The organism is Streptosporangium sp. NPDC006930, assembly GCF_040635605.1.
In the GTDB taxonomy this organism is placed as follows: Bacteria; Actinomycetota; Actinomycetes; order Streptosporangiales; family Streptosporangiaceae; genus Streptosporangium.
The window spans coordinates 83,464-139,457 of record NZ_JBEYID010000017.1; the positions used below are offsets into that span (position 1 = coordinate 83,464).

The 55,994-nt window shown below is 70.7% G+C and carries 56 protein-coding genes (2 of these 56 only partly in view); 24 read left to right on the forward strand and 32 right to left on the reverse strand.

Going from position 1 to position 55,994, the window contains the following annotated elements; translation table 11 throughout:
* Positions 1 to 166: the end of a histidine kinase gene (locus ABZ664_RS27155; RefSeq protein ID WP_362515687.1), read on the forward strand. It extends 887 nt beyond the left edge of the window; the window shows 166 of its 1,053 coding nt (coding positions 888-1,053); its start codon lies off the left edge, out of view; its stop codon occupies positions 164 to 166.
* Positions 163 to 768: a response regulator transcription factor gene (locus ABZ664_RS27160; protein ID WP_362515689.1), complete on the forward strand. Its 606-nt coding sequence runs from the start codon at positions 163 to 165 to the stop codon at positions 766 to 768. Before ABZ664_RS27155 ends, ABZ664_RS27160 begins: the two co-directional genes overlap by 4 nt.
* A 92-nt stretch (positions 769 to 860) precedes the next feature.
* Here ABZ664_RS27160 and ABZ664_RS27165 read toward each other — a convergent pair whose 3' ends face one another.
* Positions 861 to 1,742 carry a GDSL-type esterase/lipase family protein gene (locus ABZ664_RS27165; RefSeq protein WP_362515691.1) on the reverse strand — a complete coding sequence of 294 codons (882 nt, stop codon included), beginning with the start codon at positions 1,740 to 1,742 and terminating at the stop codon, positions 861 to 863.
* Between the two features lie 179 nt (positions 1,743 to 1,921).
* On the opposite strand from ABZ664_RS27165, the gene ABZ664_RS27170 reads away from it, so the two are divergent.
* The 3 genes from ABZ664_RS27170 to ABZ664_RS27180 all read left to right on the forward strand — a co-directional run bounded on the left by ABZ664_RS27170 (position 1,922) and on the right by ABZ664_RS27180 (position 4,735).
* Positions 1,922 to 3,151, forward strand: coding sequence for an isochorismate synthase (locus tag ABZ664_RS27170; RefSeq protein WP_362515693.1), 1,230 nt, complete (start codon positions 1,922 to 1,924; stop codon positions 3,149 to 3,151).
* 323 nt (positions 3,152 to 3,474) lie between these two features.
* Complete coding sequence (locus ABZ664_RS27175) at positions 3,475 to 4,029, forward strand: GNAT family N-acetyltransferase (RefSeq protein ID WP_362515695.1); 555 nt, start codon at positions 3,475 to 3,477, stop codon at positions 4,027 to 4,029.
* Positions 4,030 to 4,105: 76 nt separating this feature from the next.
* On the forward strand, positions 4,106 to 4,735 hold the full coding sequence (locus ABZ664_RS27180) for a hypothetical protein (RefSeq protein ID WP_362515697.1): 630 nt from the start codon (positions 4,106 to 4,108) through the stop codon (positions 4,733 to 4,735).
* 11 nt (positions 4,736 to 4,746) lie between these two features.
* On the opposite strand, the gene ABZ664_RS27185 is transcribed toward ABZ664_RS27180, so the two are convergent.
* On the reverse strand, positions 4,747 to 5,121 hold the full coding sequence (locus tag ABZ664_RS27185) for a hypothetical protein (RefSeq protein ID WP_362515699.1): 375 nt from the start codon (positions 5,119 to 5,121) through the stop codon (positions 4,747 to 4,749).
* Positions 5,054 to 5,875 carry a radical SAM protein gene (locus ABZ664_RS27190; RefSeq protein WP_362515701.1) on the reverse strand — a complete coding sequence of 274 codons (822 nt, stop codon included), beginning with the start codon at positions 5,873 to 5,875 and terminating at the stop codon, positions 5,054 to 5,056. The genes ABZ664_RS27185 and ABZ664_RS27190 overlap by 68 nt, the downstream gene beginning before the upstream one ends.
* 179 nt (positions 5,876 to 6,054) lie before the next feature.
* Between ABZ664_RS27190 and ABZ664_RS27195 the strand changes: the two genes are divergently transcribed.
* Entirely contained in the window at positions 6,055 to 6,213 is a 159-nt protein-coding gene (locus ABZ664_RS27195; RefSeq protein ID WP_362515703.1) for a hypothetical protein, read from the forward strand.
* A gap of 78 nt (positions 6,214 to 6,291) precedes the next feature.
* Here the strand turns inward: ABZ664_RS27195 and ABZ664_RS27200 are convergent, their stop codons facing one another.
* Genes ABZ664_RS27200 through ABZ664_RS27215 form a run of 4 tightly spaced genes read right to left on the reverse strand, consistent with a single transcriptional unit; the run spans position 6,292 to position 9,777 of the window.
* Entirely contained in the window at positions 6,292 to 7,116 is an 825-nt protein-coding gene (locus ABZ664_RS27200; protein ID WP_362515706.1) for an endonuclease/exonuclease/phosphatase family protein, read from the reverse strand.
* Entirely contained in the window at positions 7,113 to 8,222 is a 1,110-nt protein-coding gene (locus ABZ664_RS27205) for an aldo/keto reductase (protein ID WP_362515709.1), read from the reverse strand. The genes ABZ664_RS27200 and ABZ664_RS27205 overlap by 4 nt, the downstream gene beginning before the upstream one ends.
* On the reverse strand, positions 8,219 to 9,175 hold the full coding sequence (locus ABZ664_RS27210) for a GNAT family N-acetyltransferase (RefSeq protein WP_362515712.1): 957 nt from the start codon (positions 9,173 to 9,175) through the stop codon (positions 8,219 to 8,221). Before ABZ664_RS27210 ends, ABZ664_RS27205 begins: the two co-directional genes overlap by 4 nt.
* A complete protein-coding gene (locus ABZ664_RS27215; RefSeq protein ID WP_362515715.1) occupies positions 9,172 to 9,777 on the reverse strand; it encodes a class I SAM-dependent methyltransferase in 606 nt (201 codons plus the stop codon). The genes ABZ664_RS27210 and ABZ664_RS27215 overlap by 4 nt, the downstream gene beginning before the upstream one ends.
* A gap of 149 nt (positions 9,778 to 9,926) precedes the next feature.
* On the opposite strand from ABZ664_RS27215, the gene ABZ664_RS27220 reads away from it, so the two are divergent.
* The 4 genes from ABZ664_RS27220 to ABZ664_RS27235 are packed head-to-tail and all read left to right on the forward strand — an operon-like array spanning position 9,927 to position 15,767.
* Positions 9,927 to 11,495 carry a phage integrase N-terminal SAM-like domain-containing protein gene (locus tag ABZ664_RS27220; RefSeq protein ID WP_362515717.1) on the forward strand — a complete coding sequence of 523 codons (1,569 nt, stop codon included), beginning with the start codon at positions 9,927 to 9,929 and terminating at the stop codon, positions 11,493 to 11,495.
* Positions 11,492 to 13,237 (forward strand): hypothetical protein, encoded by a 1,746-nt coding sequence (locus tag ABZ664_RS27225; protein ID WP_362515719.1) that lies wholly within the window; start codon positions 11,492 to 11,494, stop codon positions 13,235 to 13,237. Before ABZ664_RS27220 ends, ABZ664_RS27225 begins: the two co-directional genes overlap by 4 nt.
* Entirely contained in the window at positions 13,234 to 15,366 is a 2,133-nt protein-coding gene (locus tag ABZ664_RS27230) for a hypothetical protein (protein ID WP_362515721.1), read from the forward strand. Before ABZ664_RS27225 ends, ABZ664_RS27230 begins: the two co-directional genes overlap by 4 nt.
* Positions 15,363 to 15,767, forward strand: a complete 405-nt coding sequence (locus ABZ664_RS27235; protein WP_362515723.1) for a hypothetical protein — start codon at positions 15,363 to 15,365, stop codon at positions 15,765 to 15,767. The genes ABZ664_RS27230 and ABZ664_RS27235 overlap by 4 nt, the downstream gene beginning before the upstream one ends.
* Positions 15,768 to 15,782: 15 nt before the next feature.
* Here ABZ664_RS27235 and ABZ664_RS27240 read toward each other — a convergent pair whose 3' ends face one another.
* The 5 genes from ABZ664_RS27240 to ABZ664_RS27260 all read right to left on the reverse strand — a co-directional run bounded on the left by ABZ664_RS27240 (position 15,783) and on the right by ABZ664_RS27260 (position 18,404).
* Positions 15,783 to 16,103, reverse strand: coding sequence for a hypothetical protein (locus ABZ664_RS27240; protein WP_362515725.1), 321 nt, complete (start codon positions 16,101 to 16,103; stop codon positions 15,783 to 15,785).
* A 399-nt stretch (positions 16,104 to 16,502) separates the two neighbouring features.
* On the reverse strand, positions 16,503 to 16,640 hold the full coding sequence (locus ABZ664_RS27245; protein WP_362515728.1) for a hypothetical protein: 138 nt from the start codon (positions 16,638 to 16,640) through the stop codon (positions 16,503 to 16,505).
* On the reverse strand, positions 16,637 to 17,428 hold the full coding sequence (locus ABZ664_RS27250; protein WP_362515730.1) for a methyltransferase: 792 nt from the start codon (positions 17,426 to 17,428) through the stop codon (positions 16,637 to 16,639). The genes ABZ664_RS27245 and ABZ664_RS27250 overlap by 4 nt, the downstream gene beginning before the upstream one ends.
* Positions 17,425 to 18,063 (reverse strand): hypothetical protein, encoded by a 639-nt coding sequence (locus tag ABZ664_RS27255; RefSeq protein WP_362515732.1) that lies wholly within the window; start codon positions 18,061 to 18,063, stop codon positions 17,425 to 17,427. Before ABZ664_RS27255 ends, ABZ664_RS27250 begins: the two co-directional genes overlap by 4 nt.
* Complete coding sequence (locus tag ABZ664_RS27260) at positions 18,060 to 18,404, reverse strand: hypothetical protein (RefSeq protein WP_362515735.1); 345 nt, start codon at positions 18,402 to 18,404, stop codon at positions 18,060 to 18,062. Before ABZ664_RS27260 ends, ABZ664_RS27255 begins: the two co-directional genes overlap by 4 nt.
* A 59-nt stretch (positions 18,405 to 18,463) precedes the next feature.
* Between ABZ664_RS27260 and ABZ664_RS27265 the strand changes: the two genes are divergently transcribed.
* Complete coding sequence (locus tag ABZ664_RS27265) at positions 18,464 to 19,480, forward strand: hypothetical protein (protein WP_362515737.1); 1,017 nt, start codon at positions 18,464 to 18,466, stop codon at positions 19,478 to 19,480.
* Between the two features lie 117 nt (positions 19,481 to 19,597).
* Here the strand turns inward: ABZ664_RS27265 and ABZ664_RS27270 are convergent, their stop codons facing one another.
* A complete protein-coding gene (locus ABZ664_RS27270; RefSeq protein WP_362515739.1) occupies positions 19,598 to 20,026 on the reverse strand; it encodes a hypothetical protein in 429 nt (142 codons plus the stop codon).
* A 170-nt stretch (positions 20,027 to 20,196) separates the two neighbouring features.
* On the opposite strand from ABZ664_RS27270, the gene ABZ664_RS27275 reads away from it, so the two are divergent.
* Both ABZ664_RS27275 and ABZ664_RS27280 read left to right on the forward strand, forming a co-directional pair.
* Positions 20,197 to 20,934: a helix-turn-helix transcriptional regulator gene (locus ABZ664_RS27275; RefSeq protein ID WP_362515741.1), complete on the forward strand. Its 738-nt coding sequence runs from the start codon at positions 20,197 to 20,199 to the stop codon at positions 20,932 to 20,934.
* On the forward strand, positions 20,931 to 21,425 hold the full coding sequence (locus tag ABZ664_RS27280; RefSeq protein WP_362515744.1) for an NUDIX domain-containing protein: 495 nt from the start codon (positions 20,931 to 20,933) through the stop codon (positions 21,423 to 21,425). The genes ABZ664_RS27275 and ABZ664_RS27280 overlap by 4 nt, the downstream gene beginning before the upstream one ends.
* An 85-nt stretch (positions 21,426 to 21,510) precedes the next feature.
* Here ABZ664_RS27280 and ABZ664_RS27285 read toward each other — a convergent pair whose 3' ends face one another.
* From ABZ664_RS27285 to ABZ664_RS27295, 3 genes are all read right to left on the reverse strand, one after another.
* Entirely contained in the window at positions 21,511 to 22,155 is a 645-nt protein-coding gene (locus ABZ664_RS27285) for a response regulator transcription factor (protein WP_362515747.1), read from the reverse strand.
* Complete coding sequence (locus ABZ664_RS27290) at positions 22,146 to 23,249, reverse strand: histidine kinase (RefSeq protein ID WP_362515749.1); 1,104 nt, start codon at positions 23,247 to 23,249, stop codon at positions 22,146 to 22,148. The genes ABZ664_RS27285 and ABZ664_RS27290 overlap by 10 nt, the downstream gene beginning before the upstream one ends.
* A 240-nt stretch (positions 23,250 to 23,489) precedes the next feature.
* Complete coding sequence (locus ABZ664_RS27295) at positions 23,490 to 24,215, reverse strand: MerR family transcriptional regulator (RefSeq protein WP_362515751.1); 726 nt, start codon at positions 24,213 to 24,215, stop codon at positions 23,490 to 23,492.
* Positions 24,216 to 24,302: 87 nt separating this feature from the next.
* Here ABZ664_RS27295 and ABZ664_RS27300 point away from each other — a divergent pair, with 87 nt between their 5' ends.
* Positions 24,303 to 24,779, forward strand: a complete 477-nt coding sequence (locus ABZ664_RS27300) for a DUF6194 family protein (RefSeq protein ID WP_362515754.1) — start codon at positions 24,303 to 24,305, stop codon at positions 24,777 to 24,779.
* Between the two features lie 195 nt (positions 24,780 to 24,974).
* Here the strand turns inward: ABZ664_RS27300 and ABZ664_RS27305 are convergent, their stop codons facing one another.
* From ABZ664_RS27305 to ABZ664_RS27315, 3 genes are all read right to left on the reverse strand, one after another.
* Positions 24,975 to 25,610, reverse strand: coding sequence for a DedA family protein (locus ABZ664_RS27305; RefSeq protein WP_362515758.1), 636 nt, complete (start codon positions 25,608 to 25,610; stop codon positions 24,975 to 24,977).
* Between the two features lie 378 nt (positions 25,611 to 25,988).
* On the reverse strand, positions 25,989 to 26,618 hold the full coding sequence (locus ABZ664_RS27310) for a YigZ family protein (RefSeq protein ID WP_362515762.1): 630 nt from the start codon (positions 26,616 to 26,618) through the stop codon (positions 25,989 to 25,991).
* Between the two features lie 43 nt (positions 26,619 to 26,661).
* A complete protein-coding gene (locus ABZ664_RS27315) occupies positions 26,662 to 28,584 on the reverse strand; it encodes a sigma-70 family RNA polymerase sigma factor (RefSeq protein WP_362515766.1) in 1,923 nt (640 codons plus the stop codon).
* 383 nt (positions 28,585 to 28,967) lie between these two features.
* Here ABZ664_RS27315 and ABZ664_RS27320 point away from each other — a divergent pair, with 383 nt between their 5' ends.
* The 4 genes from ABZ664_RS27320 (at position 28,968) to ABZ664_RS27335 (ending at position 33,883) form a co-directional block, all read left to right on the forward strand.
* Entirely contained in the window at positions 28,968 to 30,380 is a 1,413-nt protein-coding gene (locus tag ABZ664_RS27320; RefSeq protein WP_362515769.1) for a DUF1996 domain-containing protein, read from the forward strand.
* A gap of 107 nt (positions 30,381 to 30,487) precedes the next feature.
* Positions 30,488 to 31,087 carry a DUF305 domain-containing protein gene (locus ABZ664_RS27325; protein WP_362515773.1) on the forward strand — a complete coding sequence of 200 codons (600 nt, stop codon included), beginning with the start codon at positions 30,488 to 30,490 and terminating at the stop codon, positions 31,085 to 31,087.
* On the forward strand, positions 31,084 to 32,460 hold the full coding sequence (locus tag ABZ664_RS27330; protein ID WP_362515775.1) for a ferredoxin reductase family protein: 1,377 nt from the start codon (positions 31,084 to 31,086) through the stop codon (positions 32,458 to 32,460). The genes ABZ664_RS27325 and ABZ664_RS27330 overlap by 4 nt, the downstream gene beginning before the upstream one ends.
* Positions 32,461 to 32,896: 436 nt before the next feature.
* Positions 32,897 to 33,883: a sulfotransferase gene (locus tag ABZ664_RS27335; RefSeq protein ID WP_362515777.1), complete on the forward strand. Its 987-nt coding sequence runs from the start codon at positions 32,897 to 32,899 to the stop codon at positions 33,881 to 33,883.
* Between the two features lie 81 nt (positions 33,884 to 33,964).
* Here the strand turns inward: ABZ664_RS27335 and ABZ664_RS27340 are convergent, their stop codons facing one another.
* From ABZ664_RS27340 to ABZ664_RS27350, 3 genes are all read right to left on the reverse strand, one after another.
* Entirely contained in the window at positions 33,965 to 34,855 is an 891-nt protein-coding gene (locus ABZ664_RS27340; protein WP_362515779.1) for a hypothetical protein, read from the reverse strand.
* 415 nt (positions 34,856 to 35,270) lie between these two features.
* Complete coding sequence (locus ABZ664_RS27345; RefSeq protein WP_362515782.1) at positions 35,271 to 36,593, reverse strand: lanthionine synthetase LanC family protein; 1,323 nt, start codon at positions 36,591 to 36,593, stop codon at positions 35,271 to 35,273.
* Between the two features lie 126 nt (positions 36,594 to 36,719).
* The gene (locus ABZ664_RS27350; protein ID WP_362515784.1) at positions 36,720 to 37,556 is read right to left on the reverse strand and encodes an inositol monophosphatase; all 837 of its coding nucleotides are present in this window, start codon (positions 37,554 to 37,556) and stop codon (positions 36,720 to 36,722) included.
* A 130-nt stretch (positions 37,557 to 37,686) separates the two neighbouring features.
* Between ABZ664_RS27350 and ABZ664_RS27355 the strand changes: the two genes are divergently transcribed.
* Entirely contained in the window at positions 37,687 to 38,424 is a 738-nt protein-coding gene (locus tag ABZ664_RS27355; protein WP_362515786.1) for a GntR family transcriptional regulator, read from the forward strand.
* 150 nt (positions 38,425 to 38,574) lie between these two features.
* Entirely contained in the window at positions 38,575 to 40,851 is a 2,277-nt protein-coding gene (locus ABZ664_RS27360; RefSeq protein ID WP_362515788.1) for an AAA family ATPase, read from the forward strand.
* A gap of 88 nt (positions 40,852 to 40,939) precedes the next feature.
* On the opposite strand, the gene clpB is transcribed toward ABZ664_RS27360, so the two are convergent.
* The 8 genes from clpB to ABZ664_RS27400 all read right to left on the reverse strand — a co-directional run bounded on the left by clpB (position 40,940) and on the right by ABZ664_RS27400 (position 50,172).
* Positions 40,940 to 43,546 carry an ATP-dependent chaperone ClpB gene (gene clpB, locus ABZ664_RS27365; RefSeq protein ID WP_362515790.1) on the reverse strand — a complete coding sequence of 869 codons (2,607 nt, stop codon included), beginning with the start codon at positions 43,544 to 43,546 and terminating at the stop codon, positions 40,940 to 40,942.
* The gene (locus ABZ664_RS27370) at positions 43,537 to 44,013 is read right to left on the reverse strand and encodes a chaperone modulator CbpM (protein ID WP_362515792.1); all 477 of its coding nucleotides are present in this window, start codon (positions 44,011 to 44,013) and stop codon (positions 43,537 to 43,539) included. Before ABZ664_RS27370 ends, clpB begins: the two co-directional genes overlap by 10 nt.
* Positions 44,013 to 44,966 carry a DnaJ C-terminal domain-containing protein gene (locus tag ABZ664_RS27375; protein ID WP_362515794.1) on the reverse strand — a complete coding sequence of 318 codons (954 nt, stop codon included), beginning with the start codon at positions 44,964 to 44,966 and terminating at the stop codon, positions 44,013 to 44,015. Before ABZ664_RS27375 ends, ABZ664_RS27370 begins: the two co-directional genes overlap by 1 nt.
* The gene (locus ABZ664_RS27380; RefSeq protein ID WP_362515797.1) at positions 44,963 to 45,529 is read right to left on the reverse strand and encodes a nucleotide exchange factor GrpE; all 567 of its coding nucleotides are present in this window, start codon (positions 45,527 to 45,529) and stop codon (positions 44,963 to 44,965) included. Before ABZ664_RS27380 ends, ABZ664_RS27375 begins: the two co-directional genes overlap by 4 nt.
* Positions 45,522 to 47,444, reverse strand: coding sequence for a molecular chaperone DnaK (gene dnaK, locus ABZ664_RS27385; RefSeq protein ID WP_362515801.1), 1,923 nt, complete (start codon positions 47,442 to 47,444; stop codon positions 45,522 to 45,524). The genes ABZ664_RS27380 and dnaK overlap by 8 nt, the downstream gene beginning before the upstream one ends.
* A 216-nt stretch (positions 47,445 to 47,660) precedes the next feature.
* The gene (locus tag ABZ664_RS27390) at positions 47,661 to 48,143 is read right to left on the reverse strand and encodes a general stress protein (RefSeq protein ID WP_350947163.1); all 483 of its coding nucleotides are present in this window, start codon (positions 48,141 to 48,143) and stop codon (positions 47,661 to 47,663) included.
* Between the two features lie 194 nt (positions 48,144 to 48,337).
* Entirely contained in the window at positions 48,338 to 48,979 is a 642-nt protein-coding gene (locus ABZ664_RS27395) for a response regulator transcription factor (RefSeq protein WP_362515804.1), read from the reverse strand.
* Between the two features lie 59 nt (positions 48,980 to 49,038).
* Positions 49,039 to 50,172 carry a histidine kinase gene (locus ABZ664_RS27400; RefSeq protein ID WP_362515807.1) on the reverse strand — a complete coding sequence of 378 codons (1,134 nt, stop codon included), beginning with the start codon at positions 50,170 to 50,172 and terminating at the stop codon, positions 49,039 to 49,041.
* A gap of 157 nt (positions 50,173 to 50,329) precedes the next feature.
* Between ABZ664_RS27400 and ABZ664_RS27405 the strand changes: the two genes are divergently transcribed.
* Together ABZ664_RS27405 and ABZ664_RS27410 are read left to right on the forward strand one after the other, a co-directional pair.
* Entirely contained in the window at positions 50,330 to 51,016 is a 687-nt protein-coding gene (locus ABZ664_RS27405) for an ATP-binding cassette domain-containing protein (RefSeq protein ID WP_362515809.1), read from the forward strand.
* Positions 51,013 to 51,750, forward strand: a complete 738-nt coding sequence (locus ABZ664_RS27410) for an ABC transporter permease (RefSeq protein ID WP_362515813.1) — start codon at positions 51,013 to 51,015, stop codon at positions 51,748 to 51,750. The genes ABZ664_RS27405 and ABZ664_RS27410 overlap by 4 nt, the downstream gene beginning before the upstream one ends.
* A 27-nt stretch (positions 51,751 to 51,777) precedes the next feature.
* Here ABZ664_RS27410 and menD read toward each other — a convergent pair whose 3' ends face one another.
* Together menD and menB are read right to left on the reverse strand one after the other, a co-directional pair.
* Positions 51,778 to 53,436, reverse strand: coding sequence for a 2-succinyl-5-enolpyruvyl-6-hydroxy-3-cyclohexene-1-carboxylic-acid synthase (gene menD, locus ABZ664_RS27415; RefSeq protein ID WP_362515816.1), 1,659 nt, complete (start codon positions 53,434 to 53,436; stop codon positions 51,778 to 51,780).
* Positions 53,437 to 53,611: 175 nt separating this feature from the next.
* The gene (gene menB / locus ABZ664_RS27420) at positions 53,612 to 54,460 is read right to left on the reverse strand and encodes a 1,4-dihydroxy-2-naphthoyl-CoA synthase (RefSeq protein ID WP_350947313.1); all 849 of its coding nucleotides are present in this window, start codon (positions 54,458 to 54,460) and stop codon (positions 53,612 to 53,614) included.
* A gap of 116 nt (positions 54,461 to 54,576) precedes the next feature.
* Between menB and ABZ664_RS27425 the strand changes: the two genes are divergently transcribed.
* Positions 54,577 to 55,770: an AMP-binding protein gene (locus ABZ664_RS27425; protein WP_362515895.1), complete on the forward strand. Its 1,194-nt coding sequence runs from the start codon at positions 54,577 to 54,579 to the stop codon at positions 55,768 to 55,770.
* Positions 55,771 to 55,821: 51 nt separating this feature from the next.
* Positions 55,822 to 55,994 carry the 5' portion of a hypothetical protein gene (locus ABZ664_RS27430; RefSeq protein ID WP_362515819.1) on the forward strand. It continues 202 nt past the right edge of the window, so the window shows 173 of its 375 coding nt (coding positions 1-173); it begins with the start codon at positions 55,822 to 55,824; the stop codon falls past the right edge of the window.

Below are 55,994 nucleotides of genomic sequence, written 5' to 3' on the forward strand. Positions count from 1 at the left end.
CCTCCTGGAGGGGACGACGCTGGAGATCCGTGACGACGGCCGGGGACGCGGCGGGAGCCCGGCGGGCAACGGCCTGCGCGGCCTGACCGAGCGGGTCGTCGCACTCGGCGGGACGCTGGAGACCCATGACCGCGACGGCTTCCTGCTGAGGGTGACGCTTCCATGATCAAAGTGCTGCTCGCGGAGGACCAGGGCATGATGCGCAGCGCGCTCGCCCTGCTTCTCGACCTGGAGGACGACATCGAGGTGGTCGCCACGGTCACCAGGGGCGACGAGGTCGTGCCGGTCGCGCTCACCGCGCGACCCGACGTCGCCCTGCTGGACATCGAGATGCCGGGAGCGAGCGGCCTGGAGGCCGCGGCCGGGCTGCGGGACGGGTTGCCGGGCTGCAGGGTGCTGATCCTGACCACGTTCGGCAGGCCCGGCTACCTGCGGCGGGCGATGGAGGCGGGCGCCGCCGGGTTCATGGTCAAGGACGGTCCCGTCGAGGATCTCGCCGCGGCGATCCGCCGGGTCCTGGCCGGTGAGAAGGTGATCGACCCCGTACTGGCCGCCGCCGCGCTGAGCACCGGTGCCAGCCCGCTCACCGATCGCGAACGGGACGTGCTCGCCGCGGCGGCCGACGGCGCGGCGATCTCCGACATCTCACGGCGGCTGCACCTGTCGGAGAGCACCGTGCGCAACTACCTGTCCGCCGCGATCGGCAAGACCGGCACCCGTAACCGCATCGAGGCCGCCCGCACCGCCCGGCACAACGGCTGGCTCTAGGCCGCCCGCCTCTCCCCCGAAACGGACCGACCACGAGGGAGAACCGGCGCCGTGCGCAACGGAGGCGCGCACGGCGCCGGACAGGGCCGAGATCAAAGGACGGGGGCCGGGGCAGGGGCGGGGAGGGGCTCGGTGTCGTCCGCGGTGTCGTCCGCGGTGAGCCAGTCGCGCATCATCGCGTAGGTCTTCTCCGCGATCAGCTTCTGGCCCGCGGCGTTGGGGTGGAAGAAGTCCCACTTGCTCAGGTGGCCGACCGTGAAGCGCTGCCTGAAGACCTCGTTGCCGTCGAACCTGCAGGCGGGGCCGTACGCCGCGCAGACCCTGGCGAGCGCGGCGTTGTAGTCGGCCACCCTGGCGCGCACGCGGTCGCGGCGCGCCTGGTCGGCCGCCGAGGTCGAGGTGGGCCGCGCCAGCATGGTGGGGCAGATCCGGCCCACCGCCCAGAACCCGCGCGCCACCGGGTTCTTCCTGCCGATCTGCCACAGCCGCTTGAGGTCGGGGACGCTCGCCACGAACACCCGGCCGCCGGGCCGCCCGGCACGAAACAGCGCCAGGGCCTCGGCCACCCGCCTCTCGTAGACGGCCACGGGGGTCATCAGCCGTTCGGCGGACACGCAGGCGTCCTGGGCGCCGATCAGCACCGTCACGTAGTCGGCACGCCGGCTGACCGCCCGGGCCACCTGGCCGGCGAGGTCTGCGCTGGTGGAACCGGGGACGGCGAGGTTCACGTTGTTCCCGGCGACCATGTCCGCGGCCCGCAGCCTGGCGTACTGGCTCCGTACGCTCGGGTGGTCACCGGTGGACCAGGAGCGCGAGGCGCAGGTGAGATACCAGCCGCAGGCGTTGAACCCCGCGCTGATGGAGTCGCCGAGCGCGGCCATGACCACCGGCCGCCAGGGCTCCGCCGTCCGGGTGGCTCCGGCCGGGGGCACCCAGGCGGTCATGAGGGCGGCCAGCCCTGTGAGTGCTGTCACAGTCGTGCGAAGCATGACACCTCCGCTGAGAGATCGCGTCTGCTTCGGATGTATCACCGCAGGCCAGGACGGTAGAGTCTGTTGACCGAGTGCCTTGGTTTTCTTGACAGCGCGTGGCGGATGTGCTGGCGGGCATACTGCCGTCGAACACGTTCAGTTCCCCGCATAGAGTGGCGGAGGTGAGTGTAGCGCTCGGATCAACCCGTCCTCTCGTGGTGACGACCACCCCCATCGACGACCCCGGTGACCTGTTCACACGACTGCCCGAGGCCGCCCCCTACGCCTGGGTGAGACACGGAGAAGGTCTCGTCGCCTGGGGCGAGGCCGTCCGCCTGGCCGTGCCGCCCGGCCCGGGGCGTTTCGACTGGGCCCGCGACCGGCTGTCGGGCCTCTTCGGCGAGGCGCACGTCGACGACGACGTGACCTCGCCCGGCTCGGGTCCCGTCGCCTTCGGCTCCTTCACCTTCGATCCGGAGGCGCACGGCTCGGTTCTCGTCGTCCCCCAGACCATCCTCGCCCGCCGCGACGGCCGCGCCTGGCTGACCACCGTCGGCGAGCGGCGACTCGACGCGGTCACCCCGCTCCGCGCCCCTGGCAGGATCCGGTACGGCGACGGCAGCCTGACCGCGCCCGAGTGGGAGCACGCCGTGGCCAGGGCCGTCCGGCGTATCAGGTCGGGCCGGCTGGAGAAGACCGTGCTCGCCCGCGACCTGGCCGCCGTCGCGGAGCGTCCGATCGACGTCCGGCTGCTGCTCGCCCGCCTGTCCGGGCGCTACCCGGAGTGCTACACCTTCTCCTGCGCGGGGCTGGTCGGCGCCACGCCCGAACTGCTGGTCCGGCGCGCCGGGGAGACCGTCGAGTCCCTGGTGCTCGCCGGCACGATCCCGCGGGGCGCCGACGAGGCCGACGACGAGGCGCGCGGCACGGCCCTGTTCGCCTCGGAGAAGAACCGCTACGAGCACGCCTGCGCGGTCGCCTCGGTGCGCGAGGCACTCGACCCGCTCTGCGCCGAACTGAAGATCCCCGAGGAGCCCGAGCTCCTGGTGCTCTCCAACGTCCAGCACCTGGCCAGCCCGGTGAGGGGACGGCTGTCGGACGGGGCCTCGGTCCTTGACGTGGTGGCGGCCATGCACCCGACCGCCGCCGTCGGCGGCACCCCCACGGGGGCGGCCCTCGGCGTCATCCGCGAGCTCGAGGGCATGAACCGCGCCGGGTACGCGGGCCCGGTGGGCTGGATCGACGCGCGGGGCGACGGTGAGTGGGGCATCGCGCTGCGCTGCGCCCAGATCGAGGGCCCCACCGCCCGGCTGTTCGCCGGCTGCGGCATCATGGGCGACTCCGATCCCGCCTCCGAGCTCGCCGAGGCCGAGGCCAAGTTTCGGGTGATGCGATACGCCCTGGAGGGTTGACGCCGATCCGGTGTCCTCCTCCCGTCCTGGAGAGGCAGGCCGTTCCTCCTTGGTGTCTCCCGGCTTCGAGGGGGCCGCCCCCCCTTTCCCGCGTCCTCCCTCGGGAGAGCACGGGCGGTCACGGCGGGCGATGACCGCCCTTTTTCCGGGAGACATCAAGGGGACGTCCCGGCTATCCCCGCCCTGCCTCGCCGCTACCCGGCGAATAGGCGTACTCTCACAAGTGCAATACGTCGGACATTTCCAGCAAGAAACTGATATTTCTCCAGGTCGGCGTCCTCTCGTCGCCGTACGGCCGGTCAACTCGCCAGGGAGAGGAAAACATGGCCCTACTGACCACCGCCCGCCTCACGGTGCGTGACTGGAGTCCCGACGACGCCGCCGAGGCCCTCGCCATCTACGGCGTCCCGGAGGTCACCCGGTGGCTCTCCCCCGCGATGACGCAGCTCGAGGGCGAGCAGGCGATGCGGGCCACGCTGGAGTCGTGGGACCGTAACCGCAGCACCCTCACGCCCCCGCTGGGCCGGTGGGCGATCGTCCGCAACTCCGACCAGCGGGTCGTCGGCGGCCTCTCCCTGCGCTACCTGCCGCCCGACGAGGAGGACATCGAGATCGGCTGGCAGCTCTCCCCCGACGCCTGGGGAAAGGGCTACGCCACCGAGGCCGGCCGCGCCCTGGCCGCGTGGGCGTTCTCCATCGGCGCCCACGAGCTGGTCGCGGTCGTCCGGGTGAACAACGACCGCGGCGCGGCGACGGCCAAGCGCATCGGCATGCAGTGGGTCGGGGAGACGGACAAGTACTACGAGACGCGTCTCAACGTCTACCGGCTCTGGCCCAGCGACCTCTCCCCCGCCGACAAGGACCCGCTCCGCCCCTGAGGCTCCGATGCCAGGAGCCCTATGGGAAACGCGGGACTTCCGAGGCGCGCGATACCGCTGTTACTACGCTGGGTCGATGACCGAACAAACGATCTCTGCGGATGGAACGGCGACGAGCCTCGATCTTGAGGCCGTCCTGGCCTCGGGGTGGGCTGTTCCCGAGTCCTTCGACGCCGAGGAGTTCCGCCGAGCCGAGGCGTTCTGGCAGGCACGGCGCGCGGAGGATGAGCGACTCCTGCGGGTCCGCGCCACGGCGGCCCGCCTTGTCGAGTCCTGGACCGGGCACACGCCGCGTGACGTCGGCTCCTTCGGGATCCAGCTCAACCTGGAGACCAGTGATCTGGATCTGGGAATCGGCTACCCGGTCGCCGGCCGCGAGGAGCTGACAGCGGCGCTCGCCCCGCACGCGGCGTTCAAGGGCGAGCGTCTCACCCGGTTCACCACCACCCGACTGGTGTTCTCCTTCGAGGTCGACGGCGTCGAGATCGACCTGTCGGCGCTCACCGAGGAGGACTTCGTGGTCGCGTGCCGCATGCTCGACGAGATCGACACCGGCATGAGCCGACGGGAACGGATCGCCCACACCTGGGTCAAACACCTGCTGCGCGCTACCGGCCGGACGCGGGAGTACGCGGCCTGGAAGCTGGCCACATACTCCCGATACTGCCCCGAGTTCAACTGGGTGCCGATCTCTGAGCCTGCCTGACCTGCAGCGGCTCAGGTTCCACACGGATCAGCCGCGTTGATCAATGTCCAGCCTGTCGTGGCCGCCCACCGGCTGTGCTCGTGGACGAGCCGGTCGGCGGCCTGCGATGGCAACGCCGCGACGACTCCTGGCACGGTGGCGGCCATGCGGCTGCGCAGCACCTCGACCTGCTCGTCCAGCATCGCGTCCAGCCGGATGATGAGCTGCCTCAGCTGCACCGGGCCGGAATGCTCGTCGATGAGGTCGAGCATGCGGGTGAAGACGGCGTACGCGGCGTCCTTGATGACGACCCGGGCCGCACGAACCTCGCGGCGTGGCTCACCGTCCAGCACCTTCTCCAGGGACTTCAGCGTGTAGTCCAGCGCGAAGTTCCGGTCGACCCACACCGGTACTGCGCTCGGCGACGAACGACGGATTACGGACACCGTCGACGATCTCCTCAGCACTCAGGTGCGGCATCGGACGCAACAGCAGATCCGTCCGCCCCTGGAAGGCGTGCGTGGCGTGCAGCTCTTCCAGGCTCATCAGCTGATCGAATGTGATGTACGTGAAGCGCGTCGGCACGCCGAGCGCCGACAAGGTGCGGATCGCGACCGCGTTCTGCTCGCCGGTGGTTTCCTTGTTGAATCTCCGCAGGATGGAGGTGACGCCGGACTCCACCCCGAACAGCATGCGGCGCAGCCCGTCGCGGACGAGAGCCCGCCACATCTCGGCCCGCTCGATGTGCCACTCCCGGTCGTGGCCGGGGTGGACGACCTGGTCGATGCGGCACGACGTCTCCCACTTGAAACCCGCTTTGGTGATCTCGGCGGCGACGGCTAGTGCCCGCGGAACGGCGTCGTCGCCGCGTCCGATGGCCTCCTCGTCCACCAGGTACAGGGTGCGGGAGAGGTCGGGGTGGCGGTCGAACTCCTCCTTCAGCGCCTCCAGCATCCACGGCAGCTGCTCAGGGGCGCCGCCCGCCCACATCCCTTTATGGCCGCGCGGGCAGAACGAGCACTGGCTGGTACAGCCGCGGGTCGTCTCCAACTGCATCACCCCCTGGTGGGCGAAGGTGTCCTGCAGCAGGTCCAGCTCGGGGAAGAAGTCGTCGGCGTCGCGGTTGGGCACCGCCGCGGTGCGGCGCCGGCCGACGGCCATCGCGCCGCCGCGCGCCGCGCCGACGTAGCCGATGCCGTGAACCTGGTCGCGCTCGAGGTCGCCGTGCCAGTGCGCGATGACGTCGCGGATGGTCGGCTCGCCGGCCGGTGCTGACAGCGAGTAGGCGCCGCTCCAGCGTGCCGGTGAGCACGACGTTACGGCCGGGCAGGAGGCTGACGATGGTGTCGCGCAGCGCGTTGGGCTGGCTGCGGGGGATGTCGTGGATCGCCTGCTGCTGGGCGGGGGTCAGTGGGGTGAGCCTGAGCCGGCCGATGGCCTCCAGGAGCAGGCTGTGGCTGGCGCTGATGGTGGGGGGCATGCGAAGCCTCCGTACGTGAGATACGTGGATGAGGGCATGACGAACCCGCCCTGTGGCGCCTCAGGGGGCGCTCAGGGCTGCGCGGTGAAAAAAGGGGTTAGGGGGTGCCGGTGGGCAGGGTGATGGTCGCGGTCATCGCCGCGTGGTCGCTGAGCCCCGAGGTGCGGGGCTCGTGCACGTAGCGGCAGTCGATGACCGCGCCGACCGGGGAGCAGAACAGGTGATCGAATCGGTAGCCTTCGCCGCTGCGGCGCCCGTACCAGGAGTGATCGTCCAGGTCGGGGTGGTGGCGGCGGAATGCGTCGCCGTATCCGGCGGCGGCGAACGCGTCGTAGAAGGTGTACTCCCAGTTGCCGAACACCGCGTGATGCGGCTTGTGGCCCCGCTCGACGACGTTGAGGTCTCCAGCGATGACGATCGGGCCGGTCACCGCGAGGTCGTCGGCCAGGGCGGGCAGCAGTTCCGTCACCGCGTCTTGAAACAGGCGTTTGTCGAAGTTGCGGCGCTGCTGGGGACCGCGGGAGGGCACGTACAGGCCGACCACGCCGATGCTGGATCCGTCGTCGAGGTGGAGGCGGATGGCGGCGCACCGGTGCGGCAGATGGCCGGGACGAATCTGCGGGGCCGGTTCCTGTTTGCCGATGCGGGAGGCGACGACCGTCAGATAGTCCGCGCCGCCGTCGCCCAGATGCACGCTGAACCCGTGCTCGCCCAGCGCTTGAGTTATGGCGTGTGCTCCAGGCGTGACCTCCGTCAGCACGACGACGTCGGCGTCCTGGGCGGCGAGCCAGTCGGCTTGCCGCCGGGACCGGGCGGGGTTGGCGTGCTGCACGTTGAGCGTCAGGACGCGCACCTGGCCGGGGCGGGCATAGTGCTCTCCCGCCTGCAGGATGCTGAGCTGCTGGCGGTCGTCGCCGCTCATTGGCGTTCCCTCACCGTCTCGTCGGTGAAGACCTCCCCCTGGGCGTCGAGGCGGGCCTGCACCTGCCCCATGATCGTGCGGGCTTGGTCGATCACCTCGGGGTGCGGGGGCGCGCCCAGCGCAGACAGGTTCATCGCCACCTGCTCCGCAGTGGTGAATCCGACCAGCACAGCCGCCTGATCATAGCGATCCAGGCACGCCCACAGGGCGATATGGATCAGGTCCTCGCGGCGCCACCCGACCAGGCCGCGCAGCTCGTTCAGCCCCTCGGCGATGACCTCGACCGCCGCAGGGGTGAACCACCGCTTGCGCGAGCGGTGGTCGCCGGGACCGATCAGCGGCATGGCCGCAGGGTCGTAGGCGCCGGTCAGCAGGCCCTGCGCCAGTGGCTTGTTGATCAGCACGCCGACCTTGTGCTTCTCGGCGAACGCGAAGATGCCCTCGGAGCGGGCCGCCGGGGACAGCAGGTGGTCGCGGACCGCGAGCAGGTCCGGGCGCACCGTGTCGAACACCGCCTGAAACCGGGCGATCTTGTCGCCGCGTTGGTCGGCGGCGACGGTGAGGCGGTCGCGGGCGAACCGGTGCGGACCTCGCATGCCGACTGCGTGGATCAGCCCTTCGCGCTGGAAGGAACGCATCGCCTCCACCGCAGGCTCCAGCCACCGGTCACCTTCACCGAAGTCGGAGTGGTGCAGGAAGTAGGCGTCGAGGTGGCCGGTGCGCAGGTTGTTCAGGGTCTGCTCCAGCTGGTGGCGCATGTGCCAGGGGTCGAAGCCGTGCGGTGCGGTGCCGGCGAAGTAGCCGACCTTGGACACCAGCACGATTTCCTCGCGCGGCACCTGCGCGACCAGGTCGCCGAGCAGGCGTTCAGAGCGGCCGTGCCCGTAGACGTCGGCAGTGTCGAACAGGCGGGCGCCCATCTGCCACGCGGTTTCCAGGCCGGCGGCGGCCACCTCCGGTGAGGTGCTGGTGGACCAGCCCATCGGCAGGCCGAGGTTTTCGGCCGGTCCGCCGATGCCCCAGCAGCCGATGCCGACAGCGGGCACGGTGATGCCGCACCGGCCGAGGGTGCGCTTCGGCAGAGACACAGGGACCGATGTCGTCACAGGAATTCTCCTTCGGTGTGCGGCACCAGTGGCGCCTGGTAGTAGCGGATCTCCTCCACCGTGGCCAGACCGGCCGCGCGCAGATCGGCCAGCAGCTCAGTGTGGGTGGTGGGGACGATGGCGCGGGCCACTTCGGCGTCATGGCGGGCGCCTGCGGCGAGCGCCGCAGCGATCAGCGGCCCGGCCAGGGCCGCCCGGTCGGCGCCAGGGTGGATCAGCACGTCGGCCAGCAGCGCCTCCGCCGGTTCTGCGGGGGCGGAGTGGATGAGCGGATAGACCAGGGCCGCGGCCTGCAGACCGGAGCCGTCGCCGTCGACGACGAGCAGGCCATCGGCGACGAACCGCTCGTCGCTGCTCCACCGCGGGTAGGTGTCTTGTGCGACGGCGAACCCGTGACCGGGGTGAACCGTGTGGTAGAGGCGGCCCAGTGCTGCGGCGTCGCCAGGACCCGCCGGCCGCACCAGCGTGTGGTCTTCATCCAGCGTGGCGAGGTCGCCAGCGATGGGGGCTTTCAGCAGCGCCGCAGTGGAGTGTGGGCGCCACCCGGCGCGGGTGTAGAACGTGCAGCCGTGCTCGCGGGTCGCGGGGATCTCCGCGGTGAGCACGACCATCCCCTGGGGGAGGGAATCGGCGGCGTACTTCAGCAGTAGGGTGCCCAGCCCTTGCCGTTGCCATTCGGGGGCGACGGCGGGCCCCCACAGCCTGGCCGGTGCGCCTGGCGCGGCGGGGTGGCGCAGCGCCGCCGCCCCGGCCAGGCCGCCGGTGGCTGAGCGCGCCACGACCATGATCGTGGGGAAGGCGCCTCCCGGGGGGTGCAGCCGCGACCGCACCAGTGCAGCGGTCACCGGCCGCTGATCGGGCCGGCCTCGCATGGCGGCGTAGCCGAGGGTGGCGAGTTCCTCATCGAGGGCCGTTCCCGGCCGGTAGACGGAGATGCTGATCGGCAGTGTCACAGCCGACTCCTTGGGTGGGTGGCGGCCACGCCGACACATATGCTGCCTCGCCCGGCCCAGAACGCCGGGTGCAGGGCCAACGCGAGTGTCGGTGCAGCCGCATGGGTGGACAGGAGCACTTGGGCGAATTCGGTGTAGAAGGTGTCGCGCAGCTGGGTGGAGGTGGTGAACGGGGCGGGCCGCGATGAGCCGCGCAGTCGTTGCCGGGCCAGCCATAGCCGTTCGCCCGGCGGGCCGGGCCATCCGGCGGCGGTGGCCAGCGCCTGAACGGCGCGGCCGGGCAGGTCGTATTCCAGCCGTCCTGCGGGGCCGGCGATGCGGGTGGTGTACAGCAGCATGCCGTCGTCGGTCAGCAGGTTGGCCAAGCGGGCGAGCGCCGTGTCCCGGTCGTCCGGGGTGGGCAGCAGGGACAACAACCCATCCGTGATGATCATGTCGAAGGGGCCGGACACGTTGGCCAGTTCCGGCGCCTTCGCCCACATGGTCGTCACGTTCCGGCCGCACCGATCGGCCCAGGCGTTGACGAGCGTCAGCGGCGTCCGGCAGATGTCGGTCACCACGATCCGCGCGTCGGGGAGCAGTTCGGTGAGCAGGCGCGGCATGGTCTCATCGGAGGAGCCGCACACCAACGCTCGTTTCGGCCTCCGGCCGGTGAGGGCCTTGCGGTAGAAGTCCTCGTGCCAGCGGGGGTTGCCTTTCAGCCCTTCCCTATTGAATAGGCGTGTTGTTCCTGTTCAGTAGAGGAGCTGATGTGACGGACTGGCGGGTGTTCTGGGTGCCTCGAGACGCGGCGCGGGGTGGCGTTCGGCGGTCGGTTCTGGAGGGGTGGACCGACCTTGCGGTCAGGGAGCGGGAGGTGGGTGTCCGAGCGGGGGATCCGATCTTCTTGTCGCCGGACTACCGGGTGGATGCGGCCTTGTGTTCGTACGGCCGGTCGAAGGGCTTTCGGCGCTGCACGCGGGAGACCCGGCGCAACTATGCGACGGACATCTGCCTGTTACTGAACTTCCTCTGGGGTCGGGGCCGCGGGTGGACGGAGGCGACGGAAAGGGACCTGGAGGACTTCGAGCACTGGCGGCGGGTCGAGGAGTCCAACCCGAGGAGGATCGGCGGCTCCAAGTGGGATCGGGAGTTGGCAGCCTTCATGAGCCTCTATCGGTGGGCTGTGAAGAACCAGGTCGTAACGCGAAATCCAGTGGCGACGAAGCAGGTGTCGGGCCGCTACGGCGAGGTGCTGATGGTCGCTGAGGCCCGGGCGAAGGACGCGCGGCCGAGCAACGTGCACTGGCTGACGCCGCGGACCTGGCGGCGGTGGATCGACGTCGGTTTGCGGGGCCACACCAAGGAGGGGGTCCCGGAATCAGGCTGGGTGGGCCGCATGGAGGACCGCAACGTTGCCTTCGTGAGGCTGCTGGTGTCCTCGGGTCTGCGCCGCAGCGAGGGTGGGTCGTTGCTGACGTTCGAGGTTCCCCAGCGGCGGCTGGACGGCGGCCGGTACTACCGAGGCACGATCTCCGCGGCGGTGACGCGGTCGAAGAAGACCCGGACGTTCTATGCCGCCTCAGAGGCCATCGGGGACATCGAGGCTTACGTGGGTTCCTCGCGGGCGTGGGCGGTGCGGCGGGCTCAGCGACAAGGTCTGTATGAGCAGCTGCCCGAGATGCGCCTCGTCACCAAGGTCACCCGCGGTCTGAATCCGGCCGTTCGCTGGGTCGACCGGGACGGTGTCGCCGGCCAGGACCTGCTGAATAGGCTGCCCATCGCCGAGCGAGCGTTGCTGTTCACCGAGGGCCCACATGGGCCGGAGCCGTTGTGGTTGTGGCTGAACGAGCAGGGACTGCCGTTTCATCCACATTCGTGGAACGGGGTGTTTCGCACCGCTAACCAGCGCTGCGAGGCGGTGCTGACCCCGCCCACGCATCTGGGCATGGACCCGCACAAGGTTTACGCCCCTTACGCGACGGTGCACTCGGCCCGGCACAGCTTCGCCCTCTACATGCTGGTCGTGCTGGATACCTTGATGGATCAGCGCTACGGGCTGACACCCGAGGAGCGCAGGGACTTTCGGATGCTCTACGGCGATCCCTGGCTGATGGTGCAGAACCTGCTAGGTCATGCCGCCCGGGAGACGACGACCTCCAGGTATCTGGCTCCGGTCGCCGACCTGCAGCTGCGATCGATGCTCGCCACCGCCAGGGATGGTGAGGCAGGTCCGGCGCCGATGGCCGAGCTGGACGCGGTGTTCGCCCGGATCGCGGCGCAATCGGAAGGCATCCAAGACATCGACGACCGGTTTCAGCCCAAGGACGGCCAAGCGTGAACACGCGCGGGCGCAAGGCGTCCATTCCCCCGGCCGATCATGCCCGGCCGCCGGTGCTGTCCCCTGACGGCCTGGTCGTTCACCACTCCAACAGGAACAACCAGGTGGCGGACTACGACTTCTCCGTCCTTGCGGTCGCGGAGCCGCTACAGCGTTCGCTGAGCGCCTTGTTCGCCGCCCGATGCGTCCCGCACCGGTGGACCTCGCACAACACGTCCCGGAACTCCTGGGAGGATTTAGTGATCTTCGCGACGTTCTTGTCGCAGCAGGAACAGCCCCCCGGCGACCTGAGCGAGCTCACCGCCGCGATGCTGAAGCGGTGGCGCACCAGTCAGTCCGGCTCCGCCAGCGGCTACAACCGGGTCACCCGGATCGCCCGCCTGCTCCGAGGTGATCCGCGGCTTCAGGCCGGGCGAATCGCTGACGAGCTGGCGACCCGAGTGCGGCGGCCAAAGAGCACAAGCCAGTCCTACAGCGAGGCCGAGTTCGAGAAGATCAAGCTCGCTGCCCGGCGAACGTTCCGGACGGCCCTGCTGCGGATCGCAGACAACACCCGGCATCTGCAACGGTGGCGGCGGGGTGAGTGCGTCGAAGGCAGCCAGGATTGGGTACTCGGGGAGGGCCTGGACTTCCTGGCCCGCACCGGCCGGTTTCCTCACACGGTCGGCCCAAGCGGCCAGCCCACCATGGCGCGAAAGTATCGCAAGGTACTGGGCGCCTCGAGCGCCAAGGCAGGGCAGCGGCTGTTCTTGTCGTGCCATGAAGCGGTGGCGCTGGGGGTGCTGCTGATGGCCGAGTACGGCTGGAACCTCTCGGTGATCGACCGGGCTGAAGTGCCCCGGGCGGCACCGGATCCCGGCGAGGATGGGCACCCCACCTACCGGATCCCGCTGGAGAAGTATCGCCGCGGCGGCGGCCACTACTTCGAGACCCGGAACGTCACCGATGACGGCGCCGCCTCGGCCGGCCGCCTGATCACCGAAGCCCTGGAGGCCACCCGGTTCGCGCGCACTCTCGTGGAGGAACTCGCCCCCGGAACCGATCGCCTGATCATCTGGCATGCCGCACTGGGCGGCGATCAGCTTAAGGATCTGGACCGTCTTCCTCCGGTCGGCAGGTTCCACTTCGGCATCACCACCCAACGCGCGACGCATTGGGCGAAGTCGGTAGGCCTGACGGGTTCGCCGTTTCGCCGGGGACGCCGGACCGTCAACGCGCTGGATCGGCGACAGCCGGGCCAAAACAGCCAGGAGACCCACGAGCGCCACTACGCCTTGGTCGACAAACGGGTCCAGGCCGGGGCTGTCGAGGTGATCGCCACCGGCGCCGAAGACGCCGCCGACCGTGCGCGGGCGTCGGTCCTGGTCGCCGAACTACGCAACGAGCCCCAGGGCGGGGACGTGGAGACCGCGACCGCCGACTGCCACGACTACGACAACGGCCCCTACCCAGCGCCCGGCGGCGGTTGCGGCGCGTCTTTCCTGATGTGTCTGGGCTGCGAGAACGCCCGCGTTCACCCAGGTCACCACAGCCGGCTCACCCACCTGCACCACGCGCTGTCCAACTTGCGCTCGATCCTGGCACCCCAGGCATGGTCGCGGGACTGGGGCGAAGCCCATGAGCGCCTGGAAGACCTCAAGACCAAGCTCGGCGAGGGCATCTGGCGCCTGGCCCTGGCCCGCGTCACCGACGCCGACCGCGCGCTCATCGCCGACCTGCTGACAGGAGAGCTCGACACATGAGCATCGCCCCCGACCTCGACCCCTACCGGCTGCCGCTGCCCACCCCCGACACCCCGATCGTCTTACCACACCTCGTGACCGCTGAGGCTGAGCATGCCCACCTCAACGGCCGCTACGGCGCTGCGATCTGGCCGTTGGCCGCGCTGACGGAGAACCCCAGCTCGAGCAAGCACGCGATCCACTGGAACACCTGCCCCGCTGCGTTCCGAGACGAGCTACGGCTGGCCGCCTGGACCATGATCAACGGCGAGCTTCGGCCCGCCTTCCTTGCCGAACGCGGCACCGGCCTGCGAAGCCGCCTGGGCCTCGCCGCGCTGGCGGACACGATACGGCAGTGGATTCATCTGGCTATATGGCTGAACTCCCGGGGCATCGACAGCCTTGCCGCCTGCGGCACCAGCGTCCTGCATGACTACGGTCTGCACCTGAGCAGACAAGATCGCGGCCGAGGCAGTACCTGCAAAATCTTGTCAGCAGTGACACGTTTGTGGGCGTTCGACAATCTCAGCGCCCGCCCAGCCGGGATCGGACGGCCGCCCTGGGATGAATTCGGGGCCGATGACTACCTGCCTGCCGCGTCCTCTTCCAGCGGCGGGGAGAACACGACCGAACCACTGGCGGCCGAGACCATGGGGCCGCTGCTGGTCTGGGCGATGCGGATGGTCGACGACTTCGCCGACGACATCCTCGCCGCCTGGGCTGAGACACAGCGATTGAAGGCAGCCGCCCGCTCCAACCCCGCCACTCCCGCGGGGGAAGCGGCCCTGCACGCCTACCTCGACCCGCTGATCACCGGCATGGCTCCGCTGCCGACCACGACGAGCCTCGGACGCTTGACCCTGGCCCGCTCCTACGTGGGCGGCATGACCGGTGCCTCCAATTCACAGATCGGGAGATTCTCCCAGCGGAACGATCTGAAAGCCGCAGTGGCCCGCCGGCCGGGACCTTGCCCGTTGAACGTCCCAGTGACCGGCCAGATCAACGGAGCCCCGTGGCGGGAGGCACTCGACTTCAACGACGCCACTAACTTGATGCGGCATCTGGGGACAGCGGCTTTCGTGGTCTGTTCGTATTTGACCGGGATGCGCCCGGGAGAAGTGCTTGGCCTGCGGACCGGATGCTGCCCTGACCCCGAGCCCGACGAGCACGGAAGCATTGGACGGCACCTGATCCGCGGCAACGAATACAAGAATTCCACCGACGAACATGGCAACCATCGATCCGCCGGGACCGAACGCGACGTCCCCTGGGTCGCGATCACGCCGGTCGTCAACGCCATCCGGGTCCTGGAACGCATGGTTCCGAACGGCTGTCTGCTGTTCGACCACAACGCCCACGACCTGTATAACAACCGGCCTGGCACAGGCTCGCTCAAACATAGCGCGCTCGGAGAGCGCATCGAGGCGTTCATCGCCTGGGCGAACGCGGAGGCGGCAGCCCGCGGGCTCAGCGATCAACTCATCCCGCCCGATCCCCACGGCAGGGTCGGGCCCCAGCGGTTCCGCAGGTCGCTGGCCTGGCACATCGCCCGAAGGCCGAACGGCCTCGTCGCGCTCGCCATCCAGTACGGACATCTGAGGAGCAGTTTCGTCTCCGAGGGCTACGCGTCCCGCAGCCGCGGCGGCATCCACGACCTCATCGACATTGAGACCGTCCGGGCAGTCGCCGACACCGTCGCCGACCTGCGCGACGGCCTCCACTCCGGAGAGGGAATCTCCGGGCCCGCGGCCCGGCGCGTCATCAAAGCCGCCGCCCGCGCTACGAGCTTTGAAGGGACGACCATCACCGCACGCACCGCGCAGCGCCTGATCGCCAACGAAGACGTCATGATCTATGACAACCCACAGGCCTTCGTGCTCTGCCACTACAAACGGGCCCAAGCGCTCTGCCACCGCGACGACGTGAAAGACACCCCCAGCCTCGATCACTGCGTCCCCGGCTGCGGCAACATCGTCCGCACCGACCGCCACGCCACCGGTCTGCGCGACCGCGCTGACGTCCTGGACAAACGCGCCACGCACGCCCCCCAGCCAGTCGGCGACCGGCTGCGCGCACGCGCCGGCAGGCTCCGCGCCCTGGCCGGCGGCCATGACCTCACCCGGATCACCCTCCAGGAGCCCTCCGCATGAGCCCCGACCCCGACGAACGCGAGCGCATCCGCGCCGCGATGGACCGCATCCTGGATGGCACCCCCCTCAACTCCAACGGCGCCCTCACCATCGTCGCTCTCGCCCAGGAAGCCGACGTTCCTCGCAACGCTCTGACCCAGCGGCATCGCGACCTGAAGAACGAGTTCTACGAGCGCGTCAAAGCACGAGGGGCAACCCCTGACGTTGAAGTGCGCCTCCGCGAGACCATCACCAAACTGAAGAAGACGATCGCGAACAAGAACAAGGAACTCGCGCAGATCAGACAGGACGTCCCCGCCCTGGTCCGGGCCGTCCACCAACTCACCCGCGAGAACCAGGAACTGCGGGCGCAGTTGGAGTTGCCCGAACCGAACGTCGTCCCACTGCACCGCAGGGGTTAAGTGGGGAGCTCAAGGTCAAACGCGCGTCGCATCCTCGATCTCGCGCTGCTTTCGGAGCTGCTGCCGCTTCTCACGTTTCTGCTCACGCTCCACACATCTGGCCTGGCGCCGTTCGTTCCGTTCCTGGCGTCTCGCCCTGCGATGCTCGCGGCGGGCCGCCACCACCGCGCGCCGGTGCTCAAGGAGCTTGCACCAAAGCTCCTTTCGATCGCGGCTGCCGCCCGGCATGATCTCCTTGATCACCTTGGCCGCGACGGCGGCCAGGCGCCAAAGGACAAATGCGAAGGCAAGGCTCGCGATCAGCCAGAGTGGGGCGTCCGGCCCAAGGTCGATCACTGCATGCGCCCTTTCCTTTCGGTCTGAAAGGGCAAGGCGGACGATGCCTGGCTACGGCGCTCCTCAAAGACGGCACACCGATCAGCCCTACCCTCGGCAGAAATGAGGAAGGGCCTGGCTTACTGGCGAGTGGGCGGAGGCGCTGGAAGCGCAGCAAGCCTGGCAGGCACGGGCTCCGCGAGCGCGACAGCCCTCCTGGCGGACGCCGCGAGCAACATGCCCAGAAGCGCCTCAAAAAGCAGGAGAAGAGCGTGCGACGAGTGGATGGGCTGCATCAACGCTCGCCGCCCTGACGGCGGTGAACGGATTGCCCTGGCCTGAGTCCCACAGCTTCATCCTAGGCGCCTGAGGCGACAACTGCGGTGCTAACGAACAGCCAGCCCGAACCCACACCACAGTTCAACACGCAGACTTGACAGGGAACAGCCCGGCCTGCCGGAAGAGCCGCCACGTGGAGTGGTAGCCGAAGCAGCCCCGGGTGCAGTGCCCGCGGGCGGCCGTCCACACGTCGCCGAAGGTCAGCGGAGCCGCCGTCATGGAGTGTCCTGCGGGGTTGCCTGCGCGATGAAGTGCAGCAGGCGGGCGATGCGCCGGTAGGGGTCGCGGCGTCCAGCTTCCCATTCGGCGTCAAGGAGCGTGTCGAAGCTGTCGCCGACCGGGATGTCGCCCAGGTGGTCGGTGAAGGCCCGCACCCCGTACCAGGCCGCGGTGGAGGCTCCGGCGCTCGCCAGCATCGCGTCGATGTCGGCGGCGGTATGCGCCCGGCTGGTCACGCCGAGGTTGCCTGTCTCGGCGTGGGCGTTCATCACCGCCAGCGCGTCAGCCCATCGTCCTTCCAGGCCCGGTCGCATGGCCAGCGCGTCACGGTTCTTCGTCAGTAGCGACACCAGGCCGCCGGGCCGGGCCGCTGCCACCAGGTCGGCCACGAACGGCTCAGGGGTCTCGATGTACATCAGCACGCCGTGGCACAGCACCAGGTCGTAGCCGCCGCCGACCAGGTCCGCCGCTTCGTGGCCGCTGCCTTCCACCAGCCGGACGCGCTGCCGCACCTGAGCGGATTCGCCCTCCAGTCGTTGCCGGGCTTGGGCGAGCATCGCCGGGTCGGGGTCGAGCACCGTCACCTGGTGGCCGATGCGGGCGAGCTGGGCGGCCTGGTGGCCATCCTCGCCGCCGACGTCCAGGACCTGCTGCGAGCCGGTGGGCAGGTGGGTGCGCAGGGCGCGGGCGACCAGTGCGTGCCGTACCGCGCCGCGCAGCGTGGCCATGTGCCGCGCGTACCCGGCCGACAGGTCCTCGCCGGACGTCGAAAACCAGCTGTTGGTCAACGTGTCTCCTTGGGTGACAGTAGGGATGCGAACAACGACGGGTGCTCCAGCACCAGCCGGCTCGACAGGTAGCGGGTCTGCAGGAGCTGCCGCAGCGCACGAACCGCCGGGGTGTCGGGCAGGGTGCCGGCGCGGACGGCGCCGCGCAGGGCCAGCAGTTTCGGCAGCCACTCCTCGACCGTGGTGAGGCTGACCGGGTCACGGCCGAGCCAGGAACGAAACCGGTCGGCGGTCATGACTTCCCACACCACCGCGTCACGCCATGTCTCGTCGGGGCCTTCGACAGTGGTCAGGTGCGGCAACCTGCACAGCCCTGAGCGTGGCAGGGGCGGCGGCAGGGGACTGGTCACGCACGCCCCGTGCAGGCCGCGGCGACGCCGTACCTCGTGCAGGTGCTCGCCGAACGCCATGGCCAGGCCCGCCTGCGCCAAGGCGGCGCCGGCGGGGACGACCGTCACGGCGTCGAGCCAGGAGCGGCGGGCGACGGTCAGCGCCACCCGTACTGCATCAGCCGGGTCGGGGATGGCGTACCAGACGCGGCGCCGGTCCGTGCTGCTGGTGACCAGGCCCGGCTCGAACATCGCTCCTGCGTCAGCGGCGGTGAAGTAGCGCTCCCCCTGCTCGGTGGTCCTCATGTGAGCTTCGGACCGAACCGCGAGTAGTAGCGCTCCAGCAGGGCGCACGACTCCAGCACCCGGTCGGAGGCGGCGACGTTGTGCCCCGCGGTGAAGCCGTGGCCGGGGGTGGCGAGGGTGGCCGCCCCCACCAGAAGGCTGGCGAGGATCAGGCCGGAGTAGGCGTTCGGCAACGACTCGGCGTGGTGGAAGTTCACCGGGTATCCGTCACCGACGATCGTCGCGCAGGCTCCGGAAGTCAGGCGCATGCGGATGCCCAGCACGCCGACGTCGCTGATCTCTACGGCTTCCTCGGCGAGTTCGGCGATCGCGAACTCCCGGTCCCTGGAAGTCGTCGACACCAGGGCAGCTGGACCAGGCGTGGATACCTGAGACGGCGAAACAAATCATGGCGGGGTGCATGGGTGCGGACACCGACCGGCGAGGATTCCTCCTGCTGTCGGGGAAAGAAACCGCCGAACTGGCAGACGCCTGGGCCGCTGTACCCACAGAGAAGATCATTGACGCCAGTGGCGGCGGCACTGTGGATACCGAGGTGGCAACCTGGGTCGAGAATCGTATCCACCAGCTGTGGCACCTGGATGACCTCGTCGGCGGTGACTATTTCCTACACCTCGCCCAGGCCGATCTGCGGCTGATAGCCCGGCTGTTGCAGGGCGGCCGCTACCGTTCAGAGATCAAGCGGCGCCTCTATGGTGCGGCCGGGGAGCTGCTGCGCTTCGCCGGCTGGTGCGCGTTCGACGGCGACCGGCACGCCGCCGCGGCACGGTACTGGCACGCCGGGCTGCGTACCTCCGCCGCTGGGGGCGATACCCTGACCGGCGCCTACATTCTGTCGCTCATGGCTATGCAGCACACCTATGCCGGAGACGGTCGGGCAGCGATCAACCTGTTGCACACCGCCCGCGAACGCATCGGCCCCGGAGCGCCCCGCACGGTGCATGCCATGCTCGACGCGTGGCAGGTCCGCGCCCACGCAGTCGTAGGCGAGTCCCGCCAAGCCGTCGAGGTGCTGTTCCGCGCCGATGGCCACTGGGGCCACCGCGACCCGGACGAGGATCCGCCGTGGATTTACTGGATGCGTCAGCCTTCCCACACGATCGAGGTCGGCGCGGGCTTCGTACAGCTCGGTCGTCCGGATATCGCGGTGCGCCTCCTGGAGGAGGGCATGGCCTGTCGAGGCATCGACTACACCCGTGACACCGTGCTCGGCCTGACCGCCATCGCCGACGCACAGCTCGGCCAGGACGACCTCGACGGCGCCCTCGACACGGCGCGGCGCGCCGTCGAACTCGTCACCGACGTCGATTCCAACCGTGTCGCCGACCAGCTCAACGCCTTCGCCCTGCGACTTCCTGCCGGAGAGGCCCATGCCGAGGAGTTCCGCACCTGCCTGGATGCGTTGTCGCGCAACTGAGGAGTTACCGCATCCAACCTACGGACCACCGTCCGAGGACGGACACAACGCTGCACCTCGTGGTCGCCGTACCTTCTCTTCACTGCACCCCAGGCCTGTTCCCGGTCGCACAGGTACTCAGATGGTGGTGGCCTCGCCATCAAGGCTCAGGACGTAAGCGATCCGGTCGGCTGCCGCGTCGATGTCGGTCGCGGCGGCGAGACGCTCCATTTCGTCGGACCTGCCTGAGGTGGCAAGACGATCGCCCTGCCACCACCAGTACCAGGCCAAGCGAACCGGCCCACCTTCGGACTGTGACGCCTGGCGATCCTTCACCAGAACGACCAGCTGAGACAGCCCGGCGAAAAACGTTCGGGCCAACGCCTGATCCTCGGGTCCGGCGGCTTCGCTGTAATCGGGTGGCCGGGAGAAAAGCAGAATCGCGGTGGCGACCTGCTTAACGGTCAGCCCGCGTTTCAGAGCAGCTTCAACAAGCTGTTTGACCAGCGCTGCAGGAGTGGGGGGATCCTGTGGGACATCGGCATCTTGCGACTGTGGAGATGTCATGTGTCGGCTTCCGTGGATGATGGTTCGGTTGTGCAGGGGAAGGCCATTCCTCACTGTTCCTTCAGGGTGACGGTGGGTGACCGGACAGCGCATCGACACTGCAAGACATCTACCGACAACTACTTCCCAGGAACACGTCAGAAGTTGTCGAAAGATGGCATCACGGCAATGTGGTCAACGAACGCCTTCGCCGAGCGCTTCACCGCGCGGGACACGACATCGCGAGCCTCGCCGAGGCCGCTGAAGTATCAACCAAAACCGTCGAACGCTGGCTGAGCGGCGAGTCTGTGCCGTACCCGAAGACGCGTTACCGCGTGGCCGCGATCCTTCGAGAAGAGGAAAGTTATCTCTGGCCCGACGCGGTCAACGGTGCCTCGTTGGCCGGCGCCGAGCTCGTGGTCACTTATCCCCGGCGCAGCGATGTCCCCCGCCATCTGTGGACCGAACTACTGCGCGGCGCCGATCGCACGATCGACCTGCTCGCGTACGCGGGCCTGTTCCTCACCGAGGAACACCCCGACTGGATGCCCACCCTCATCGCCAAGGCGAACGCGGGTGCCCGCGTAAGGCTGCTCTTGGGAGATTCCAGGGGCAAACAACTCGGTTACCGCGACGCCGAGCACCGTATCGGAGGCGGCGTCGCCGGGCGGGTCGCGGCGGTGATGGCCCACTACACGCAGAACATGCCTCCTTCGGTGGAGATCCGCCTGCACGACACCCCGCTGTACAACTCGATCTACAGATTCGACGACGAGATGCTGATCAACGTGCACGTCTACGGGATTCTGGCGGCATACACTCCGACGCTGCACATTCGCCGTATCGACGGCGCCTACTACAACACATATTTGGAGTCCTACGAGCGAGTATGGGCGGGTGCGCGGCCCGTTGAGGAGAGTGACCTGTGAGCAAGCGCAGCCGCAGGATCGACCACTGGCAGGACCCTGACGCTCCCAAGCCGACCAGCCGCAAGCCGTCCGCGAGCGTGTTCGTCCGAAACGACGAAGGCGCCGTGCTGTTGCTGAAGCGCACCGACAACGAGCTGTGGACCATCCCCACGGGCGGCCTCAAGAAAGGTGAGACCGTCGCGCAGTGCGCCATCCGCGAGTGCGAGGAGGAGACCGGTCTGAAAGTCGAGATCACCGGCCTCGTCGGCGTCTTCTCCTCTCCGGACCATGTGATCGTCTACATGTATGGGGACAGGGCCGACGAGGTGCGGCAACCGGTCAATGTCTGCCTGCGGGCCTGCGTGGTCGGAGGCACGATGGAGCCAGACCCCCGCGAGGCGCAGGAGGTGCGCTGGGTGGCCCCCGCCGACCTGGGTGACCATCCCGTCCACCCTGCCCTGCGGCGCCGCATCGAGATCGGACTGAGCGGCCAAGCGCCGTTCGTGGAATAGGTCGGCGCATCTTCCGCTTTCCGGTCGGCTTCGGCGGCCTCGCCTTCGCTCGGGGACACGCTCAGGCCCCATACGTTCGCGCCGGTCAGGAGCCCAGGTAGCGCAGTACGGCCAGGACGCGACGGCTGTAGCCGGTGACGTGCAGCAGGCCGAGCTTGTCGAAGATGGCGTTGACGTGCTTCTCGACGGCGCTCTGGGAGACGTGCAGCCGTTCGGCGGTGGAGGCGTTGGTCAGCCCCTGGGCCATGTGGTCGAGCACCTCGCGCTCGCGGGAGGTGAGGCGGCCCAGCGGGTCGGCGTGGGTGGTCCTGGCCAGCAACTGGCGTACCACCTCGGGATCGAAGGCCGCTCCTCCCGCGCCGACGCGGTCGAGCGCGTCGAGGAAGTCGGCGACCTGGGCCACCCGGTCCTTGAGCAGGTAGCCCACCCCGTCCACGTCGCCGGTCATCAACTCGGTGGCGTAGCGCTTCTCGACGTACTGCGACAACACCAGCACGCGCGTCCCCGGATGACGGCGCCGGATCTCCAGCACCGCCCGCAGTCCCTCGTCGGTGTGGGTCGGCGGCATCCGCACGTCGGCGACGACGATGTCGGGCCGGTGTTCGGCGACCGCGACGACGAGCGCCTCACCGTCACCGACCGCGGCCGGGACCTCGTGGCCCTCCTCCAGCAGCAGCCGGACCAGCCCTTCGCGCAGCAGGGTCGAGTCCTCGGCCAGGATCACCCGCACGGGATCTCCGCGATGATCGTGGTGGGTCCGCCGGGCGGGCTGTCGACGCGGAAGCGGCCGTCCAGCGCGGCCACCCGCCGGGCCAGGCCCGACAGGCCCCCGCCCTCGGGGTTCGCCCCGCCCACGCCATCGTCCTGTACGCGCATGATGAGCATTGTGTCGCGTTCACGGACCTCGACGGTGATCGCGGTGGCGCGGGCGTGCTTGGCCGCGTTGGTCACCGCCTCGCTGACCACGAAGTACGACGCCGTCTCCACCGCCGTCGGCAATCGCGCGGGCGGCTCGCAGACGACCTTGACCGGGACACCGGAGCGTTCGGCCACCCCGGCCAGCGCGTTGGCGAGCCCGAAGGAGTCCAGCCCTGAGGGATAGACGCGCCAGGCCACCTCGCGCAGCTCGGCCAGCGCCTGCTGCGCCTCCTCGTGTGCCTGCGCGAGCAGTTCCGGCCGCCCTCTGCGTGCCCGCCCGACCAGCATGGACAGCGCCACCAGCCGCTGCTGCAGTCCGTCGTGCAGGTCCCGTTCGATTCTGCGCCGCTCGGAGTCGACGGCCGCCAGCACGCCCGCCCGGCTCTCGGCCAGCTCGGTGATGCGGCGCCGCAGCGTCTCGGTGGGATCGGGTCCGAGCATGCGTACGGCCAGCCGCCGCTCCAGCGTGTGCACGCCCACCAGGCCCGACAGCTCCAGGAACAGCAGGACGACTCCCGCGAGGACGAAGTAGGCGAGCAGTGGCGCGCTCGGTGTCATGCCGTCGACCGGCAGGCCCCTTCCCCAGGACCAGGTGATGACGAGGGCCGCCCCGACGCAGTAGGCGAGCGGGACGAGCACCAGACCGCCGAGTACGCCCACCGGCACTCTCGCCCCCAGGTAGCGCAGTTCCCGCCCGTCCGGGCGGTCCGCGTCGAGTCCGAGGGCGGCGGGATCGAGGCGCAGGCGGCGGGCTTCGAGCGCGGCCAGCCACCGGGCCGCCCTCCGCACGGCCGGATGACCGGCGAACGGCAGGGTGAGCAGCAGGAAGGCGACGCCGAGCAGGGCGGTGACCGTCCCGAGAACGACCGCGCACAGCAGCCGCAGCCCTTCATAGGCGGGACGCATGCCGGTCCCCTCGCCGCTCGATCGGCCCGGCACCCGCGAAGGCCGGGGCAGCCGGAAGCACCACGAACGTCGGGGTGAGCGGGAGCACCGGCCCCGCGCCCGGCGCTCCGAGGTTTTCCGTAGGTTCGACCCGCCGATCTGACATGCCCCAGAGGTTACAAACGATCAGGACATGACCGGAATGAGGTACGTGGCCGTTTGCCGGCTGCGGAAAACCACACCCCCGCCGGAAGCCGGGACTCAACCTCGTACGTCCACGGCGGTCTCCCGGGAGGCGCCCGCCGGCGGGATCAGCGTGCTGAGCACGGCGGCGGCGTCGAGGAGGGCTCTGGAGCGGGCGTCGACGCTCGCGTCCCTGGCGGCCAGCGTGGTCATCACCTCGTCCCAGCGGCGGGTGCGCCGCAGCTCCGGCATCAGGGCCCGGAGCGGGGCGACGCGGTGGCCGGCCAGGCGTAGCTGATGGACGATCCGCGCGTCCCGGACATCGTCCGGGAAGTATCGCCGCGGTCCTCCCGGGGAGGCCCGGCGGGGTACGACGAGGCCCTCCGCGTCCCAGTGCCGCAACGTCGAGGGGCGCACGCCGAGCGCGGTGGCGAGCTCGGAGACGCTCATGACGTCCGAGGGGCGTACGTCGCAGATCGTCTCTCCGGAGATCGTCGCGGCGGCCTCCCTCGCCAGCCTGAGCTCCCGTCGTTCCGTGTCGAGCCTGGCGTGCGCCGCGTCGAGCAGGGCGAGCACCTCCGAGGCGGGACGCGCGTGCGCCGCGCGCATGATCCTCCTGGCCTCGACGGGCCCCGTGGCCTCGGCGAGGGCCCGATAGGCGAGCGCGGAACGCAGATGGACCTCGTCGTAGATCCGGTATCCCGTGCCGGTGCGCGTCGCAGGAGGCAGAACGCCGTCGCGTTCGAGATTGCGCACCTGCTGGACGGAGCACCCGGCCTGTCGCGCGACATCGACCGTCCGCATATTTGCTGATTTGCGACTTATCACCCCTCAACCTCGGGGTGTTGGGGGAAAAGTCTCCACAACCACATGAATGAAACGCTACAACGCATGAGTATCGACGAGATCACCGAGTTCCTCACCGGCCTCGACGGGGTTCTCACCCTCAGGCCCGCGCCCGGCGACGGTTCACCCGAGATCAGCTGGGGTGACACGTTCTTCTACTACGCGCCCGACGGCGAGGTCCCGAAGGCGACCCAGCCCTTCGCGACGATCGTGACGAAGGACTATCCGGACGATGAGCTGTCGCGCCTGAACCGTCCCGGCGTCTTCCGCCTGAACCTCTTCGCGGGAAAGGACGCCTTCGTCGGCTGGACGGGCCGTCAGCCGCGCGACGCGGCCACGGACGAGGCCGACCCCAGCGTGATCGACTCCGTGATGGCGCACCCCGTCTACGGCCCGCTGGGCTGGCTGGCCGTGGTGAACCCGGGGCCGCGGACCGAGGCGGCGGTCCTGGAGTTGCTGCGCACGGCTCACGGCCTGGCCCGCTCGCGCCACCGGCGACGCGCCGGATCGGCATCGCCCTGATCAATGATCCCCGCCGCACCGTTTCCGGTCCCTTGACGGCGCTCTCCCTCGTCGGCGCCCCCGGTCCTCCGGAACGCGTGGAAAAGGTGTCGCGAGCGGGAAAGGGCCCGCCGGGAGAGGCGGGGAGCGCCCGGGGTGACAGATCCCGGGCGCTCCCCGCCCGCGCCGGGCAGGCCCTGATCGGAGTGTTCGCGACTACGCGTGGTGCCTGCCCTTGCGCCGGTCGGACAGCTTGACCACGATAAAAACGATCATGGCGAGGATCACGATGCCCAGCACCGACTTCGACACCACCCCCATGTACTGCTCGACCAGCTCCCACTGCTCACCGAGCAGGAACCCCGCCATCACGAAGACCGTGTTCCAGATGAGACTGCCCAGGGTGGTGAGGAGCGTGAAGATCATGATCGGCATGCGCTCGATCCCCGCCGGAATCGAGATCAGGCTACGGAAGATGGGGATCATCCGGCCGAAGAAGACGGTCTTCCTCCCGTGCCTGGCGAACCACGCCTCGGTCTTCTCGATGTCGGAGACACTGACCAGCGGCAGCTTGGAGGCGATGAACACCACGCGCTCCCTGCCCAGCAGGGCTCCGACCCCGTACAGCGCGAGCGCGCCGACCACCGATCCCAGGGTCGTCCAGAGCACGGCGTCGAACAGCCCCATGTTCCCCTTGCTCGCGGTGAACCCGGCCAGCGGCAGGATCACCTCGCTGGGCAGGGGCGGGAACAGGTTCTCAAGTGCGATCGCCAGCCCCGCCCCGGGCGCACCCAGGGTTTCCATAAGGTTGACCGCCCATCCGGCGACTCCGTCGAGATTCGGTGAACTCATAGGGACAAGGCTACGGAGGGCTGCGTACGGTCTGGATGAGGAACGCCGCCTTCCTCGCCTGGCGTGCACCACGGAGCTCGGCTGCGGAAAACCTCAGCCGAGTTCCGCACGGCCGTGACGCCCGGATGTCGTTCGCGGTTTTCCCACGTCAGAGGGGAATCGAGCGGTCAGGACGGGAGTGGCGGTGGCGCGGAAGGATCCCGTGCCGCTTCCGAGGACGGGCGGTCATGGCCGTCGGCCGGCACCGTCCCCCCATCCGAGTGTGACCCATCCCACATTTATTGCCGACGGGAACGGCGCGTGTCGAGGGCTTTCACGGGGAAAGGGCACCGCCTTCCACCCGGATCCGGCCTGCGACAGGCACAGGACGGGCGCGGGTCAGGTGTCCCTGAGGTGGACCGCCTCGCCCGGCTCGATCCCGGCGCGCCCCGCGGTCAGCGTCGCGACCCAGCCGGGGAAGGCGGGAAGATCCCGCTCGCGCACCGCGACGCGGAAGCCGACATCCGCACCGTAGAGGACCTCCCTCACCTCGTACGGCGAGGCGTGCAGGTCGTTCTCCAGCCGCCCGGCCCTGACGTGGTCCACGGTCACGGTCATGACCCTGGCGGGCACCATGCCGACCAGCGGCGTGAGGTCCAGCGTCTTACCGACCGACGAACCGTACGCGCGGACCAGCCCTCCGGCGCCGAGTTTCACCCCGCCGAAGTATCGGGTGACCACCGCCACCACGTCGGCGACACCCCGGCGCAGCAGGGTCTCCAGCATCGGGGTCCCCGCGGTGCCGCCGGGCTCGCCGTCGTCGTCGGCCCGCTGGACCCGGCGGTCGCCGCCGATCACGTACGCCGAGCAGTTGTGCGTGGCGTCGCCGTGCAGCCGCCTGCGGGTGGCGACGAACTCCTTCGCCGCCTCCTCGGAGGAGACCGGGCCGACCGCGCACAGGAACCGGGAGCGCTTGATCTCGATCTCGTGTTCCACGGTCTCCCGCGGAGTCAGGTACGGGTCGGGCACCCGGCAAGGCTATCCGTCCGAGTGCCGCCCAGGGACAGGAGGCTCAGCGTGCCGCCTGGAAGGCGCGGCCGGCGCGGGTGGCGGTCCCGTCGCCGCGGAACAACCCGCTGCCCGGCTCGGTCTCCGAGGAGGGCAGGCCGAACCAGGCGTAACGTCGCACGTACGGCAGGGAGGCCAGCATCCTGGTGGAGGCCGTGACGAACGCGGCCTGCTGGGCGTCACTGGCATAGCGGGTGCCGTTCGAGAAGTCGATCAGGGCATACTCGGTGAGCCAGATCGGCTTGCGGTAGCGCTGGTACACGGCCTGGATGTACGACTTGAGCTGGTTCACCGCGGGCTGAGTACGGAAGTCCGCCCCGTACCAGTGCAGCGCGATGAAGTCGACGCGGTAGTCCCGCTCCTCGGCTCCGGACATGAAACGGTCCAGCCAGCCACCCGGGGTGTCGGCACCGAACGCGACGGAGGGGCTGCCGAGCACGCGGCCCGCGGACATGAGTTCCGGCCAGAGCGACAGCGCCTCCTCCACGGTCATGTTGGCCTGCTCGGGCAGGTCGGGCTCGTTGAAGGCGAGCAGATAGGGCCCGGCACGCCTCGCCTGGGCGAGGTTCTCCGGCGTGACGCTGCCCGCTCCCCAGATCATCGGGACGAACCCGTCCGCCTTGGGACCGGTGACGCCCTCGCGGCGCGTGGACCAGGTGTAGTACCAGCTCGCGCCGGACTTCGCGAAGGCCGAGCTGAGGCCGGGCATCTTCCACACGCCCACCCCCTTCCTGGAGGAGGTCACGACCGCGGGCGGCAGGGGCGGCGTGGGGGTGGGCGTGCGGGAGGCCTGCCTGCGGCTGGGAGCGGGGGACGGGGAGGGGGTGACGGTGCGCGCTGACGGCGTCCGCGACGGGGGCGGCGACGGCGAGACCGTCCGCGCGGGCACGGCGAGCGAAGGAGCGGGCTCGGGAGCGGGAGCCGTGAACTGCCCGAACACCAGGACGCCCGCGACGACGACGGCCACCGCGCCGCCGATCGCGGCCGGGGCGGAGGGCAGGGAGGCCGACAGGCCCGTCCGCGCCGTCTCGGTCGTCTCCAGGGCGTGCGCGGCGCCGTGGGAGGTGGCGTGCGCCACCGCCTCGACGGCGGGGGGAGCGGCCTGGAGGTGGTGCAGGGCGAAGCCGACGGGGACGGGCAGCAGCGGCAGCCCGCTGAGCAGCCGGTCGATGGGCAGCAGGCCCGCGGTGTGCCCCTGGCAGACGGCGCAGTCGCGGATGTGCCGGGCGAAGCGTTTGCGCCACAACGGGCTGGGGACGCCGTCCCAGTTCGCGGTGAGGGCGTCGCGCCCGGGGCATCCGGAGTCGGCGCGCAGCGCCCGCACGATGGTGCGCGCCGTCTGGACCTGCTCCTTCATCCGCTGGACGCGTACGGCGGTGTGACGCCCCGACAGGCCGAGGGCTCCGGCGAGGTCGGCGCGGTCGAGCTCGCCGGTCTCCTCAAGCCACCACAGGGCGAGGAGCGCCTGGTCGTCGCCGTCCAGCCAGCGGGTGGCCTCGGCGACCTCGCGGCGCTGGTCGGTGAGCCCGAGCCTCAGGATGGTCACAGCGGCGAAGTCCGAGGCGGGGTCGGGCACCTCCTCCGCGGTGTCGAGGTCCGCCCTGCGGTGCTGGGTGGTCCTGCGATCCTGCTCGTGGTCGCGCACCTGACGGACGGTGATGGCCACCAGCCAGGACCGGTAGGCCTGCGGGTCGCGCAGGTCGGGCAGCGCGCGGACGACCCGGAGGAACGTCTCCTGGACCACGTCGTCGACGTCGGTGTGGCCGTTCAGCGCTCGCCCGACGATGTTGTAGACGAGCGGGAGGGAGTCGGCCACCAGCGCGTCCAACGCCTGCTGGTCCCCGTCGCGTGCGGCGGCCACCATCGCCGTGTCGGGTCCGTCCCTGCCGGTTCCGCGCATCGCACTCCGCTTCCTGTCGCCGTCCACGGTCATCGCCCCCGCGCCGCTCCGGGCGGCAGGCAGGGACGATTCTCTCCATAACCCCACATAGCGGAAGACCAACGAGCCCCCTCTACGGAGACCGGCGGCAGGTCAGGGAGACAACAAAAATTTTCTCCGTCCTTTTTCTGAGATTTCCTGAGATTCCCCGGGATTTTTTGTTGTCGCCCGTCCCCCCGCCGGTCTCCAGTCCAGGAGCAGAACACGCCCGGCGCCGGGCGTGACGGCGAAGGAGGCTCGTGACGGTGACACCGCGAAGGCGCACGGTGACACCGCTGTCCGCTGACACGCCGGGCCACGAGCCGGTCCGTCCGAGACGCCGTCGACCATCACGTCCACCACAACTCCATCCCCCTAAGGACCTCATCCACATGAGTGAGACCGTTCCGAACACCACGGCCCCCGGTCGCAGATCGAGCGGGCGAGTCCATCGCCTCGCGCTCGCCGGCACCCTCGCGACCGTCCTGGGCGTCTCCCTGGTGAACGGCGTCACCCCGGCCGGCGCGGCCGAGGCCCCGCTGTCGCAGAGCGGCAAGGCCACCGCCTCCTCATCCGAGAGGGGCGACCTGTCCCCCGCGGCCACGATCGACGGCAAGGAGAACACCCGCTGGTCGAGCGCCTTCAGTGACCCCCAGTGGCTCCAGGTCGACCTGGGCGCGTCCAAGGCGATCAAGAAGATCGTGCTGAAGTGGGAGAACGCCTACGCCACGGCCTTCACGATCCAGACCTCCTCCGGTGGAGGCCAGTGGAAGACGATCCACACCACGACCGCGGGCAAGGGCGGCGTGCAGACCCTGAACGTCTCGGCCACCGGCCGCTACGTCCGGCTCAACACCACCAAGCGCTCCTCCCAGTACGGGGTCTCGCTGTGGGAGTTCGAGGTCTACGGCACCGGCTCGGGCACCGCCACCCCCAGGCCGAGCGCCACCCCGAGCGCCACCCCGACCAGGCCGACCCCCACCACCACCGCGACCCCGCCGGCTTCCGGCACCAACCTGCCCAAGGGCCCGGTCCCGCCCGGCGCGGTGCGGGTGGCGGAGTTCCTCGCCGAGTGCCCCTACACCCACCGGCTGCCCGACGACCCGATCGTGATGCCGGGCCTCGCCGGCGGGTCGCACATGCACAGCTTCTTCGGCAACACCTCCACGAACGCCGACTCCGACATCAAGAGCCTGCTGAAGGGCGGGACCACCTGCAGCCCCAAGGCCGACCTGTCCTCGTACTGGGTGCCGACCCTCTACAGCAACGACAAGCCCGTCGAGCCGACCGGCACCACGTTCTACTACCTGGGTGAGGGCATCAAGGACGAGCTGATGGCCCAGACCCGGCCGCTCCCGCTGGGCCTGCGCATCGTGGCCGGCAACGCCAAGGCGACCGGTGTCAACGACCCCACGAGCAGCTCGCGCTGGTCGTGCCTGCACGCCGGCGAGGTGGGCTCCTCCAAGAACTTCGTCAACTGCCCGGCAGGCAAGATGCTGGAGTCCTACCTGGACTTCCCGCACTGCTGGAACGGCAAGGACCTGGACTCGCCCGACCACAAGAGCCACATGTCCTATCCGGTCAACGGCGCCTGCCCGACCTCGCACCCGGTGATCGTGCCCAAGCTGCGCCAGGTGCTGCGCTACCCGGTCAGCGGCGACCCGGCCAAGTTCCGGCTCTCCTCGGGCCCCGGATACACCATGCACGCCGACTTCTTCAACGCCTGGCCCGAGGCCGAGATGGAGCGCCGCGTGCGTGACTGCATCCGCCCGATCGTCAAGTGCGGCGCCGACGGCACCCCCTGAGACGACAGGTGATCGCTTTCAGGCGTAAGACACACCGTCCGGCCTGAACAGGGCGAGGCCCCACACACCGGGCCTCACCACGGGAGCGGCGTGAGCGGAGGAGCGACATGAAGGCGTCCACGATCGGCGCGACGGTACTCGTCGTGCTCACCGTGCTGCTGGTCTCACGATGTGTCGCCGCCGAGCCGCCGACCCATTCGGCCGCGAATCACCCGTCGTCACGAAGCGGACCCGACGCGCTTCCCACACCGACCGGAAGCGCGCCGGGCTCCTTCAACGGCACCGACATCGCGTGGTTGCAGTTGATGATCCCGATGACCGAGCAGGCGGTACGCCTGCTGGAGCTGGCCCCCGGCAAGACCTCGAATCCGAAGATCACGCGATTCGCCGAGGAGAACGTCGCCGATCACCGTACGACGCTCGGAAGGTTGCGCGACCTGCTGCGGAGGTCCGGGGTGCCGGAGAGCGACGAGCACGAGGGGCACGACATCCCGGGCATGGTGATCCCCGACGACTTCGCGGCCCTGAGACGGGCCGACGGCGCCGCGTTCGACCGGCTCTTCACCAGGGACGCGCGCGAATATCTCACGCAGTCGGTCCTGGTCGCGAAGGGCGAGCAGAAGTCGGGCTCCGACCGGGAGACCAGGGCGTTCGCCGCCACCCTGGAGAAGGACCACGGCGACCGGCTCACCCGGCTGGGGCCGTGAGAGGCCCCGCCCCCGCCCCCGGCACGCGCGCACGGCGACGCGCCGCCGTCCGGCCGCCCGCGCGCCGGGCGCGGCCCTCCCTGGTCCTCGCCCTCGTCTGCGCCGGAGCCGTCGCGGCGACCGCGACGTGCTGGTCGGACATCACCTCGGTCTCCGGGGTCGCCGGGGCACTGGCCTGGGCGGGCAGGCTCACCGGCATGCTCGCGGGCTACGCCTGTGCCGTCCTGCTGGGGCTGATGGCCCGCGTTCCCGCGCTGGATCGCGGGGTCGGAACCGACCGGCTGGCCCGCTGGCACGCGACGGGCGGCCGCCACACCATCGTCCTGTCGGCGGCCCACATGCTGTTCGCCGTCGCGGCCCATGTGGCACGGTCCGGCACAGGCGTGTTCGAGGGGACCGCGGAGCTGATCCTGGACGGCCCGGCCATGCTGGAGGCGACGGTCGCCCTCCTGCTGCTGACCGGCGTCGCGTTCGTCTCGGTGCGCGAGGTGCGGCGCAGGATGCGGTACGAGACCTGGCACTACCTGCATTTCATCACCTACGGGGCCGTTTTCCTCGGGTTCGGTCACCAGCTCACCGGGCCGGACCTCGCCGGCGGCGTCGTCATGAGGGTGTTCTGGTACGCGCTGTATGCCTCCGTCGTCGCCCTGCTGGTCTGGTATCGCTTCCTCACCCCCGTCCACCGTGCCCTGCGCCACCGGCTGCGGGTCGCCGAAATCCGCAGGGAGTCGTCCACCGTGGTGTCGGTCTACCTGACCGGGGAGCACCTGGACGAGCTGGGCGCCGAACCCGGCCAGTTCTTCCGTTGGCGGTTCCTCGCCCCTGGCATGTGGTGGACGGCCAACCCCTACTCGCTGTCGGCACCCGCCAACTCCCGCTTCCTGCGGATCACCGTCAAGGGCGTCGGCGACCACAGCGGCGCGCTGGCCGGGCTGCGGCCCGGTACCCGCGTGTGGGCCGAGGGTCCCTACGGGGCCCTCACCGCCGCACGGCGCCGCAGGCCGCAGGTTCTGCTGGTCGGCGGCGGCGTGGGGATCAGCCCGCTGCGCGCGCTCTTCGAGACGCTGCCCGGCGAGGTGACCCTCGTCTACATGGCGCGCCGCGACGAGGAGCTGATCCTCCGCGACGAGCTGGACGCCATCGCCGCCGTGCGCGGCGCAACGATCCACTACACCGTGGACGAACTCACCGGATCGCCGGGCGGGCGGAGCGTGCCGCTGACCGGGCGCGCCCTGCGGGCCCTGATACCCGGTCTGGCCGTCCACGACGTCTATCTGTGCGGCCCCTCCGGGATGACGGTCGCGGCACGCCACGCCCTGCGCCGCGCGGGCGTGCCCGGCCGGCGCATCCACGTGGAGTCGTTCGACTTCTGAGGTCGGGCCGGGTCGCGGCGACGACCTCGCCCGGCTCCGGTTCGGCTTTTTGACATCCTCCCCCACCTGAAGGCGGGGGATTCCGAAGGCAACTACCCCGCAAGGAGGAGATCGCGGTGACCGCGGTGTTCGCGCCGTCGGCTTTCGCCGATCGCCGCCGCGACGTGACGGCACCGTCCGACGACGCGCCCGCGCCGCCCACCTCGGAGCAGCGCGACAAAACTCCTTCGCAGTGGCGAAATAGCGGAAAAGAACTCGGTGTTCACCGGGCGGGACAGGCCTCTTCGCATCATGACCTGGAGATAAGTGCGATGAGTGAAATCTCCACCATTGGGAACTCCCCTGGGTCACGGCGATCGCACGAGCGGGTGCTTGCCTTCGCCCGAGAAAGGGCTATATTTACCAATAATCATAGTAGGGATTAAGGGTAATAACGATGCCCCTGCCGAATTTCCTCACGATCGGTGCTCCGAAAGCCGGGACCACCGCCCTGCACGCCGCACTGGCCCGGCACCCGGGACTGTTCATGTCCCCGGTGAAGGAACCGAAGTTCTTCCTCAGCGACGGCCCGCCGCCGACCAGGGGGGGACCTGGCGACGCCCAGACCTACCGCGAGCACGTCTGGCGGCGCGAGGACTACGAGGCCCTGTTCACGGCGGCACCGCCGGGCACGCTCACCGGCGAGTCGACCCCGTTCTATCTCTACGACCTGGCGGCGCAGCGGCGCATCAGGGAGACCATCCCCGACGCCAGGCTCATCGTGGTGCTGCGCGACCCGGTGGAGCGCGCCCACTCCAACTGGACCCACCTGTGGTCGGCCGGGCTGGAGCCGATCGGCGACGTGGTCCTCGCCTGCGCCGAAGAGGCGCGGCGGATCAGGGCCGGCTGGGCGCCGTTCTGGCACTATCGCGGGCTCGGCAAGTACGGGGAACAGCTCGCACACCTGTTCACCCTGTTCCCCCGCGAGCAGGTGCTCGTCTACCGCTACCGTGACCTGGTCGACCGCCCCGCCGAGACCCTCGACCGGATCTTCCGCTTTCTCGGGCTGGAGACCGGCGTGGTCACCGAGGTCCCCAGGGAGAACGTGACCGCCCACCCGGAGCCGACCCGTGGGCACCGGATGCTGTCGCGGGCGCTGCGCGTGGGATCGTCCGTGGGACGTTTCCTGCCGTCGCGGGTGAGCGTGGCGCTGACCGACCCGCTGGAGCGCAGGCTGCAGGAGCGGGCCCGCTCCCGCCAGCCGCTCACCTGGGACCAGCGGGAGAAGCTGATCCCCTACTTCACCGAGGACGTGGCACTGCTGCAGAAGGTGACCGGCGAGGACTTCAGCGACTGGCTCCGCCCCCGCGAGCGCTCGGGCGGCCTGGTGGGCACCCGCCCCAACGGCCAGCGCCAGGCGCGCAACGGCCGCCCCCAGGCGTAGCGGGACGCCCCGGGGCGCAGCTAAACCATCTTTGCCGGACGGTCCCGGGCACTGTGGCACGCCCGGGACCCCGTGCCGTGGTCAGCGCAGTTCGGTGCGGAGCTCGTGCGCCCCGTCCGCACGGGTGTACTCGTAGTAGAGCCGCCGCCCGCCGCCCGGCAGATCCACGATGTCCAGGTAGCGAAGGCCACCGCCCGCGTACGGCGAGACCCCGACGGGCTCGGTGCCGAGAGGGGTCAGCTCCGCCGGGTCGGTGCCGACCGCGACACCGGTCTTCTCCTCGTAGTTCTCCGCCGCGGTGGCCCTGCCGTCGTAGAAGGCCACCACCCTGTCGCCGAGGAAGCGGACCGCGGCCACCCGCGCGCCCCTGGCGTCCCAGGTGCCGGGACGGCCGCTGAGCGCGGTGCCCTGCCAGGTCCACTCGATGCCGTCGGCACTGGTGGCGTAGTCGGTCACCATCTGGTCGGCCTCGTGGGCCTCCTCCAGCGGGTGGCAGGAGGCCCACAGGTGCCAGAGGCCGTCCCGCAGCACGATCACCGGGTCCTTGACGCCGGTCTTCGGGTCGCCCGGCAGCACGACCCGCCGCTGCGAGGCCTGGAAGCCGGACGGGTCGTCGGCCTCCAGCACCTCGACCCGCCAGTGCTTGGTGTCGTAGGTGGCGCAGCTGAGGTAGAGCCTCCAGCGTCCCTCCGGCGTGCGTACCAGGGTGGGCCGCTCCAGCGACTCCGTGTCCATCTCCTCCCTGCCGATCGTGAGCAGGGTCTCGAACCGTTCACCGTCGACGGAACGGGCGACGGCGACCGCGTAACCACGGCCCTCGCCGACGGGACGGCGCAGCCGGTAGGCAAGGTAGACGAGCCCGTCGCTCGCCACGGCGCTCGGTGCACCGGCCCAGTGGCCGGCGCCCGGCTGTGCCGGTTCGATCGCGACGACGGAACGGTCGGGGTCGGGAAGGAAGTCCTCGATTGTCACGAGACCGAGATTAGGCATGCCTTGCGCAACACTCACGGAGAATCACCAATCATCATCACGAGCTTTGTCACCCCTTGACGGCCAAAGGGCAGATCATCCCTGGTTTCTCCGGCGCGAGGGGCGCCGGTGGCCGCCACCCTCCGCGACCGGGTCGGCACGATCGGGCGTACCGGGGGTGACACGGTCCGGGGTGCCGGGACGGCGCCGGAGACGTGTCCGCGGCGCCGGGCCCGGTGGAGGCCTCGATGCCCGACCGTACAGGGTTCGGAGAGCTGCGCGGACGCGGCAGGCCGGGGACGCGTCCTCCGCGCCACCCGGCCGTGGACCCGCACCGTGCCCTCCGCGCCACGGCGGCCCTTCTTCACGCTCGCCCACGGAAGCGGTCGGCTCACCGGCGACGCGCCTTCCATGATCGTCAGGAGCGGCGGAGCGTCGCGCTCGGCAGCGGGATCGCGGGGAACGGATTGTCCGGCGGCAGGATGAGCCGCCTCGCCTCCTGCGGGCGGGCGGTGGCGTCCAGGTGCAGGAGTGCGGCCCCGACCCCCGCGGCCCCGACCATGTAGCCGGTGTCGGCGGTGACCTCCCAGGGGCGCAACCGCCGGTAGGCCTGGTACCAGCGGGTGCCCCTGCCGTCGTGGCCGGTGGCCCGGCCGACCAGGTTCTCCCCCAGTGTGCGGGCGAACTCCAGATGCCGGCTGTGGCCGGTCGCCGCCCAGAGTCCCACGAACAGCTCCACCAGACCGGCGGTGCCGCAGCACTGGCAGGCCGAGTTCCAGGAGCCTCCGCTCTGGTCGGCGGGGGCGCCGCTGCGGACGATCCCCCTCGCCAGCCGCTCGGCCCAGTCGAGATCCCCGGCATCGCCCGACACCCGGTGCAGCTCGTAGAACATCCGGGCGACCCCTGCCGAGCCGGAGCAGAAGCCCAGGTAGTGCAGGTCGCGGCCCTGCGGGATGTGGTGCGGCACCAGCGCGCACCGCTCGCTCACGGCGCTGACCGCGCGGACGAAGTCGGCCCCCCTGCGGGAGGCGCCCAGGAAGGCGCTCTCACCGGTCACGCCGTACAAACGGGCGAGCAGGAAGGCGGTACCCGCGGTGCCGGACAGGAAGCCGGGGGTGACCGCGTCCAGGGGCAGGTCGGCGCAGGCGCCCTCGCCGAAGCGGTGACCGGGGACGACGAGCGTGGCGATGCGGGCGCCGGCCTCGACCGCGACCTCCTGGTAGGCGGGCACTCCCAGGATGCCCGCGGCGTGCAGCAGGCCGAGGATGATCCCGCCGTCGCCTCGCTGCGCGGGGTCGCCGGTCCAGCCCAGGCCGCCGTCGATGGGGCGGGCGCTGCGCACGATGCGGTCGGCGACGGCGCCGGCCTCGACCTCGAAGCCACCCTCGCCGGTGGCCCAACCGGTCTCGGCGAGGGCGAACATCACTCCGGCCAGGCCGTGGTGGAGGGAGAGGTCGGCCTGCTCCCGCCAGGTGGCGACGAGGTATCGGGCCCCGGCCGTGGCGTCGTCGAGGTAGCCGTCGTCTCCGGTGGCGGCGGCGAGTTCCAGGAAGAACAGGATGATCCCGGCCGCCCCCGAGTACAGCGAGAGGGGGTGGTCGGGCATGGCGGCCCGGCCTCGGGGGTCGGGATTGGCCAGCCAGTGTCGTCCGCGTTCGTCGTCCACGGCCGCGGAACGGATCCAGCGCGCGACGCCGACCGCGGTGGCCAGCGGGCTCTCGGCCTCCGGCTCCAGGCTCATGGCGGCTCCTTCGTACGGCGAGACAATCATTTTACCTGTATTTCCTACAGGATCAATAGGTAATCCGATCACCGACACGCGGAACCTGCCCCGCGCGAGGGTCGACCATGCGGGCCCTTGGCCGGCTCACCCCGGCCCGCCGGCGCTTCGGACCGGGCGGTCGTGAAGGAGCAGCTCGCTCATGACCGATCCCGCCAGGTCGAAGCCTCCGACGTGGGCGAGGTAGCCGCCGGCCTCGAAGACCGACCCGTCCAACGGGATGAAGACGCCTCCCGCCCGCCGGACGAGCAGCGACCCCGCCGCCATGTCCCACGGACTGACCCTACTGCCGTAGGCGACGTCCGCCCACCCGCCCGCGACGTACGCCAGCTTGAGCGCGGTGCTGCCCGGACGGCGCGTGGAGGCGAACGCCTCCACCATCCTGCCGAACCGGCGCAGCGTCTCCTCCCCGCCCTCGGTCACCTCCCGGGGAGTGGGATAACTGGTCAGCAGAACCCCCTCCCGGTCACGCGCGGCGCCGGTGCTGCGCAGCTGCGCGCCGTTGCACCAGGCACCTCCCGGAGCGGCTCGGAACTCCTCGTCGCGCACCGGGTCGTACACCACCCCGGCGACCACCTCGTCCCCGACGGCCGCGGCGATCGACACGCAGAAGAACGGCAGCCCCGCGGCGAAGTTCGCGGTCCCGTCGATCGGGTCGACGTACCAGCGGATCTCGCCCGAACCCGTGCTGCCACCCTCCTCGCCGATGACCGTGCTCCCCGGGACACGCCTGTCGATGACCTCTCGGATGATCTCCTCCGCGGCACGGTCGTGCTCGGTCACCGGATCGTGGAAGTCGCTCTTGGTCTCGATCGCGGGACGCGACCTGAACGCCCCGCGGAGCCGGTCGCCCACCGCGCGGGCGGCCTCGACCGCGACGGCGGACAGCTCCGTCGCGGTGCTCTGATCCCTGCGCTGATCCATGCTTCCTCCAGTGGCGCGAACGACGGCGCGAACAATGGTCCCTGCCCCACCGGCCAGGACCCGGCGGTTTTTGTCAAGACATTCTGATGTCCGCTAGCCTGACGGCGCGGCGTGTCAACCGGGAGGGCGAATGACGCAGCTCGCCATCGATCTCGACCGGTCCAGCCCGGTCCCGCTCTACTTCCAGGTGGCCGAGCAGATCTCCGAGGCCATCCGCCGCGGTGATCTGCCCCCGGGGTCGCGTCTCGACAACGAGATCCTGCTCGCCGGTCGGCTGGGCCTGTCGCGGCCGACCATCCGCCAGGCGATCCAGTATCTGGTCGACCAGGGCCTGCTGGTGCGCAAGCGAGGCGTCGGCACCCAGGTGGTGCACGGCCAGGCCAGGCGTTCCATCGAGCTGACCAGCCTCTACGACGACCTTCGCAGGGCCGGCCAGGAGCCGGCCACCAGGGTACTGCTCCTGGGTCCGGCTCCGGTGGGCGAGGATGTCGCCGCGACCCTCGGCGTCGCGCCCGGAACCGAGATGCTCCGCCTGGAGCGGATCCGCTACGCCACGGGGGAACCGCTCGCCCTGTTGCACAACTGGCTGCCCTGCGGGCTCGCCCCGCTGACCGCCGAAGGCCTTCGGGAGCACGGGCTGTACGAGACGCTCCGCGCCTCCGGGGTGCGGATGCGCGTGGCGAACCAGCGCATGGGGGCGCGGGCGGCCACGGCGGCCGAGGCGAGGCTGCTCGGCGAGCGGCGTGGGGCGCCGCTGCTCACGCTGATCCGCACCACCTACGACGACCAGGGCAGGGCCGTGGAGCACGGCTCCCACCTCTACCGGGCCTCGCACTACTCCCTGGAGGTCACGCTCATCGAGCGCTGACCGGGCGACGGGCTCCCCAAGGTCAAAACTGTGCCAAACCACCGGTGCGCAATGGTGCCCGACGCGTGATGATTCATCCCTTGGGGATGTCATATGCGTAATCACCGCTCAGGAAGCCCGCCTGTATGACGCCAGATCCGAGACAAGACCATGCGCGGCCGGAAAGATGAGTGGGCGGCGGCCCTCGCCCTGCTCGAAGGCCTCGCGTCCACGACCGGGAACGTCATGCTCGTCGAGGGCGAGCCGGGGATAGGCAAGTCGCTGCTACTCGCCGAGGCCGCGGGCGCCGCGGGCGCGCGTGGGATGTCGGTGGCGGGCGGCCGGGCCGACGAGCTGGGACGGCTCACCCCCCTGGGGCCGCTGCTGTCCGCGCTTGAGGAGTCACCGACGACTCCGATGCCCCTGACCAGGAGTTTCTTCCCCGACGGGCCGGAACTGCTGCTGTGGCTGGCCGAGCAGGTCCGTATTTCACTGGAGAGGAGACTCGCCTCGGGGCCTTTGCTGGTGATCCTTGACGATCTCCAGTGGGCCGACCCCGCCACGATCATGGCCCTGCGGACGATGCCCTCGCGGCTCGCCTCGCGCCCGGTGGCATGGCTGCTGGCCCGCCGCAGCGCCCCGGCCGGCGGCGACGCGGGCCGGCTTTTCGACCTGCTGGAGGAGGAGGGGGCCACCCGGACCATTCTGCGCCCCCTGGACGAGGGCGCGGTGGCAGAGGTCTCCGCCGACATCCTGGGCGCGCCACCCGGGCGGGAACTGGCGGCGCTGGCCGCCCAGGCCGCCGGCAACCCGCTCCTGCTCTCCGAGCTTCTCACCGGGCTACGCGAGGAGGGCGCCGTCCTGGTCGAGGACGGCGTCGCCCTACCGGCCGGGATCACACCCGCCCAGGCGGCGCTGCCCTCGCGCCTGCACGACGCCGTCCGACGCCGCCTGGACGAGCTCGGCACCAGGACCCGCTATCTACTGGAGGCCATCGCGGTGCTCGGACGCTCGGTCACACCGGCGTACGCGGCCAGGATGCTCGGCGAGACCCCGGCCGCGTTGCTCCCCCCGCTGGAGGAGGCACTCGCGGCCGGTGTGCTCGTGGCCACCCCTGACGAGCTGACGTTCCGCCACGAACTGGTGTGGCGGTCGGTCGTCGACAGGGTGCCCTCACCGGTGCGCCGGGCGCTGCGGGAGCAGGTCGAGCGCTCCACCGCGCCCCCGTGGGGCGGCGACGGCGGGAGACTTCTGGACCTCGCCCTGCTCGCGTGGAACGAGGGCGACCTCTCTCGCGGGCTGGACCTGGCGCGCGAGGCCGTGGAGCGACCGGTCCGCGGCCCGCACCGGCAGCCGCGGGCGGTGCTGGCCACGATGCTCATCGACCTCTGGCTGCTGGACGAGGCGGAAGCGGCGACGGAGATCGCCGCCGCGGAGGCCGACGCCGAGGGTGAGCCCTCGTGGGCCGCGGAGATCCCCGCTCTACGCGCCCGACTGGACCTGGCCACGGGCAGGATCGGCGCAGCGATCAAGCACGCGGAGGTCGCCCTGACCGCCGCCGAGGCCTTGGAAGCCCCGATTCTGGTCTCCTCGGCCCTGTCGGTGCTCGGCACCGCGTCGCTGCGGTCGGGCGACCTGCCCGGGGCCGTCAGGTACATGGAGAGGGGCCTGGTCAGGCCGGCATCCGGCATGCCGCCCGCACGGCTGCGATCGGAGCTGGTGGCCGCACGGATCAGGGAGGCGCGCGACGGCGCCGCGGGCGGCATGAGCTCGCTCGGCGGGGTCTACGACGCGCTGCCCCTCCACCTCGGCGCACTGACCGGCGAGTCCGCGGCCGCGGCGTGGCTGGTGCGGGTGGCGATGACCGTGAACGACCGGCGCAGGGCCGACGCCGTGGTCGACGCCGCCGAGGACGTCGCCTCCCGCAATCCCGGCCTGTCCAACCCGTCGGTCTCCGCCGACCACGCGCGAGGGCTACGGGAGGGTGACGCCGAAGCGCTGGGCCGCGCGGTGGCCGGGCACATCGATCCCTGGGCGAGAGGATCGGCGGCGGAGGACCTCGGGGTGCTGCTGGGGGCGGACGACGGCCACAGGGAGCTGACCGTGGGGAGCCTGAAGACCGCCCTGACCTGCTACGGGGCCGTGGAGGCCGCCCGGGACGCGGCGCGGGTGCGGGGCAGGCTGCGGCGTCTGGGCGAGCGGTGCCGCCACTGGGTCAGGACCGACCACCCCACCTCGGGGTGGGCCAGCCTGACCGGCACCGAGCAGGCCGTCTGCGATCTGGTCTCCCAGGGGCTGACGAACCGGCACGCCGCCAAGCAGATGTTCATCAGCGAGCACACCGTCGCCTTCCACCTGCGGCAGGTCTACCGCAAGCTGGGTATTCACTCGCGGGTCGAGCTGGCCAGGCTCGCGGCGCAGGAGAGCGGCCACCGGCGTCCTGGCTGATGTCCTCCCCGCCGAGGGCGGGACGTGGTTCCGGTATCGCACGACATCCTGATGACATCGACCGCTCTGCTCGTCCGTGGTCGACGGCTCACTCGTAGGTGACGGCGAGCTCGTCGTCGGCGAGGTCCACCTGGACCACGGCTCCCTCGTCCGCCTCCCCCGACAGGAGTGCGCGGCCGATGCGCGTCTCGACCTCCCTGGCGATGAACCTGCGCAGCGGGCGGGCGCCGTACACGGGGTCGTAACCTCGCTCGGCGATGTGCCGCAGCGCCGCCTCGGTGACCTCCAGCCGGATCCCCCGCTGTTCGAGGCGGTCGCGCAGCTCGACGAACATCAGGCCGACGATGCGCTCGATCTCCTCCGGGGTGAGCGGCTTGAAGATCACGATGTCGTCGACGCGGTTGAGGAACTCGGGGCGGAAGTGGGAGCGCAGCTCGGCCATGACCCGCTGTCTCGCCTCGGGCTCGATCTCACCGGTCGAGGTGACGCCGTCGAGGAGGTACAGGGAGCCGAGGTTGGAGGTCATGATCAGGACGGTGTTGCGGAAGTCGACGGTCCTGCCCTGCGCGTCGGTGAGCCTGCCGTCGTCGAGCACCTGCAGCAGCGTGTTGAAGACATCGGCGTGCGCCTTCTCCACCTCGTCGAAGAGCACCACGGAGTAGGGCTTGCGCCGCACGGCCTCGGTCAGCTGGCCGCCCTCCTCGTACCCGACATAACCGGGGGGCGCGCCGACGAGACGACTGACCGTGTGCCGCTCCTGGTACTCGCTCATGTCGATGCGGATCATGTTGTCCTCGGTGTCGAAGAGCGCCTCCGCGAGCGCCTTGGCCAGCTCCGTCTTGCCGACGCCCGTGGGCCCCAGGAAGATGAACGACCCGATCGGGCGGCGCGGGTCCTTGATGCCGGAGCGTGCCCGGATCACGGCGTCGGCCACCAACCGCACCGCCTCGTCCTGGCCGATCACCCGCTCGTGCAGGATCTGGTCGAGCCGCAGGAGCTTCTCACGCTCGCCCTCGCGCAACCGGCTCACCGGGATGCCCGTCCACCGGGAGACGATCATCGAGATCTCCTCGTCGGTGACGACCTCGCGCAGCAGGCGCGACGTGCCCTGCTTGGAGTACAGCCGCTCCTCCTCGGCCTCGAGCCGCCGCAGCAGCTCGGGCAGCCTGCCGTGCCGCAGCTCCGCGGCGCGGTTGAGGTCGTAGTCGCGCTCGGCCCGCTCCGCCTCCGCGCGCACGTGCTCCAGCTCCTCGCGCAGGGCCTGGACGGCGCGCAGGGCGTGCCGCTCCGCCTCCCACTGCGCCCGCATCGCGTCGGCCTGGGCGCGCAGGTCGGCGAGTTCCCTGCGCAGTTCCTCCAGCCGGATCCCGCTCGCGGAGTCCTCCTCCTTCGCGAGCGCGGCCTCCTCGATCTCCAGGCGCATCACCCTGCGGGTGAGCTCGTCGAGCTCGGCGGGCATCGAGTCGATCTCCGTACGCAGCATCGCGCACGCCTCGTCCACCAGGTCGATGGCCTTGTCGGGCAGGAAGCGGTCGGAGATGTAGCGGTGGCTCAGCACGACGGCCGCCACCAGCGCGCTGTCCTGGATCTTCACGCCGTGGAAGATCTCCAGGCGCTCGCGCAGGCCGCGCAGGATGGACACGGCGTCCTCGACCGAGGGCTCGTCGACCATCACCGGCTGGAACCGGCGCTCCAGGGCCGCGTCCTTCTCGACGTGCTTGCGGTACTCGGCGAGGGTCGTCGCCCCGATCATGTGCAGCTCGCCGCGGGCCAGCATGGGTTTGAGCATGTTGCCCGCGTCCATCGCGCCCTCGGCGGCTCCCGCGCCCACCACGGTGTGCATCTCGTCGACGAAGAGCAGGATCCGTCCTTCCGCGGCCTTGACCTCGTTGAGCACCGCCTTGAGCCGCTCCTCGAACTCGCCCCGGTACTTTGCCCCGGCCACCAGCGAGCCCATGTCGAGGCTGAAGACCGTCTTGCCCTTGAGTCCCTCCGGCACGTCCCCGTGGCTGATCCGCAGGGCGAGGCCCTCCACGATGGCGGTCTTGCCCACGCCGGGGTCGCCGACGAGGACGGGGTTGTTCTTCGTCTTGCGCGACAGGATCTGGATGACGCGGCGGATCTCGGCGTCACGCCCGACGACCGGGTCGAGTTTGCCGGACATGGCGTCGGCCACCAGGTCGCGCCCGTACTTCTCCAGCGCCTCGTACGCCACCTCGGGCATCGCGGAGGTCACCCGCTGGTTGCCTCGGATCGCGGTGAGCGCCTTGAGGAAGCCGTCCCTGGTCAGTGCCTGCTCGTGCAACAACCGCCCCGAGGCGGTCGAGGCGCCCTCCTCCAGCAGGGCGATGAGCAGGTGCTCCACCGACACATACTCGTCCCTGAGCCGGTCGGCCTCCCGCTTGGCCGTCTCCAGCAGGCGGGAGAGCCGCTGCGTCACGTAGACCTGGCCGGGTGAGGCGCCGGGACCGCTCACCTTGGGGCGGCGGTCCAGCCCCGCCTCCAACTCGGTCCTGAGCCGGTCGGTGTCGACGTTCGCGTACGAGAGCAGGCGCGGGATCAGCCCGTCCGGCTGGTCGAGCAGCGCCAGCAGCAGGTGCTCGCCGTCCACCTCGGTGTGCCCGAAACGCAGGGTTTTGGTCTGCGCGTCGTGCAGCGCCTCCTGTGACTTCTGCGTCAGCTGGTTCATGTCCACGGCGGGCCTCCGGTGGGTCGGGAGCGACCGCGCTGGGCGGCCTCGAGTTCTGCGATACGGTCCAGCAGGTCCAGTACGAGGCCGAGCGCCGCGTAGTTGATCGAGAATCCGGCACGCAGCCGCCGGATGCGCGCCATGGTGAGCAGTTGGGGAGGCGGGAACCACAGGTTCCCCTCGGCGTCGGTCCAGGGGTCGAGCAAACCCAGCGCGACGAGGCGCCGCAGCAGATCGGGGTGGGTCCCCGTCTGGCCGGCGAACGTCTCCAGATCCAGGCGCGCGGGCCTGGTCAGCTGGTAGGTCCTCCCCGCCTCCCGCGGGGCCTCCTGCGGGGCCTCCCGCCGGGTCTCTCGCGGGTGGGAGACCGCGTCCGGGTCCGACGAGCGTCCGGCGCGATCCGCCCGCTCCCGCGGCTGGGTGGGGCGCGGCCCCGGTCGGCGCGGTCTGCGTTCAGAAAACGGGTCGCTCATCACCGTCTCCTCGGGTCGAACGTGGAAACCGAGGAGAGCTGCTCGAACAACCGCCGCTCCTCCTCGGACAGCCGTTCCGGGACCATGATCCGCACCTCGGCGTACAGGTCACCCGGCTTGTCGCGACGGCTGGGCATCCCCCTGCCGCGCAGCCGCAGCCGCCTGCCGCTGGACGTGCCCGGCGGCACCTTGACCTTGGTCTCGCCCCCGGGGGTGTCGACCGCGACGGAGGCTCCGAGCGCCGCCTCCCACGGGGTGATCGGGAGCAGGACGTGGACGTCGCGCCCCTCGGCCCGGTAACGGGGGTGCGGGGCGATCCTGACGATCAGGTAGAGGTCGCCCGCGGGCGCCCCTTCACCGCCCTTGCCGCCCTGACCGGCCAGCCTGACGCGCTGGCCGTCGGTGACGCCCGGCGGGATGTCGACCCGCAGCCCGCGCGAGCCGACGGTGATGGAGCGGGGCCCACCCCGGTAGGCGTCCTCGAAGGACAGGACGATCTCGGCCTCCTGGTCGGCACCGGGAATCGGTCCCCAGCTCGCGCCGGAGCGGCCCCTCCTGCCGCCGGAGAACAGCCCTTCGAAGAGATCGTCGAGGTCGACGCCCTCCTCGAAGCCGCCGAGGCCACCGAAGCCGCCACCACCACGGGGACCCGCGCCGGCCCGACCCGCGCCCGCCCCGCGCCTCCCGGCGCGCGCCCACGTCTCGGGGTCGACGTCCTCGGGCACCTGGCGGAAATCCGGCCCGAACGCGTCGTAGCGGCGCCGGGTCGCGGGGTCGGACAGCACGCTGTAGGCCTCGGAGACCTCCTTGAAGCGGTCCTCGGCGGAGGGATCCTTGTTGACGTCGGGATGGTTGGCCCGCGCCAGCTTGCGGTAGGCGCGCTGGATGTCCTCCTGGCTCGCCCCTCTCCGCACACCGAGGATCTCGTAGAAGTCCCGGTCGGGGGGCATCATGCCCCCTTGGCCACCACGACCAGCGCGGGCCGCAGCTGCTGTTCGCCATCCCCGTAGCCCGGCCGTACCACCCGTACGACCGTGCCGTCGGGCACGCCCTCCTGCGAGAGCACGCCCACCGCCTCGTGCCTGGCCGGATCGAACACGGCCCCGGTATCGTCACGACGCGCGTAACCGAGGCCGGAGAGCACCTCCTGCGCCTGGTCGCGGATCGCCCGCAACCCCTCGGCTACGGAGACGGGGTCGGTCTCGGCGTGCTCCAGCGCACGGTCCAGGTTGTCCAGTACGGGCAGCCACTCCCCCGCGGCCCGGGCCCGCTCCTCCGAGCGTGTCCGCGCGGCGTCCCTGCTGACGCGCTTGCGCAGGTTGTCGAGGTCGGCGAGGGCACGCCGCCACCTGTCCTGGAGATCGGTCACCAGTGCCTGGAGTTCCACGACGCGCTCCTGGAGTTCGTCCGGGGTCTCCGGGGCCTCCGGGGCCTCCGCGTGCTCCTCCCGGACCTCCGGCCCTCGGTCCGGTGTCTCCTCCTGGCCATCGCGCCGTGTCTCAGGTGTCTCACTCATCGGTCGTGAACTCCGCGTCGATGACGTCGTCGTCCCTGCCGCCCTGGGAGCCGGGCGTTCCCGCGGCCCCCGGACCGCCCGCGGCCCCGCCGGTCCCCGGGGCTCCGTCGCCCGAGGCGCCGGCGCCCGCCGCGGCGAGGCCGTGGTAGGCCTGCTGGAGCTCGGAGGTGAGCGAGCGGACCCGGTCGAGCGGGGCCTCCTGCTTGATCGCGTCGCGGGCGTCGTTCACCAGCATCTCTCCGCGCGCCTTCTCGTGGACGGGCACCGAGCCGCCCAGCTCCGCCAGGCGGCGCTCCACCTGGTAGGCGGCACTGTCGAGCTCGTTGCGCGCGTCCACCACCTGCCGCATCCGCTGGTCCTCCTCGCGGTGCCGCTCGGAGTCGGCGACCATCCGCTCGACCTCGCTCTTGTCCAGGTTCGAGCTCTCGCTGATCGTGATGCGCTGCTCGGCGCCGGTGTCCTTGTCCTTGGCCGAGACGTTCAGGATGCCGTTGGCGTCGATGTCGAAGGTCACGTCGACCTGCGGCACACCGCGCGGTGCGGACCGGATGTTCTCCAGCCGGAACCGGCCGAGGGGGCGGTTGTCGGCGGCGCGCTCACGCTCGCCCTGCAGGATGACGACGTCCACGGCGGTCTGGTTGTCCTCTGCGGTGCTGAACGTCTCGGAACGGCGGGCCGGGATGGTCGTGTTGCGCTCGATGACCTTCGTCATCACCCCGCCGAGCGTCTCGATGCCGAGGGAGAGGGGGGTCACGTCGAGCAGGACGACGTCCTTCAGTTCGCCCTTGATGACGGCGGCCTGGACCGCGGCGCCCAGCGCCACGACCTCGTCCGGGTTGACCGTCATGTTCGGTTCCTTGCCGCCGGTCATGCGGCGTACCAGGTTCTGCACGGCGGGCATCCTGGTCGACCCGCCCACCAGGATCACCTCGTCGATGTCGTCGGCGGTGAGCTTGGCGTCGGCCATCGCCTGCTGGACGGGCCCCTTGCACCGTTCGAGCAGGTCGGCGGTGATCTCCTCGAAGGTCGAACGCCTGAGCGTGGTGTTCAGGTGCTTGGGGCCGGAGGCGTCCGCGGTGATGAAGGGCAGGCTGACCTGCGTCTGGCTGACCGCCGACAGTTCGACCTTGGCCTTCTCGGCGGCCTCGAACAGCCGCTGCAGGGCCTGCGGGTCCTGGCGCAGGTCGATGCCGTTGTCCCGCTGGAACTCGTCTGCGAGGTAGTCGACGATGCGCCGGTCGAAGTCGTCGCCGCCCAGGTGGGTGTCGCCGGCGGTCGACCGCACCTCCACGACGCCGTCCCCGATGGCGAGGATGCTGACGTCGAAGGTTCCACCGCCCAGGTCGAAGACGAGCACGGTCTCGCTCTCCTTGCGGTCGAGCCCGTAGGCGAGGGCCGCCGCGGTCGGCTCGTTGATGATCCGCAGAACTTCCAGGCCGGCGATCTTTCCCGCGTCCTTGGTCGCCTGGCGCTGGGAGTCGTTGAAGTAGGCGGGCACGGTGATGACCGCCTCGGTGACCTTCTCCCCCAGGAACTTCGAGGCGTCGTCCACGAGCTTGCGCAGGACGGCCGCGGCGATCTCCTCGGGGGCGTACGACTTCTCGTGGATCTTGAAGCGGACGGCCCCCTCCGGGCCGGAGACGACGTCGAACGAGACGGCGTTCAGCTCGCTGGAGACCTCCTCGTGGCGGCGGCCGATGAAGCGCTTGGCCGAGTAGATCGTCCCCTTGGGGTTCAGGATCGCCTGGCGGCGGGCCAGTTGCCCTACCAGGCGTTCACCGTTGTCGGTGAACGCCACGACCGACGGCGTCGTCCGGGCACCCTCGGAGTTGGGAATCACCGTGGGCTTGTCGCCCTCCATGGTGGCGATCACCGAGTTGGTGGTGCCCAGGTCGATTCCGACTGCTTTAGCCATGCTGCCCTCCTATGCGCTACGGCACCGGCGCCCGCCGGACGGCGTCGTCGGTGCCCACACGACATCCCGGCGCCCCCTGGCCCGGTGGTTCCGCGCCTCCGACAGACCCGCCCGGTGGATCGGCCCGGCCGGGTGAGCGGACACGGGACGGCGGCGCGAGCGATACCGCCCGCGCCGCCGTCAGTGCGGGCTCAGGACCGGGGTGGCTCCGGCCGGTCAGATCTGCTGATGCATCTGCTGGGATGTACCGACGTTGAGCAGCCTGCGCGCCTCGGCGGCGTGCGCGGCCGCCGCCAGCACCTCGTAGCGGTCGGCGACGATCGCGCTCGACGACAGGAAGTCGCGTTTGCCCCCGGTGAGCGCGTGACCGACCAATCCGAAGATCACTCCGGCGATGGCACCCCAGATCAGGCCCCACAGCACCAGGATGAAGGGGAAGCGCCCGGGAGTGAAGATCGCGAAGAACAGGCCGATCAGCAGTCCGAACCAGGCTCCGGTCGCCGCGCCCATCCCCGCGGCGCGAAGATAGGTCAGCCGCCCGAGCACCCGCTCGATGAGCCGGAGACCGACTCCGACGATCATCGTGTGCTCCACCGGGAACTTCTGGTCCGACAGCTGGTCCACGGCACGCTGGGCCTCGGCGTAGTCGCCGAAACTCGCCACCGTCTCGTAGCCGGTCAAATTGACGTCAGGTCGCATGGCACTTCCCTTCGACGGGCACCCGCGAGGTGAATCCGTACTCGACTCACCCTGACCCCGCGGCGGCGTCCCCACATCCCCAGACCTGACAGTCATCGCCGTCGCCGTCACCCCCGGCGCGGGTTCCCTTGGCCGTCGGGTCGCCGCCGGGGAGCACTCCCGGCGCGTCCTCACCGTCGGCCGGGAAGCCGCTGTCAGTCGGGGGCCAGGCCATGCCGGAAGGCGTACGTCACCGCCTGGGCCCGGTCGCGCAGTCCAGCCTTGGCGAAGAGGTTGTTGATGTGCGTCTTGACCGTCGCCTCGGAGATGAACAGCTCCCGGGCGATCTCCGCGTTGGAGTGACCCGCCGCTATCAGCCGCAGCACCTCGCTCTCGCGGCGGGTCAGGCCGTCCGGCGGGTCAGGCGCGCGGCGGCTCCCGGCCACCGCCTCGGCGAGCCGCCGCTGGACACCGGGGTCGAACTGGGCCTCGCCCTCGACCACGGTGGCGATGGCCGAGGCGAGGGACTCGGCGTCGGCGTCCTTGGTCAGGTAGCCCCGCGCCCCCGCGGCCAGCGCGGCGAAGACCGACTCGTCGTCGGAGTACGTCGTCAGGACCACCACCTGGATCTCCGGGTGGGCGGCCCTGATCCTGCGGGTCGCCTCCACCCCGCCCATCCGGGGCATCCGCAGGTCCATCAGGACCACGTCGGGCCTGAGGGAGCCGGCGAGCCCGACCGCCTCCCGTCCGTCGGCCGCCGCCCCCACCACCTCGATGCCGGGCAGCAGCCCCAGGAGCAGCACCAGCCCCTCGCGCACCACCGTCTGGTCGTCGACCACCAGTACCCGCACGGTCACCCTGCCTCCCTGCCCGTCGAACGCCCGTCAAGCCCCTCGAACGCGCCCGCGTGCGCCGATCACGCTCCCGGCGTGGTCGTACCGTACGGCACCCGCAGGAGGACCTCGAAGCCCTCCTCACCCGAGCGCACGGCGAGCGAACCGCCGATCAGCTCGGCCCGCTCACGCATGCCCACCAGCCCGTATCCGCCTCCCGACGGTGCCGTCGGGCCCGGCGGGCCGCCCGTGTCGCGTATCTCCAGCTCGCACCAGCGGCCGACGCGGCGCAACGCCACCGACGCCGCGGCGCCCGGCGCGTGCTTGCGCACGTTCGTCAGGGCCTCCTGCGCGGTCCTGGCCACCGCCAGCCGCGCCCCCGCCTCCAGGCCGTCGAGGTTCCCCGCGACCGAGACCGCGCAGGACGAGCCGGTCACGGAACGGAACTCCACCGCCAGCCGCTCCAGCCGCTCGGCCAGCGGGAGCTCCTCCCCTCGCAACGCGTCGAGCGCCCTGCGGGTCTCCTCAAGCCCGGCGCGCGCCAGCCGCACGGCGCGGTTCACCCGGTCGAGGGCCGCCGTCGTGTCCTCTCCCCGCTCTAGCCCTCGCTCGAGCAGCAGCCGCGCGCCCTCCAGATGGACGATCTGCGCCGACTGCGAGTGCGCCAGGATGTCGTGGACCTCCCTCGCCAGCCGGGCCCGCTCGGCCAGTACCGCCTCGCCCGCCCGCGCCTCGGCGAGCGCGGCGGCGTGATCCCTGGTCGCCTTCACGTGCCGCATCAGGAAGGTGAAGACGGCGACGTAGGTGAGGCCGAAGGTGTTGCCCAGCACCTCCGCGACCGGCAGCCCGAGCAGGAAGGACACGGCCGTCGTGGCGGCGACATCCGCCGTGACCAGGAACGCCGCCGGCCAGAGGCGGGTTTTGAACGGCGCGGTGAAGATCACGATGTACATGAACCCCATGCCGCTGTAGGGGCTGATCCCGTGCAGGGCGAGTCCTCCGGCCAGGGTCGCGGCGAGCAGCAGGGCGTCTCGACGCGGCTTCCGGCCAAGCAGCACCCACAGGCAGCAGCCGACGGTGGCGGCGCCGATCGGGATCACTCCGAGCAGGCCGGGCCAGCCCGTCTCGACCGCGCCGATCACCGGGCCGGAGAGCATGTAGCCCACCAGCACGACGGCGAGGAACCGGCGCACCGAGGGGCGGCGGAGGAACGTCACGCCCACAAGCTATCCACGCCCCCCTGCGGCGGGCCATGGGCCTCGGGGTGGAGATCGCCTCCACCCCCGACCGCCCCGATCTCCTCCCGGGTGGACATCGTGAGATCCATCCCCGGGACCGTGCGTCCCCACCCGCCCGGGGGCCATCGTCGAGATCATGTCAGCAATCAGCGTCACCCACCTCGGCAAGTCGTTCGGCGAGGTACGGGCCGTCGACGACCTGTCGTTCACGGTGGAACGGGGAACACTCACGGCCTTCGTCGGCCCCAACGGGGCGGGCAAGACCACCACCCTGCGCATGATCCTCGGCCTGGTCACGCCCACCGAGGGCAGCGCGACCATCGGCGGCGAGCCCTACCGCGACCTGAAGCGCCCCGTCTCCACGGTCGGCGCGGTGCTGGAGGCCGCGGCCTTCCACCCGGCGTTGAGCGCCCGCACGCACCTGGAGGCTCTCCGTCTCGCCGCGGGCCTGGATCCCGGACGCGTGGAGCAGGTGCTGGAGCAGGTCGATCTCACCGCCTCGGCCGACCGCAGGGTGCGGGGCTTCTCCCTGGGCATGCGTCAGCGGCTCGCCCTCGCCTCCGCCCTCCTGGGGGACCCGGAGATCCTCGTTCTCGACGAGCCCGCCAACGGCCTGGACCCGGCGGGCATGCGCTGGCTGCGGGGCTTCCTGCGGGCCTACACCCACCAGGGGCGCACGGTCCTGGTCTCCACCCACGTGCTCGCCGAGATCCGGCAGATCGCCGACCACGTGATCATCGTCAGGGCGGGGCGTCTGGCCTGGCAGGGCCCGCTCGCCCCGGAGACCGACCTGGAAGAGCTCTACATGGAGGTGACCTCGTGAACGGCCTGATCCGCGCCGAGTTGCTCAAGGCACGCGCGAGCCGCACCACCTGGATCCTGGCCGCCCTCGCGCCCCCACTGTGCGTGGCCTGGGCGGGGCTGATGGTCTTCCTGATGGGCCTGGAAGGCGGGATGCCACTCGACGCGCAGATCGAGAACGTCTACAGCATGGCCCAGCAGGCCTATGTCGTCACCCTGCTGCTCGGCGTACTCGGCATGGCCGGGGAGAACCGCCACCAGACGATCACCTGGCAGTTCCTGGTCGACCCGGGGCGGAGCCGGGTGGTGACGGCCAAGCTGGCCGCGTACGGGATCGTCGGCCTGCTGATCGCCACGGTCTCGGCGCTGGTCACTCTGGTGGCGGGCCTGGTCACCCTCGGTCTGGCCGGCTACCCCGCCTGGAGTCCCGGCGTGCCCGCGGTCCTGCTCGGCTCGGCGCTCGGGGTCGCCCTGTACGGCCTGCTCGGGGTGGGGCTGGGTGCCCTGATCCGCAACCAGGTCGCGGCGGTGACGGTGGCGCTGCTGTGGTTCATGTACGCCGACTACCTGCTCGTCAGTTTCCTGCCGGAGCTGGGCAGATGGCTGCCGACCGGGGCCGCCAGGGCCCTGAGCGGCATGCCCCTGCGTACCGGTGAGCTGCTGCCCGCCTGGGCCGGTGGGATGCTGTTCGCGGGCTACGTCGCGGTGATCGTGCTCGCCGCCCGCGCGCTGACCCTGCGTCGCGACATCACGTGATCTCGCCACACCGCGGCACGGACCCCGTCACGCCATGGTGTCGCGGACGGCGGCGTGGGCCGCGTCGCGCATCATGGAGTGCAGCACCGCGTTGGACTCCCGGTCCGTCCGCACCTCGATCATGCGCACCCCCTCACCGCGCAGCGCCTTGACCAGCTGGCCCGGCTCGTCCACGAAGGTGTACGGCGTGCCGGTGGCGGCGGCCACGTAGCCCAGGTCCACCCCGTGCGAGGTGCCGAAGACCCGCTCGAAGGGATCGCGCAGCGCGGCCTGGGGAAGGAGCGAGAAGATCCCGCCTCCGTCGTTGTTCACCACGACCAGGCAGAGATCCGGACGGGGCTCGCGGGAGCCGAGGACCAGCCCGTTCTGGTCGTGCAGGAAGGTCAGATCGCCCATCAGGGCGTAGGAGGGGCCGTTGTGGGCGAGGGCGGCGCCCATCGCGGACGACACCACACCGTCGATCCCCGCCGCCCCCCGGTTGGCCATGACCCGCAGACCTCGCCGGGCACGCATCGCCTGGTCGAGGTCGCGGATCGGCATGGAGGAGCCGGAGAACAGCAGCGATCCGTTGGGCAGCGCCTCCGCCAGGTCGCGGGCCAGGCGCGGCTCGCTGAGCCCCGTACCGTCCAGCACCTCGTCGATCGCGGTCCTCGCCGCCGTCTCGGCACGGCGCCAGGAGTGCAGCCACGCGTCGTCGCCCGCGGTGACCGGGATCTCCACCACCTGGGCGACCTGGGTGGCCGAGCGGGTCGGGTCGGGCCAGCGGGTCATGTCGGCGGCGACCACGATGTGCTCGTCCGCGTGCCTCAGCCAGTTCAGCAGCGGCCGGGACAGGCCGGGACGGCCCAGGGTGACCACGACGTCGGGACGGTGCCGGTCGGCGAACTCCGGGGTGCCGAGGAGGAAGTGGTAGGTCGACATCGCGTGGTCGCCGTAGCGGGCGCCGCCGTTGGGCTCCGACAGGACCGGCCATCCGGCCATACCCGCCGCCGCCACGTATCTGCGCGTGTTGGTCGCGCCGTCTCCGACGACCAGCACACCCCTCCTGGTCGGCGGCAGGTGCAGGGCCACCGGCGGGGAGGCCACCCTGGCGCGGATCCACGGCCCTTCGCTGTCACCCTCCAGGGACTCGCACCAGGACGGGTCGCCGTCCGGGACCAGCGGCTCGCGGAAGGACACGTTGAGGTGAACAGGACCCGGGTCGTACGGGCCCAGCGCGCGCTGGTAGGCGCGGCAGGCCGTCGACCGCCAGTAGGCGACCTGGCCCAGGCGGTCCTCGGGCACGCCGATCTCGCCGAACCAGCGGACGGCCGTGCCGTACAGCTTGATCTGGTCGACGGTCTGGCTGGCACCGGTGTCGCGCAGCTCTGGCGGGCGGTCGGCGGTGAGCACCAGCAGCGGCACCCCCGACTCGTGCGCCTCGATGACGGCGGGGTGGAAGTTGGCCGCCGCGGTGCCGGAGGTGCAGATCAGGACGACCGGGCGGCCGCTGCGGCGGGCGAGGCCCACCGCCAGGTAGGAGGCCGAGCGCTCGTCCACCCGCACGTGCAGCCGGATACGGCTGTCGGCGTGCACGGCCAGGGCGAGCGGCGCCGACCGCGATCCGGGGGCGAGCACCACGTCCGTGAGACCGCAGCGGGCGAGCTCGTCGACCAGCACCGTCGCGAGCGCGGTCGCGGGATTCACCGCACCGCCTCCTTAACTCCGCACCCGGGGGGGTGAGTCCGTCCTGAGGCGCGCGAAGGCGACCTCGTCCATGCGGGGCGGCGCGCCTCGGGACCGAACCCCTTCGGATCCTCGCAGCCCCCGGGGCGGCGGGGAAACCTGTCCTCGCCACCCCGGCCGTGAACTTCCGCAGCCCCTAGGGACGGCGCGGGAACTTACCGAAGTCGGGGGCGCGCTTCTCCTTGAACGCGTCGCGGCCCTCCTGCGCCTCCTCGCTCATGTAGTAGAGCAGGGTGGCGTCACCGGCGAACTGCTGCATCCCCGCGGCGCCGTCGGTCACCGCGTTCAGCGCGCCCTTGAGCATGCGCAGCGCGAGCGGCGACTTCTCCAGCATCTCCCTCGCCCACTTGACCGTCTCCGTCTCAAGCTCGGCGAGCGGCACGACCGCGTTGACCAGGCCCCAGTCGAGGGCGGTCTGCGCGTCGTACTGGCGGCAGAGGTACCAGATCTCACGGGCCCGCTTCAGGCCGACGGTCTCGGCCAGCAGCCAGGAGCCGTAGCCTCCGTCGAAGGAGCCGACCTTGGGGCCGGTCTGGCCGAAGACCGCGTTGTCGGCGGCGATGGACAGGTCGCAGCACACGTGCAGCACGTGGCCGCCGCCGATGGCGTAACCGGCGATCATCGCGATGACCGGCTTGGGACAGCGGCGGATCTGGACCTGCAGATCGAGCACGTTGAGCCGGCCGACGTGCGGGGTGGACTTGTCGACGTAGCCGTCATCGCCGCGGATCTTCTGGTCACCGCCGGAGCAGAAGGCCCTGTCACCTGCGCCGGTGAAGATGATCACGCCGACCTCGGCGTCCTCCTGGGCGACGTTGAAGGCGTCCTTGAGCTCGAAGAGCGTCGTCGGGCGGAACGCGTTGTGGCGCTCCGGGCGGTTGATCGTGATCTTGGCGATGCCCTCGCCGGTCTCGTAGACGATGTCCTCGTACTGGCCGGACCTCTTCCAGTCGACCGCGCCGTCGCGCTCGGACGCCTTCTCCACCGCCCGCTCGTCCACGCCCGGCTCGACCCGCTCCGTGCCCACGATGGCTTCACCCTCTCCGCTGCGCCGGTACCCCCGGCCGTTGTCCGGCTTCCGGCACTAACCTTACGACCGTGATGACCACCCCTGCGCACGAGGCGTGGCTTTCCGTAGAACGGGAATTGCACGCCGTGGTATCTCCGGCGACCTCGGAGTTGTTCCGGGCCGTCGGCGCGGCGCTGGACGGCAGCGGTCCGGCCGTGCTGCCCCTCTCCCCCACCCTGCCCGCCCCCGCACTGCGGGCGACGCTCGACGCGTTGCGCCCGACCCATGTGAACGGAGTGCGCCGCGAGGGCGGCGTCGGCGTGCCCGCCGGGGTCGCGATGGTCATCGCCACCAGCGGCTCGACCGGCGTCCCGAAGGGCGCCCAACTGTCCGCCGAGGCGCTGCTCGCCTCCGCGTCGGCCTCGTTGCGGCGCCTGGACGCCGCCACGGGCGAACGCTGGCTGTGCTGTCTGCCTCCCTCCCATGTCTCCGGCCTGCAGGTCCTGGTGAGGTCGCTGCTGGGCGGGACCGAGCCGATCGTGCACGACGGGTTCTCCCCCGAGGCCGTGCTCTCCAGCGGCGCGGACCACGTCTCGCTGGTGCCGACCCAGCTGCGCCGGCTGCTCCAGGTGGATTCGACGCGTCTCCAGCGTCTGTCGACGGTCAAGACCATCCTGCTCGGCGGCGCCGCCGCTCCCCCCGGCCTGCTCGCCGCGGCCCGCGCGGCCGGCGCCAGGGTGGTCACCACGTACGGCATGAGCGAGACCTGCGGCGGGTGCGTCTACGACGGCGAGCCCCTCGACGGAGTGGGGATCGCCGTCGGCGACGACGGCCGGATCCGCCTGAGCGGGCCCGTGCTGTTCTCCGGCTACCGGCTCCGCCCCGACCTCACCGAGGCGGCCCGCGACGGCGACTGGTTCCTCACCTCGGACCTGGGCGCCCTGGAGGGAGGGCGGCTGCGCGTGCTGGGGCGGGCCGACGACGTCGTCAACACCGGGGGCGAGAAGGTGGTCGCCGCGGCGGTGGCCGCCGTACTGGCCGAGCATCCCGCGATCGTCGACGTCGCCGTGGTCGGCCGTCCCGACCCCGAGTGGGGCGAACGGGTGGTGGCCGTCGTCGTCTCGCCCTCCCCGCCGTCCCTGGCCGAGCTGCGCGCCTTCGTCAAGGAGCGGATGCCCGCCTACGCGGCCCCCGCCGACCTGACCGTTGTGACCGAAATACCACTTCTGGCCAATGGCAAGCCGGATCTCGCGGCTCTCCGTTATGGTCGTGATCGGGAACCGTGAAGGCGCTCCCGAACGTCCAATGAGGTAGCCGAAGCAGGAAGGACAAGCCCGATGAACGTCACCCGGAAGACATGGGTCTCGGCTGGAATCGTGAGCCTGGTCCTCGCCGGCGGCATTTCCGTCACGGCGGCCGCCGCGTCGGGCGGGATCGGGAGAGCGGAGAAACCATCGGACGAGCCGGTGCCCGCCGTGTCCCCGAACGATCCGGGAGCACCCTCGTACGA

Coding starts and splice junctions, on each gene's coding strand:
- ABZ664_RS27300 (WP_362515754.1), top strand. CDS start 24,303: ATGAGTATCGACGAGATCACCGAGTTCCTCACCGGCCTCGACGGGGTT.
- ABZ664_RS27390 (WP_350947163.1), bottom strand. CDS start 48,143: ATGCGACCTGACGTCAATTTGACCGGCTACGAGACGGTGGCGAGTTTC.
- ABZ664_RS27270 (WP_362515739.1), bottom strand. CDS start 20,026: ATGACATCTCCACAGTCGCAAGATGCCGATGTCCCACAGGATCCCCCC.
- ABZ664_RS27245 (WP_362515728.1), bottom strand. CDS start 16,640: ATGACGGCGGCTCCGCTGACCTTCGGCGACGTGTGGACGGCCGCCCGC.
- ABZ664_RS27325 (WP_362515773.1), top strand. CDS start 30,488: ATGAAGGCGTCCACGATCGGCGCGACGGTACTCGTCGTGCTCACCGTG.
- ABZ664_RS27160 (WP_362515689.1), top strand. CDS start 163: ATGATCAAAGTGCTGCTCGCGGAGGACCAGGGCATGATGCGCAGCGCG.
- ABZ664_RS27200 (WP_362515706.1), bottom strand. CDS start 7,116: ATGAGCGGCGACGACCGCCAGCAGCTCAGCATCCTGCAGGCGGGAGAG.
- ABZ664_RS27180 (WP_362515697.1), top strand. CDS start 4,106: ATGACCGAACAAACGATCTCTGCGGATGGAACGGCGACGAGCCTCGAT.
- ABZ664_RS27290 (WP_362515749.1), bottom strand. CDS start 23,249: ATGCGTCCCGCCTATGAAGGGCTGCGGCTGCTGTGCGCGGTCGTTCTC.
- ABZ664_RS27370 (WP_362515792.1), bottom strand. CDS start 44,013: ATGAGCGACCCGTTTTCTGAACGCAGACCGCGCCGACCGGGGCCGCGC.
- ABZ664_RS27175 (WP_362515695.1), top strand. CDS start 3,475: ATGGCCCTACTGACCACCGCCCGCCTCACGGTGCGTGACTGGAGTCCC.
- ABZ664_RS27320 (WP_362515769.1), top strand. CDS start 28,968: ATGAGTGAGACCGTTCCGAACACCACGGCCCCCGGTCGCAGATCGAGC.
- ABZ664_RS27305 (WP_362515758.1), bottom strand. CDS start 25,610: ATGAGTTCACCGAATCTCGACGGAGTCGCCGGATGGGCGGTCAACCTT.
- ABZ664_RS27380 (WP_362515797.1), bottom strand. CDS start 45,529: ATGAGTGAGACACCTGAGACACGGCGCGATGGCCAGGAGGAGACACCG.
- ABZ664_RS27295 (WP_362515751.1), bottom strand. CDS start 24,215: ATGCGGACGGTCGATGTCGCGCGACAGGCCGGGTGCTCCGTCCAGCAG.
- ABZ664_RS27195 (WP_362515703.1), top strand. CDS start 6,055: ATGGTGTCGCGCAGCGCGTTGGGCTGGCTGCGGGGGATGTCGTGGATC.
- ABZ664_RS27425 (WP_362515895.1), top strand. CDS start 54,577: ATGACCACCCCTGCGCACGAGGCGTGGCTTTCCGTAGAACGGGAATTG.
- ABZ664_RS27350 (WP_362515784.1), bottom strand. CDS start 37,556: ATGGATCAGCGCAGGGATCAGAGCACCGCGACGGAGCTGTCCGCCGTC.
- ABZ664_RS27215 (WP_362515715.1), bottom strand. CDS start 9,777: ATGCCGCGCCTGCTCACCGAACTGCTCCCCGACGCGCGGATCGTGGTG.
- dnaK (WP_362515801.1), bottom strand. CDS start 47,444: ATGGCTAAAGCAGTCGGAATCGACCTGGGCACCACCAACTCGGTGATC.
- ABZ664_RS27345 (WP_362515782.1), bottom strand. CDS start 36,593: ATGAGCCTGGAGCCGGAGGCCGAGAGCCCGCTGGCCACCGCGGTCGGC.
- ABZ664_RS27190 (WP_362515701.1), bottom strand. CDS start 5,875: ATGGCCGTCGGCCGGCGCCGCACCGCGGCGGTGCCCAACCGCGACGCC.
- ABZ664_RS27405 (WP_362515809.1), top strand. CDS start 50,330: ATGTCAGCAATCAGCGTCACCCACCTCGGCAAGTCGTTCGGCGAGGTA.
- ABZ664_RS27235 (WP_362515723.1), top strand. CDS start 15,363: ATGAGCCCCGACCCCGACGAACGCGAGCGCATCCGCGCCGCGATGGAC.
- ABZ664_RS27230 (WP_362515721.1), top strand. CDS start 13,234: ATGAGCATCGCCCCCGACCTCGACCCCTACCGGCTGCCGCTGCCCACC.
- ABZ664_RS27355 (WP_362515786.1), top strand. CDS start 37,687: ATGACGCAGCTCGCCATCGATCTCGACCGGTCCAGCCCGGTCCCGCTC.
- ABZ664_RS27375 (WP_362515794.1), bottom strand. CDS start 44,966: ATGATGCCCCCCGACCGGGACTTCTACGAGATCCTCGGTGTGCGGAGA.
- ABZ664_RS27255 (WP_362515732.1), bottom strand. CDS start 18,063: ATGAGGACCACCGAGCAGGGGGAGCGCTACTTCACCGCCGCTGACGCA.
- ABZ664_RS27335 (WP_362515777.1), top strand. CDS start 32,897: ATGCCCCTGCCGAATTTCCTCACGATCGGTGCTCCGAAAGCCGGGACC.
- ABZ664_RS27360 (WP_362515788.1), top strand. CDS start 38,575: ATGCGCGGCCGGAAAGATGAGTGGGCGGCGGCCCTCGCCCTGCTCGAA.
- ABZ664_RS27265 (WP_362515737.1), top strand. CDS start 18,464: ATGGGTGCGGACACCGACCGGCGAGGATTCCTCCTGCTGTCGGGGAAA.